General features: G+C 39.2%; 39 protein-coding genes and 2 tRNA genes. 27 read left to right on the top strand and 14 right to left on the bottom strand.

The genetic code is table 11. From position 1 onward, the window contains the following. Positions 1-211: 211 nt before the first annotated feature. The gene (gene moeA / locus I6F10_RS15060; RefSeq protein ID WP_165743816.1) at positions 212-1429 is read right to left on the bottom strand and encodes a molybdopterin molybdotransferase MoeA; all 1218 of its coding nucleotides are present in this window, start codon (positions 1427-1429) and stop codon (positions 212-214) included. 96 nt (positions 1430-1525) lie between these two features. Here moeA and modA point away from each other — a divergent pair, with 96 nt between their 5' ends. From modA to I6F10_RS15045, 3 genes are read left to right on the top strand one after another with little or no spacing between them, the layout of a single operon-like run. Beyond that, positions 1526-2227, top strand: a complete 702-nt coding sequence (gene modA / locus I6F10_RS15055; RefSeq protein ID WP_165743815.1) for a molybdate ABC transporter substrate-binding protein — start codon at positions 1526-1528, stop codon at positions 2225-2227. Then, the gene (modB, locus tag I6F10_RS15050; protein ID WP_002959821.1) at positions 2214-2891 is read left to right on the top strand and encodes a molybdate ABC transporter permease subunit; all 678 of its coding nucleotides are present in this window, start codon (positions 2214-2216) and stop codon (positions 2889-2891) included. Before modA ends, modB begins: the two co-directional genes overlap by 14 nt. Position 2892: 1 nt before the next feature. After that, positions 2893-3921, top strand: a complete 1029-nt coding sequence (locus I6F10_RS15045; protein ID WP_165743814.1) for an ATP-binding cassette domain-containing protein — start codon at positions 2893-2895, stop codon at positions 3919-3921. On the opposite strand, the gene I6F10_RS15040 is transcribed toward I6F10_RS15045, so the two are convergent. Beyond that, positions 3922-4680 (bottom strand): HesA/MoeB/ThiF family protein, encoded by a 759-nt coding sequence (locus I6F10_RS15040; RefSeq protein WP_165743813.1) that lies wholly within the window; start codon positions 4678-4680, stop codon positions 3922-3924. 288 nt (positions 4681-4968) lie between these two features. Between I6F10_RS15040 and I6F10_RS15035 the strand changes: the two genes are divergently transcribed. The 13 genes from I6F10_RS15035 to I6F10_RS14975 all read left to right on the top strand — a co-directional run bounded on the left by I6F10_RS15035 (position 4969) and on the right by I6F10_RS14975 (position 19165). Continuing rightward, positions 4969-6438 (top strand): NarK family nitrate/nitrite MFS transporter, encoded by a 1470-nt coding sequence (locus I6F10_RS15035; protein WP_165743812.1) that lies wholly within the window; start codon positions 4969-4971, stop codon positions 6436-6438. A gap of 13 nt (positions 6439-6451) precedes the next feature. Then, a complete protein-coding gene (locus tag I6F10_RS15030; RefSeq protein ID WP_197099078.1) occupies positions 6452-8209 on the top strand; it encodes a bifunctional protein-serine/threonine kinase/phosphatase in 1758 nt (585 codons plus the stop codon). Positions 8210-8218: 9 nt separating this feature from the next. Next, positions 8219-9412, top strand: coding sequence for an alginate export family protein (locus I6F10_RS15025; protein WP_007375242.1), 1194 nt, complete (start codon positions 8219-8221; stop codon positions 9410-9412). A 227-nt stretch (positions 9413-9639) separates the two neighbouring features. After that, the gene (locus tag I6F10_RS15020) at positions 9640-11163 is read left to right on the top strand and encodes an FAD-dependent oxidoreductase (protein ID WP_165743810.1); all 1524 of its coding nucleotides are present in this window, start codon (positions 9640-9642) and stop codon (positions 11161-11163) included. A 29-nt stretch (positions 11164-11192) separates the two neighbouring features. Then, positions 11193-13889: a nitrate reductase gene (locus I6F10_RS15015; RefSeq protein ID WP_165743809.1), complete on the top strand. Its 2697-nt coding sequence runs from the start codon at positions 11193-11195 to the stop codon at positions 13887-13889. 16 nt (positions 13890-13905) lie between these two features. After that, on the top strand, positions 13906-14877 hold the full coding sequence (gene moaA / locus I6F10_RS15010; protein ID WP_165743808.1) for a GTP 3',8-cyclase MoaA: 972 nt from the start codon (positions 13906-13908) through the stop codon (positions 14875-14877). A 25-nt stretch (positions 14878-14902) separates the two neighbouring features. After that, positions 14903-15577, top strand: coding sequence for a molybdenum cofactor guanylyltransferase (locus tag I6F10_RS15005; RefSeq protein ID WP_165743822.1), 675 nt, complete (start codon positions 14903-14905; stop codon positions 15575-15577). Next, positions 15574-16113 carry a molybdenum cofactor biosynthesis protein B gene (gene moaB / locus I6F10_RS15000; RefSeq protein ID WP_165743807.1) on the top strand — a complete coding sequence of 180 codons (540 nt, stop codon included), beginning with the start codon at positions 15574-15576 and terminating at the stop codon, positions 16111-16113. The genes I6F10_RS15005 and moaB overlap by 4 nt, the downstream gene beginning before the upstream one ends. Position 16114: 1 nt before the next feature. Next, complete coding sequence (gene moaC, locus I6F10_RS14995) at positions 16115-16585, top strand: cyclic pyranopterin monophosphate synthase MoaC (protein ID WP_165743821.1); 471 nt, start codon at positions 16115-16117, stop codon at positions 16583-16585. Next, positions 16563-16862: a MoaD/ThiS family protein gene (locus I6F10_RS14990; RefSeq protein ID WP_039488090.1), complete on the top strand. Its 300-nt coding sequence runs from the start codon at positions 16563-16565 to the stop codon at positions 16860-16862. Before moaC ends, I6F10_RS14990 begins: the two co-directional genes overlap by 23 nt. After that, positions 16862-17326, top strand: coding sequence for a molybdopterin synthase catalytic subunit MoaE (gene moaE / locus I6F10_RS14985; RefSeq protein ID WP_165743806.1), 465 nt, complete (start codon positions 16862-16864; stop codon positions 17324-17326). Before I6F10_RS14990 ends, moaE begins: the two co-directional genes overlap by 1 nt. Positions 17327-18093: 767 nt before the next feature. Then, complete coding sequence (locus tag I6F10_RS14980; RefSeq protein ID WP_165743805.1) at positions 18094-18429, top strand: hypothetical protein; 336 nt, start codon at positions 18094-18096, stop codon at positions 18427-18429. A gap of 76 nt (positions 18430-18505) precedes the next feature. Further along, the gene (locus tag I6F10_RS14975; RefSeq protein WP_165743804.1) at positions 18506-19165 is read left to right on the top strand and encodes an MOSC domain-containing protein; all 660 of its coding nucleotides are present in this window, start codon (positions 18506-18508) and stop codon (positions 19163-19165) included. A 391-nt stretch (positions 19166-19556) separates the two neighbouring features. Here I6F10_RS14975 and I6F10_RS14970 read toward each other — a convergent pair whose 3' ends face one another. From I6F10_RS14970 to nirB, 5 genes are all read right to left on the bottom strand, one after another. Continuing rightward, positions 19557-20051 (bottom strand): hypothetical protein, encoded by a 495-nt coding sequence (locus tag I6F10_RS14970; RefSeq protein ID WP_231619977.1) that lies wholly within the window; start codon positions 20049-20051, stop codon positions 19557-19559. 275 nt (positions 20052-20326) lie between these two features. Continuing rightward, positions 20327-21589, bottom strand: coding sequence for a nitrate- and nitrite sensing domain-containing protein (locus I6F10_RS14965; protein ID WP_165743803.1), 1263 nt, complete (start codon positions 21587-21589; stop codon positions 20327-20329). A 274-nt stretch (positions 21590-21863) separates the two neighbouring features. Next, the gene (gene cobA, locus I6F10_RS14960; RefSeq protein ID WP_165743802.1) at positions 21864-22727 is read right to left on the bottom strand and encodes a uroporphyrinogen-III C-methyltransferase; all 864 of its coding nucleotides are present in this window, start codon (positions 22725-22727) and stop codon (positions 21864-21866) included. Positions 22728-22736: 9 nt separating this feature from the next. Next, a complete protein-coding gene (nirD, locus tag I6F10_RS14955; RefSeq protein ID WP_165743801.1) occupies positions 22737-23090 on the bottom strand; it encodes a nitrite reductase small subunit NirD in 354 nt (117 codons plus the stop codon). Further along, a complete protein-coding gene (nirB, locus tag I6F10_RS14950) occupies positions 23077-25650 on the bottom strand; it encodes a nitrite reductase large subunit NirB (protein WP_165743800.1) in 2574 nt (857 codons plus the stop codon). Before nirB ends, nirD begins: the two co-directional genes overlap by 14 nt. 398 nt (positions 25651-26048) lie before the next feature. Here nirB and I6F10_RS20295 point away from each other — a divergent pair, with 398 nt between their 5' ends. Next, entirely contained in the window at positions 26049-26198 is a 150-nt protein-coding gene (locus tag I6F10_RS20295) for a hypothetical protein (protein ID WP_231619976.1), read from the top strand. A 13-nt stretch (positions 26199-26211) separates the two neighbouring features. Beyond that, positions 26212-28206 carry an FAD-binding oxidoreductase gene (locus I6F10_RS14945; protein ID WP_331461832.1) on the top strand — a complete coding sequence of 665 codons (1995 nt, stop codon included), beginning with the start codon at positions 26212-26214 and terminating at the stop codon, positions 28204-28206. Positions 28207-28308: 102 nt separating this feature from the next. Here I6F10_RS14945 and I6F10_RS14940 read toward each other — a convergent pair whose 3' ends face one another. Continuing rightward, entirely contained in the window at positions 28309-30381 is a 2073-nt protein-coding gene (locus tag I6F10_RS14940) for a TonB-dependent receptor domain-containing protein (RefSeq protein WP_231619975.1), read from the bottom strand. A 134-nt stretch (positions 30382-30515) separates the two neighbouring features. Between I6F10_RS14940 and I6F10_RS14935 the strand changes: the two genes are divergently transcribed. From I6F10_RS14935 to I6F10_RS14920, 4 genes are all read left to right on the top strand, one after another. Next, positions 30516-31499 (top strand): LysR family transcriptional regulator, encoded by a 984-nt coding sequence (locus I6F10_RS14935; protein ID WP_165743799.1) that lies wholly within the window; start codon positions 30516-30518, stop codon positions 31497-31499. Between the two features lie 162 nt (positions 31500-31661). Next, entirely contained in the window at positions 31662-32606 is a 945-nt protein-coding gene (locus I6F10_RS14930; RefSeq protein WP_165743798.1) for a siderophore ABC transporter substrate-binding protein, read from the top strand. A 222-nt stretch (positions 32607-32828) separates the two neighbouring features. Beyond that, positions 32829-33041: a 2Fe-2S iron-sulfur cluster-binding protein gene (locus I6F10_RS14925; protein ID WP_165743819.1), complete on the top strand. Its 213-nt coding sequence runs from the start codon at positions 32829-32831 to the stop codon at positions 33039-33041. A gap of 566 nt (positions 33042-33607) precedes the next feature. Beyond that, positions 33608-35422, top strand: a complete 1815-nt coding sequence (locus tag I6F10_RS14920; RefSeq protein WP_331461831.1) for a glycoside hydrolase family 9 protein — start codon at positions 33608-33610, stop codon at positions 35420-35422. A 313-nt stretch (positions 35423-35735) separates the two neighbouring features. Here I6F10_RS14920 and I6F10_RS14915 read toward each other — a convergent pair. The 4 genes from I6F10_RS14915 to I6F10_RS14900 all read right to left on the bottom strand — a co-directional run bounded on the left by I6F10_RS14915 (position 35736) and on the right by I6F10_RS14900 (position 38426). Further along, positions 35736-35812, bottom strand: a tRNA-Val gene (locus tag I6F10_RS14915). A 26-nt stretch (positions 35813-35838) separates the two neighbouring features. Continuing rightward, positions 35839-35915: transfer RNA gene (locus tag I6F10_RS14910), tRNA-Val, on the bottom strand. 113 nt (positions 35916-36028) lie between these two features. After that, positions 36029-37093 (bottom strand): DUF3080 family protein, encoded by a 1065-nt coding sequence (locus I6F10_RS14905; RefSeq protein WP_165743797.1) that lies wholly within the window; start codon positions 37091-37093, stop codon positions 36029-36031. Beyond that, positions 37056-38426: an MATE family efflux transporter gene (locus tag I6F10_RS14900; protein WP_165743796.1), complete on the bottom strand. Its 1371-nt coding sequence runs from the start codon at positions 38424-38426 to the stop codon at positions 37056-37058. The genes I6F10_RS14905 and I6F10_RS14900 overlap by 38 nt, the downstream gene beginning before the upstream one ends. A gap of 128 nt (positions 38427-38554) precedes the next feature. Between I6F10_RS14900 and I6F10_RS14895 the strand changes: the two genes are divergently transcribed. Further along, positions 38555-39181 carry a riboflavin synthase subunit alpha gene (locus tag I6F10_RS14895; RefSeq protein WP_165743795.1) on the top strand — a complete coding sequence of 209 codons (627 nt, stop codon included), beginning with the start codon at positions 38555-38557 and terminating at the stop codon, positions 39179-39181. A gap of 1 nt (position 39182) precedes the next feature. On the opposite strand, the gene I6F10_RS14890 is transcribed toward I6F10_RS14895, so the two are convergent. Then, positions 39183-39386: a CPXCG motif-containing cysteine-rich protein gene (locus tag I6F10_RS14890; protein WP_002962509.1), complete on the bottom strand. Its 204-nt coding sequence runs from the start codon at positions 39384-39386 to the stop codon at positions 39183-39185. Between the two features lie 103 nt (positions 39387-39489). Continuing rightward, the gene (locus I6F10_RS14885) at positions 39490-40362 is read right to left on the bottom strand and encodes a fructosamine kinase family protein (RefSeq protein WP_165743794.1); all 873 of its coding nucleotides are present in this window, start codon (positions 40360-40362) and stop codon (positions 39490-39492) included. 124 nt (positions 40363-40486) lie between these two features. Here I6F10_RS14885 and I6F10_RS14880 point away from each other — a divergent pair, with 124 nt between their 5' ends. The 4 genes from I6F10_RS14880 to I6F10_RS14865 all read left to right on the top strand — a co-directional run bounded on the left by I6F10_RS14880 (position 40487) and on the right by I6F10_RS14865 (position 44928). Further along, positions 40487-41179, top strand: a complete 693-nt coding sequence (locus I6F10_RS14880) for a hypothetical protein (protein ID WP_024603971.1) — start codon at positions 40487-40489, stop codon at positions 41177-41179. Between the two features lie 226 nt (positions 41180-41405). After that, positions 41406-42191: a hypothetical protein gene (locus tag I6F10_RS14875; RefSeq protein ID WP_002962505.1), complete on the top strand. Its 786-nt coding sequence runs from the start codon at positions 41406-41408 to the stop codon at positions 42189-42191. Between the two features lie 100 nt (positions 42192-42291). Beyond that, positions 42292-43674, top strand: a complete 1383-nt coding sequence (locus tag I6F10_RS14870; protein ID WP_165743793.1) for an amidohydrolase — start codon at positions 42292-42294, stop codon at positions 43672-43674. Positions 43675-43686: 12 nt separating this feature from the next. Beyond that, positions 43687-44928: an amidohydrolase family protein gene (locus I6F10_RS14865; protein ID WP_165743792.1), complete on the top strand. Its 1242-nt coding sequence runs from the start codon at positions 43687-43689 to the stop codon at positions 44926-44928. Positions 44929-45187 lie beyond the last annotated feature (259 nt).

The raw sequence follows: 45187 nt of genomic DNA, 5'->3' as shown, positions 1-45187 counted from the left end.
TGAGCAACTTAATAATCGTCCGAGGAAGACACTTGGATTTGAAACGCCTGCAAAATTGATGCAGGATCACTTGGCGGCTAAAGCCGCCTAAACGTTATGCACTTCAGGTTTGAATCCGCGTTGTTTAATTCAAACATTAAATATAAAAATATTTTAAGGTTTGCAGCAGCGCTACAGCTAAATTGTACAGTTAGCTGTAGCATTTTAGGCTTTATAGCAACTCAATACTTACTGTTGCGCCTTTTTCGATATTGCCGCTTTGCGCCGGCACTACAATTAAACAGTTAGCTTTACTAAGCGACGAAAGTACACCCGAGCCCTGTTTATTAAACGGGGCAACCACTAAGTCACCTTGCTCGTTAATTGTTGCTGTACCGCGCTGAAAGTCGGCTCTTCCTGGGCGCTTTTTAATAACGGATGTAGTAACCGCGTTAAAGCGCATTTTAGGATTTACTTCACCAAGCCCCGACAGCTTTTGCAGTGCAGGCTCTACTAACTGATTAAACGTAACAGCAGCCGACACAGGGTTACCTGGCAAGCCAAAAAAGTAACTGTTACTTAATTTACCAAAGGCAAAAGGTTTGCCTGGTTTCATGGCTATTTTCCAAAAGTGGATATTGCCAATTTCGTTGAGCACTTCTTTAGTAAAGTCGGCTTCACCAACCGATACACCGCCTGAGCTTATTACGGCATCGGCAAGTTCGTTCGCTTTTAAAAATGCATTAGTGATGAGTTCTTTGTCATCAGGGATAATTCCTAAATCAAGCACGTCTATATTTTTTTGTTGCAGCGCACTAATAATAACAGCGCGGTTACTTTCAAAAATAGCGCCTTGCTTAAGCGGCTGACCAGGTTCAATTAGCTCATCGCCTGTAGAAAGCACGGCTATTTTTAGGGTTCTTACCACATCTATATTGGCAATTCCTAAAGATGCCAGTAATCCCACATCAACAGCTTTTAATTTATCGCCTGCTTTTAAAATAACGTCGCCTATAGCAATATCCTCGCCAGCAAAACGCACGTTTTCATTTAACTCTGGTTGCGCGGTAAACGTAATTTTATCGCCATCAACCGAGGCGTTTTCTTGCATTACTACGCCGTTAGCGCCAGGTGCAATGGCGGCGCCGGTCATTATTCTTACGCATTGCCCTGGGGTAAGTGTTCCTTCAAAAATTTGACCTGCAAACACACTACCTACTTGTGTGTAGGTTAAGCTTTTATCTGAAATACACAGCGCATAGCCATCCATTGCAGAGTTGTTATGCGCTGGTACGTTTATAGTTGACTTAACATCGCTTGCTAAAACGCGATCAACACTTTGCATTATAGAAATGGTTTCAACGTCTTTAACAGGCGTTATTGTGCCAAGTATATTTTGTATTGCAGTTTCAATTGGCAATAAACCGGGTGCATTGCAAACATCGTTCATATATATTGCTTACTTAAATCATTTTATTTTGAAACAATACTTATAATGTCAAAGCTTTACAATACATGGTTGGGTTATTTTTTGTGTGTGATATGCATGCTTTCGTGCGGCGTAAACGCAAAAGAAACGCTGCAAGTAGCCGTAGCGAGTAATTTTAAAACTGTATTGGAAACCCTACTAAAAAAATCCCCATTACCTAATGTTGACGTGAAAATATCAGCCGCTTCTAGCGGTGTTTTATATTCGCAAATAGTGCATGGCGCGCCATTTGATGTGTTTTTATCGGCTGACGATTTTCGCCCGCAATCGCTTATTAAAGAAGGCTATGCCGAGCAAAGCAGCTTAATCACTTACGCGTTAGGCGAACTTGCTTTGTGGCAACCCAAAGCTGAAAAAGTAAATGATAAAGTAGCCATTGCTAATCCGCGTTTTTCACCATACGGGCGTGCCTCAGAGTATTACGCGAATAACCATTTTAAAAAACCAATAAATTATGTGTACGGGAATAACATTACACATGCGTTTCAGTTTGTGCAAAGTGGTAATGTAGGAGTAGGGCTGGTGGCTGTTTCATCCCTAAAGGCGGCTTACAGTAACACGCAAGATCAAAAATATTTAGATTATACCGTGCTGCCTACCAATCAATATCCCGATATAATTCAACAAGGCGTTATTATTAGCTCGACTAAAAAGCATGCTAGCGCTAAGCAACTTATGCAATTTTTAATGATGGACGCTACGCAGCAGCAGTTAATTGAATTAGGTTACAGAATAAAGGACAACAATGCTTCAAAGTGATTTAACCGCGCTGTGGTTAACTATAAAACTTGCCTTTATAACCGCAGTGCTCCTTCTTGTTTTTTGTATTCCACTGGCATACAAGCTCGCTGGCTATAACGGTAAATTTAAACCATTTTTAGAGGCATTAATTGCAATGCCTTTAGTGCTACCGCCTACGTTATTAGGGTTTTACTTACTTGTTTTATTTTCGCCTGATCACGCTTTTGGGCAGTTTTGGTTTTGGCTAACGGGTACGCAGCTTGCGTTTAGTTTTCAGGGCGTGGTTATCGGCTCGCTTTTTTATTCACTGCCTTTTGTAATGCAGCCGCTTGTGGCTGGGTTTAAACATATTAATCAAACCTATAACGAAGCTGCCATTGCGCTTGGGTTGAGCCCGTTTAAACGCTTTGTGCATTTAATTATCCCGCTTTTAAAACCCAGTATTGGTAGCGCGTTTGCTTTAGGTTTTGCGCATACATTGGGTGAATTTGGTTTGGTACTAATGATTGGCGGTAATATTCAGGGGCAAACACAGGTGGTGTCTATTGCGCTTTATGACCATGTTGAATCGTTAAATTATACGGCGGCGCATCAACTTTCACTTATTTTACTGGCTATTTCGTTTGCCTGTTTAGTGCTGTTATTTAAGTTTAATAAAAGCATTGTAGGGGTTAAGCAATAAAATGATTAAGTTAAGCCTTTTTAAAGCACTCAATAATTTTGATTTAGATATAAACCTTGAGCTTGAGTCGTTTAATGTACTCGGTGTTTACGGGCCTTCAGGCTCGGGTAAGTCAACATTACTGCGTTGTATTAGTGGTTTAGATCCTGCAAAAAGTGTTTATGTAAACAATCAGCCAGTGCATGAGTTGCCAAGCGATAAACGCGGTATTACGCTTCAGTTGCAATCGTGCCCGTTGTTTCCTCATTTAGATGTGGCAGGTAATTTAGCGTTTACACAAAAACACTGCGGGAATAAACAAACCAGCTTAACGCTAGAATACGTTGTTAAAACACTTGAATTACAAGACTTACTAAACCGTGATGTACAAAGCTTATCGGGTGGCGAACGCCAACGTGTAGTATTTGCGCGTACGCTGTTAGCTGGTCAAAAATTTATAATGCTTGATGAGCCTTTTAGTGCGCTTGATTGGTCATTGCGTTTTAAAACGCTCACTAAACTTAGCGAGTTTGCAGTTAAGTTTAATATTAAATTTATAATAGTAAGTCACTCATTAAAAGAGCTGCTATTTTGCTGCGATACCCTTATTCAGCTTGATAAAGGTAAGGTGATAAACCAAGGTGCAAGTGCGCACGTTGCAAAAGCTATTTATGCAAACGATAGACAAACACCGCTGAGCTTAATTAATTACGATGTGGTTAAATTTGATGAAGACTACGGGCTATATCAACTGCAATTACAGCAAAGTGAGCAACCGCTTTTTGTGCTTCCTGCACTTGTCGATAGCAGTAATAAGCTAATTATAGAAAGTGAGCAAATGTCGCTTAGTGCGTTAAAGCCTGAGCAAACAACGCACAGTAATGTTTTAGAGTCGGTATTAACTCAGGCTGAGCTTATTAATAATAAGTGGCAGTTAACGCTCAATGTAGATGGGCAGACTTTGTATTGCTTGGCTTCAAGACGAGTGTGGGACAAAAACGACTTTAAAGTGGGCGATGTGCTTTATACAACAATCAGTGATCTAGAATAACTAAATGCTGCACACCGCACATTGACTGTTTTTAGCTATTTTAAAACGATTAAACTCCATGCTTAAACCATCCACCAGCAATAAGTGCTCGCTTAAGCCACTTGGCAAACCAGCAAGTATTTTTAGCGCTTCAGTTGCCTGAATACTGCCTATTAGCCCCACAATTGGGGAAAGCACGCCGGATTCAGAGCAGCTTTGTGTTTGTTCACTAAAAAATTGCGATAAACAACCATAACAGTGGCTGTTTTCATCCATAGTAAAACACGCGACTTGTCCTTCCATACGTATTGCAGAGCCTGACACTAGCGGAACTTTAGCTTTAAAACAGGCGCTATTAAGTGCATTACGCGTTGCGAGGTTATCTGAGCAATCAATTACTATATCAATGTTATTAAATAGCTGTTCTGTAGAGGTACTTGTATCAAAAAATTCCTCAATGGTGTTTATGTCTATTTCACTATTAAGCGCGTTAAGCTGTTTTTTAGCAGCACTGCATTTTGGGCTACCAATATCACTTTCTTTATACAGTATTTGCCTTTGCAGGTTGGTCACGTCTATTTCATCGTTATCAACTAAGGTAAGCGTGCCAACGCCAGATGCCGCTAAGTATTGACCTACCGCACACCCAAGCCCACCCACACCAATAATTAAAGCATGCGATTGCCATAGCTGCTCTTGCCCGTCTATATCGAGCTGCGGCAGCATAATGTGCCGAGAATAGCGCAGTTGCTGCTGGTAAGTTAGCGGTGTTTTTTGCATTTTCAAACTTCTCATACTTTTTTTGAACAATACCAAGTTGTTAAATCCAAGAGCAAGTAGTAACGCTTTTTATTTGCACTCTAACAACCCAGAGCCCTTCACTCATATAGTGCAACTATAACGTATAAAAACAACTGTTGCATGTAACCATATGAAATTTATGGTTTTTAATTAGTGGCTCAGTAATTGCTATATCGGGTTAACTTAAATTTAACAAACATTGGCTGCTACTCATATAAAAGGGTGGGGCATTAATAAAACAATAATACGTTTACGAGGAAAATAAACATGCAACCGAGTTCTGGGTTTAACTTAATATCGTTTAGCGGAAAAATGAAAGTATTGCATCTAAGTTGGATGGTCTTTTTTGTGTCATTTTTTGTATGGTTTAACCATGCTCCTTTATTAGGTGCAATTGCGGGTTCACTTGGGATCACCATGGCACAAGTTAAAACATTACTAATTTTAAATGTAGCGTTAACTATTCCAGCGCGTGTTGTGGTGGGTATGCTAACCGATAAATTTGGTCCCCGTATTGTTTATGCGGCACTCCTTATTAGCTGTAGTATTCCATGTTTTATGTTTGCTATGGCAACCACATTTGAGCAAGCCGCAATAGCGCGTTTTGCTTTAGGCTTTATTGGTGCTGGCTTTGTTGTGGGCATTCGTATGGTGAGTGAATGGTTTCCTGCTAACGAGCTGGGCATAGCAGAAGGTATTTATGGCGGCTGGGGTAACTTTGGTTCAGCAGCAGCGGCTATGTTATTGCCAATTATTGCACTTATGTTTGGTGGCGAAGATGGTTGGCGTTACGCAGTAGGTTTAACCGGTGTATTAAGCGTTATATTTGGTGTTATTTGGTATTTAAATGTAACCGATACGCCAAAAGGCGGTACATACTTTAAGCCTAAAAAAGTAGGCGCAATGGAAGTAACCAGTAAAGGCGACTTTGTATTACTTCTTATTATGAAAATCCCTATGTATGGTGCACTAGCATTACTTACTTGGAAGCTTTCACCAACCGGTGCTAACCTAATTTCGGCTAACTTTGTACTTGCCGTGTATGCTTTTTTAGTTCTGCTTTATATTTACGAAGTGTATAAAACCTTTGACGTAAATGGTCATATTTTTAAAGAGCCTGTACCCGAGTCGCATCGTTATGAATTTAAGCAAGTGGCTGTTTTAAATATTTTATATTTTACAACCTTTGGTTCTGAACTTGCGGTTGTATCTATGTTACCGCTATTTTTTATGGATGTATTTGCGCTTGATATGGTGTACGCGGGTATTTTAGCCTCAGCTTATGCATTTATGAATTTAGCATCTCGCCCAGGTGGCGGTTGGATTTCAGATAAATTAGGTCGTCGTATTACCCTTATTGTACTTACAACGGGTCTTGCTGTTGGTTATTTTGTAATGGGCTTGGTTGATGCATCTTGGTCTTTATGGCTTGCTGTAGTAGCTGCTATGGCATGTTCGTTCTTTGTGCAAGCTGGTGAGGGCGCTGTATTTGCCGCAGTACCACTAATTAAGCGTCGTTTAACAGGGCAAATTGCAGGTATGACAGGCGCATACGGTAATGTTGGTGCAGTAGTTTACTTAACGGCATTATCACTTGTTGATTATCAAACCTTCTTTTTCATTATTGCGGGTAGTGCATTACTTGGCTTAGGCGCACTGTTTTTTATGAAAGAACCAGACGGACACATTACCGAAGTAAATGAAGACGGCACCGTTGAACTTATTTCAGTGACTTAAGGCATTATTGACTATGTTTGATGAAACACACCACGCTAAAGCGCTTGAAAATGAACTCAATGTTTCATTTGGCGGCCACAGCGCTAAAGGGTTAAAAGCAGAAAACCAAGATGCGTTTGCTGCTCTTAATACCAAAGCGCAAGAAAAAGAGTCTAAAGGCGTTATTGCCTGCTTAGCCGATGGGTGTTCATCAGCAAAAAATGCGAAACAAGCGTCTCAACTTTCGGTTACTCATTTTATAAATGAGTATTTAAATACCCCCGAAAGTTGGGCGGTTAAAAAGTCAGTGTCGAAGGTGTTAGCGAGTTTAAATCAGTGGCTGTATTCGCAATCAGTTAATTACAATCACTTAGGTCAGCGCCAAGCCGATTGGATGACGACTTTTACAGCACTTATTTTAAAGTCGGCAACGGGTTATATATTTCACTTAGGTGATACGCGTATTACTCGCTTGCGAGGAAATAAAATAGAGGCAATAACACGGGATCACAAAGTAAACGATACCCTAACGCGTGCACTTGGCGCACAACTTCATCAAGAAATAGATGTATACGAAGTTGACCTAAAAGCAGACGATATTTATATATTAACCTGCGATGGCGTACACGATGTGCTCCCAAACAGCGATATAGCAAAACTAATTAATGAACACGTTAATTTAGATCACACTAATTTAGAAAATGCAGCTAAAGCAATTACCGAACTTGCATTAGCGCGAGGTAGTGACGACAACGTAAGTTGTTTGCTTGTAAAAGTAGAAAATATTGCCGAGCAAAAGTTAGATGAGCTTTATCATTCGCTAACACGACGAAAAATTCCACCTGCGCTTAATGTTGGACAAAAAATTGATGACTACAAGGTTATCCGTAAATTGCATGCCAGTAGTCGCTCGCATATTTATTTAGTGCAACAAGCGCCCGATATACCGCCAGTGGTTTTAAAAGCACCTTCGGTTAATTTTGAAGACGATGTGCACTACCTTCAAGGCTTTATAAGAGAAGGTTGGGTAGGGCAACGCATAAACCATTTAAACGTGATGAAAGTACTAAGTACGCAATCGCAGAGTCGTTTTTTGTATCATATTTGTGAGTACATGGACGGGCAAACACTCAGTGATTGGAAGCACGATGTGCCGCACCCAGAAATAACCCAAGTGCGCAGTATTATTGAACAAATAGTACATGCACTAAGGGCGTTTCAACGACTCGATATGGTACATCGCGATTTAAAACTCGATAACGTAATGATAGATGCGCACGGAAAAGTAACGCTAATAGATTACGGCACAGTAAGTGTTGCGGCTATGGACGAATCGGTTAAACAAATTGCGGATGATTGCCCACAAGGTACTGCCGACTACACCGCACCCGAAACACTGATTACTATGCACGCCGATTTTAAAAGTGATTTGTTTTCACTTGGCGTTATTGCATATGAGTTATTGTGCTCAAAACTGCCTTACAAACCACTGCCACTTAACCACGTAGCGCCAAAAGATTACAGCCATTGGCATTACACAAGTATTCGTAAATACAGAGCCGATATTCCGTTTTGGTTAGATCAAGCCCTTATGAAGGCGCTTGCCCCTAAACCTGAGCTCAGATACCAAGCTTTTTCTGAGTTTATAAACGATATCAACAAACCTAATCCTTATTTAGAAAGTACCGCTAATAAAAGTTCAATAATGAAACGCGATCCAGTTATGGTGTGGAAATGTATTTCGCTGTGTTTATTTATTGCTTTGGTATGTGTATTAATAATTAAAACTTAGAGAACTAAAATGCTTAACTATAAGAACAACTTACCTATTATTTTTATACTGGGTTGCTTCACTGCGCCTTCAATAAGCCAAGCTTCGCAAACTGATCTTGATTTTAGACTGCGTTTTGAAAGCGTTGATCAAGAAAATGCTCTAAAAGATGCAAGCGGCTTAACACTTAGAACCCGCTTAACGCATCAAACAGATGAGGTGAATGGTTTTTCAGCCCTTATTGAAGTAGAAGACACCCGCAGCCTATTGGGCGTAGATGATTACAACAATACGGTGGGGAAAAATACTAATTACTCTGTTATTGCCGACCCAGAAAACACCGAGATAGACCAAGGTTTTGTTAAATATGCCCGCGATGGTCTATCGCTAAAAGTAGGACGCCAAGTAATAGCCCTTGATGGGCAGCGTTTTGTTGGGCACGTAGGTTGGCGCCAAGACAGACAAACCTTTGATGCAGCAACCATTAATTACGCATTTAACAACATAGATTTACAGTACAGTTATTTAAATAAGCGTAACCGCATATTTGCTGACGATAAAGACATTAAATCGTCCGATCATCTAATTAATGCAAGCTTTAAAACAGACTACGGTAAAGTGGTTTTATACAGTTACTTATTAAGTGACGATGCACTACAAGACGACAGTTTAGACACTTATGGCGTTTCTTTTAACGGTAATAAAACCCTAAACGACATAAAATTTTATTACAAAGCGGAGTATGCAACGCAGTCTGCGTCAACAAGCGTGAGTGATTTTGATGCCGATTACTATGCACTTGAAGGCGCTGTTGATTTAAATGGTTTGGGTATAAAAACAGTAACATTAAAAGTTGGCATAGAGTCACTTGGCTCTGATAATGGCGATTACGGGTTTGCAACACCGCTTGCCACGTTACATAAATTTAATGGTTGGGCAGATACATTTTTAAATACACCCGCACAAGGCTTGGACGACACTTACATAAGCTTAAACGGTAAAGCGTTTGACGGAAAATGGCTGGTGGCTTATCACAGTTTTGATGCTAATGAGCAATCAAATGGGGTTGACGATTTGGGTACTGAACTAAACGTACAATACGTTAAACCTATTAATAAACAATATGCAGTAGGTGTTAAATACGCTGATTACTCAGCGGGCGATACTGCTGCTAATAAAGTCGATACTCAAAAATTGTGGGTATGGATGAGCGCTAAATTTTAACCCTCACTATCTTCTAAAATCCTCTTGTAATTTATAGCGACACAAGATGGTGCAGTTGCACCATCTTGTGGGGCTTTATGCTTTTCACCTCTGCACCAATGTAGGCAAATTACTGATTTTAAATGCTTATATATTTGGCTTACATATTGCTATAACAATCCTATAACAAATTATTCGATGTTAGCTTTAGTCAATCACTAAAGTAGATATCATTTTAAGGTGAGTAAATGCTAAGCAAGCAGCGTGTTGTAGTGGTAGGAAACGGAATGGTCGGGCACCATTTTGTGCAGCAGCTAGTTTCTCAAAATCAAGCTGATGAGCAATTTGAAATTACGGTACTTAGCGGTGAAGACCGTTTAGCGTATGATCGCGTGCAGCTATCGTCTTTTTTTAAAGGCAAAACCGCAGACGACCTCGCACTTACATGCAATAAAACCTATGACGATTGGCAAGTACGCTTTCATACTCATTCTAAAGTGGTTGATATAAATCGTGATACGCAAACTGTAACGACCGCTAAAGGGGAGTTGTTTGAATACGACAAGCTTGTGCTTGCTACAGGTTCATTCCCATTTGTACCGCCTATACCGGGTAAAGATCGCGAGCATTGCCTTGTTTATCGCACCATTAACGATTTACACGCAATAAAAAACTCAGCCCACGGCAGTAAAGTAGGCGTGGTAATTGGTGGCGGTTTACTGGGGCTTGAAGCTGCAAACGCATTAAAGCAACTGGGTCTGCATACTCACGTAATAGAATTTGCACCGCAACTTATGGGCGTACAAGTTGATGCGGGGGGCGGTCGGTTACTAAAAAACAAAATTACAGACTTGGGCGTTACTGTGCATACATCGGTAGCAACAGAGGAAATAGTAGAAGGTGAAAGTTGTCGTTACAAAATGTGTTTTAAAGGCGGTAAAACCCTTGAAACTGACATGATTGTATTTTCGGCAGGTATTCGCCCTTATGATAATTTGGCACGCGAGTTTAATTTAGAGTTAGGCGAGCGCGGCGGTATTGTAATTAATAACCACTGCCAAACGAGCGATAAAAACATATACGCGATTGGCGAATGTGCACTATGGAATAACTTTATTTTTGGCTTAGTAGCACCCGGTTACGCCATGGCTAAAATAGCAGTTGGGCATATTTTACAACAGACGCAGCAAGGTACTTTGCAAAGTACTGGCTTAGACAATAAAGCCGATGAATTTAGTGGTGCCGATATGAGCACCAAGCTTAAATTAATGGGTGTTGAAGTGGGTTCTATTGGCGATGCACATGCACGCAGCGAAGGCGCAATAAGCTATTATTTTGAAGATCAACCCAATGGTATTTATAAAAAAATAGTTACCAATTCACAAAGTAATAAGCTGATTGGCGCGGTACTTGTTGGCGATACCAGCGATTACGACAATTTGCTGCAATATCATTTAAACGACATTGAACTTACCACCGATCCCGAAGCGCTCATTATGCCCCTTGCCGGCGACATAGCAGAGCTAAGCGCCGATGACTTGCCTGATGACGCCATTATTTGCGCGTGTCATAAAGTAACCAAACACACCATTGAACAATCAGTTTCTAACGGCTGCATAGATTTGGCAAGTGTGCAGCAAAGCACCAAAGCCAGTACAGGTTGTGGAGGGTGTGAAAAGCTCGTTCAAAATGTAATAAACAGCGCGCTCGCTAAAGCAAGTAACACTATTAACGTAGTTACCCTTAATGAGCCTGTAAAACAGCCTGCATAAATTAAAGCACACTAAAAGAGAGCAGTAGTATGACAACCGCAAACACGTCACCAACTATAAATAAAACCAGTTTAAAACAAACAACATGTGCTTACTGTGGTGTAGGGTGCGGTGTTGATATTTCACTTTTGAATAATGTGCCAACCAAGCTTGAAGGCATGCGAGAACACCCCGCAAACTTTGGTCGTTTATGTGTAAAAGGCACCCATTTGCTCGACACCACAGGCAGTGATAATCGCTTAACGTCGCCCCTTATTAATAACCATGCCGTTACGTGGGATGAAGCAACCGACCATGTTGCCAATAAATTTAACGACGTAATACAAAAACACGGACCCGATGCGGTGGCATTTTATGTATCGGGGCAGTTACTTACTGAAGATTACTACATTGCAAATAAATTAATGAAAGGCTATATAGGCTCAGGCAATATTGATACAAATTCGCGCCTGTGTATGTCATCTGCTGTGGCAGGTTATAAACGCGCTTTTGGTGAAGACGTAGTGCCGTGTACCTACGAGGATTTAGAGCAAACTGAGCTGCTTATTTTAATTGGCTCTAATGCCGCATGGACTCATCCGGTTTTGTATCAGCGAATGGAGCGTGCAAAGCAGCTTAACTCAAATATGAAAGTGGTGGTTATTGATCCGCGTAAAACTGACACCGCTGAGCTTGCCGACACATTTTTAAATATAAAACCAGGCAGTGACGCTGCGCTTTATAACGGTTTGCTTAATTATTTAAATGAGCATAACCACCTCGATACGCAATTTACTGCTCAGCACACAAACGGTTTTGAAAGCGCACTGCAAGAGGCACAAAAGTGGAGCTGTGAGGCAGTTAGCGACTTTTGCGATATAGCAATTGAGCAAGTTACTGAGTTTTATGCGCTATTTGCTAAAAGCCCAAGTGCGATTAGCTTTTATTCAATGGGTATAAATCAATCAAGCTCGGGTGTAGATAAATGTAACGCCATTATTAATGCTCATTTAGCCTCAGGTAAATTACTTAAGCCAGGCAGTGGTCCGTTTTCGATTACTGGGCAACCTAATGCGATGGGCGGGCGCGAAGTAGGTGGTTTGGCTAATCAGTTAGCGGCGCATTTAGATATTGAAAACGAAGCGCATCAATCACTTGTACAACGTTTTTGGCTCTCGCCAACTATCGCTAAAAAAGCAGGTAGCAATGCCATCGATATGTTTGATGACATAGCCGCGGGCAAAATAAAAGCAGTGTGGATAATGGCAACAAACCCAATGGTGAGTTTGCCCAATAACGCCGCTATAAAAAAAGCATTAGAGACCTGCGAGCTGGTGGTTGTATCTGACTGTATTGCAAAAAGTGATACGTTAAAATTTGCCGATGTTGCTTTTCCATCAACCGGATGGGGCGAAAAAAACGGCACAGTAACTAACTCAGAGCGAAGAATATCAAGGCAACGCCCGTTAGTAGCGCCTTATTCAGGAGCTAAAAACGATTGGCAAATTATGTGTGAAGTCGCTAAAAAAATGGGCTTTGAGGGGTTTGACTTTACAGATCCAAGTGGCATTTTTGAAGAATGGGCACAATTAACCGACTTTGAAAATAACGGCAGCCGATTATTAAACCTCTCTGGTTTAGTTGGGCTCACAAAAAGCCAGTACGATAACTTAAAACCCATTATGTGGCCTGTTATTAAAAATCAGCCTTATAAAAACGGTCAGGTTTTTACAAATAACCAATTTAGCACCGCTGATAAAAAGGCGCGTTTTATACCTATAACGCCGCAATTACCTGTGCAACAAACATCAAGTGATTATCCGTTTGTAATGAACTCAGGGCGTATACGCGACCAATGGCATACCATGAGCCGCACGGGTAAAAGCACTGCGCTTTCATCGCATATTACACGGCCGTACATTGAAATTAATCCGCTTGATGCCAGTAAATTAGCAATTAAACAAAACGATTTAATAAGTGCGATTGCCCAAACAGGGCAGGTTACCGCGCATGCAAAAGTGACCGATGCCATGCGAAAAGGTGAATGCTTTATGCCTATTCATTGGAATAAGCAATTTGCGTCATCCGCTACAGTAAGTGGGTTGTATCAATCGGTAGTTGATCCGATATCTGGTCAGGCTGAGTGTAAACATGGCGCCGTAAATATAGTTAAAGCACCGTTTGAGCAATATATGCAGCTGTTTACTAAAAACGAACTTGTTATAAACAGTGATTTTTGGCTCAAAGTTAATGCAAGTAATTGCTTTAATTACCAATTGGCGCTTAATGAGGCACAAAGTGATTTACTGTATTTCTGCCAAACCTTAACTGGTTTACAAGGGCAGTGGTCGGCTATGAATACGGCAAAAGCCATGCATGTGCAGTGTATTCAAAACGATCAATTAGCGTTTGTTGGTGTTATTTCTAATGAGCAAAAAGAAATATCACTTGAGTGGATAAACCATTTATTTGCAGAGCCATTACTGACTTTTACCCAATTACAGTCTTTGCTTTATGCAACCCCCGATGAAGAATTTACTCAAGGCGTGCAAGTGTGTAGCTGCTTTAAAGTAAGAGAGCAGCCGATTATAAACGCCATTAAAAACGGTGCAAACACAGTCGAGCAATTGGGGGCTGAACTAAAATGCGGCACGAACTGCGGTTCGTGTAAAACGCAATTAAGCCAATTAATAAAACAACATTACAAAGCAGGTTCTAGCAGCATTGATGTTGCGGTTGTAATGTAAACAAACAAGGAAGCATATGCTTAATGATCAATTTGGTCGGCAGTTTAACTATTTGCGCCTCTCAATAACCGATGTATGTAATTTTAGTTGTAGTTATTGTTTACCAAACGGGTATCAGTGCGATACACCGCGTAATTTTTTAAATAAAAACGAAATTAGCATGCTTGTAAATGCGTTTGCAGAGCTAGGTACTAAAAAAGTGCGCATTACAGGTGGCGAACCGTGCTTACGAAACGACGTCACCGATATTATAAAACTCTGTAAAAATACGCCTGGCATAGAAAAAGTAGCCATTACTACCAACGGGTTTAATTTATTAAATAAAATTGATGAATTTGCCGATGCAGGGCTTGATGCGCTTAATGTCAGTATTGATAGTTTAAATCCGAGTATGTTTAAACTCATAACAGGGCACGACAAACTTAACCTTATTTTAAAAGGGATTGAGCGCGCGGTAGATCTGGGCATAAAAGATATAAAAATAAATGCAGTGCTTGCCAAGCAGTTTAATAAAAACCAATTAAAGGATTTTTTAGCGTGGGTAAAACACCACAAAGTTACAGTGCGCTTTATAGAATTAATGGAAACAGGTGACGGCGCAACATTTTTTGAAGAAAACCACTTAAGTGGGCAAACGGTTAAGGCCCAATTACTCGACCAAGGTTGGTTACAAGTCGTTAGGGGGAAATTAAATGGACCCGCTGAGGAGTTTTGTCATCCTGATTACGATGGTCGTATTGGTTTAATAATGCCGTACAGTAAAGACTTTTGTAAAAGTTGTAATCGCTTAAGGGTGTCGGCGCTGGGTAAATTACACTTATGTTTATTTGCAGAGCAAGGTATAGATTTGTGCGAACTACTCAACGAGGACGATACTGCAGCGACCGTAAAGGCAATTCGAGCCGCTATGGGCAATAAAGAAATAAGTCATGAGCTGGATAAACGCTTAACAGGTGCGACAACTCACTTAGCCATGTTAGGCGGCTAATATGGAAGCTAATATAAAATCTAATATGAAAGTTAAGCGAGATTTTACAGGCGTTGTGCTTGCTGGTGGTAAGTCATCAAGAATGGGCACAGACAAAGCCGATTTAGTTTTAAAAAATAAAACGCTATTGCACAATGCGTGTGATTTATTAAAAGACGTAGGCGCTAAAAACATACTTATAAGTCGCAACGTTACAAATCCAGTCAAGTCATTGAACCATTATTCACCGAGCGATTATCCTTCAGAAAAGTACGTTAAAGATATATACCCAAATAGTGGACCCCTGGGCGGTATTTACTCAACATTAATAGCCACCGAGCACGACTTACTTATTACTGCGGTAGATATGCCTCTACTTACGAGTAGTTTGTTAAGCACAATTGTGCTGGCTTCTCAGTCAAATAACGTACAAAGTGTGAGCAATCAATTAAATCAGTCACAAATACATGCTTGGCACTTTGAAAATGAACCATTACCGCTGTATATTCGTAATACAAGCAGTGTAAAAAATCATTTAAAACACATACTCACAAACGCAAACAGTCATAAATCAATAAAACAGTTTACCCAAAGTATTGGTGTGCAAACGCTTTTATGTAATAAAACGCATGCATTAATAAACACCAATACGCCGGCGCAATTTAAAGCTGTAAATGAGCATTTTGACCAAAGCATTAATCACTTAAGAAGAACATTATGAGCCACACAAGCGATACACAAATACCTTTAAACATTGCCGTACTTACAGTAAGCGACACGCGCGATGCGATTACTGATACCTCAGGTCATTACTTAATTAAAGCGCTAACTGAGGCGGGTCATCACTTAGCGGATAAAGACATAGTTAAAGACGACGTTTACCAAATGCGTGCAGTGGCATCGCAGTGGATAGCCGATGACACCATTCATGCTATTTTAGTGACTGGCGGTACAGGCTTTACTGAGCGCGATTCAACACCAGAGGCATTTGCGCCGCTGTTTGATAAAAGCGTAGACGGTTTTGGTGAGCTATTTAGGCACATATCGTACGGCGAAATTGGTAACTCTACTATTCAATCTCGTGCATTGGCAGGACTTGCTAACAACACCGTTATTTTTTGTATGCCAGGCTCTACAGGCGCATGTAAAACAGCGTGGACAGGCATAATAAAAGATCAACTTAACTCAATGCATAAACCGTGTAACTTTGTACCGCACATTACCATTGGTAAAAAGTGTGAATCGCGTGAGCAATAGTATGTTAAGCCACGTTGACGAAAACGGCCAAGCTAATATGGTTGATGTATCGCTCAAAGAAGTAACCCTGCGCGATGCCTCAGCTGAAGCCTTTATTAGCATGAGCAAGCTTGCCTTTGAGCAAGTAATGCTTAATCAAAACACAAAGGGAGATGTGCTAGGCGTGGCACGCATTGCAGGTATTCAAGGCGCTAAAAAATGCGCTGATTTAATCCCGCTTTGTCATCCGCTTGCACTTAGTAAAGTCGCTGTTGATTTTGAACTTGATGAAGCAAACAGCCAAATTAAAATAACCAGCTACTGCAAACTTGCAGGTAAAACGGGGGTTGAAATGGAAGCGTTAACAGCGGTATCTGTGGCTAGCCTTACTTTGTTTGATATGTGTAAAGCAGCCGACCCTCTAATGGAAATTAGCGGCATGCGCGTTACTCAAAAAGCAGGGGGCAAAAATGGTAGTTGGCAACGCGATTAATCCAAACGATGCAATATCTAGCGCCGGGAAAGTAGAGTTATTGTTTTTTGGGCAACTAAAAGAGCGGTTAAAGTGCAGTAAATTAAGTCTTGAGATTACGCAGCCGCTTACTATTTCAGAGCTTAAATTAAGATTAGTGAGTCAATACCCGCACTGGCAACCGTGGCTGGAAGAGCGTGAGTTACTTGCAGCGCTTAACCAAACTATGTCATCAAGCGACGAAATAGTGAAAGCAGGGGATGAGCTTGCCTTTTTCCCGCCGGTTACAGGTGGCTAATGAGCATACATATTCAAGTACAAACTGATGATTTTAATGTAGGTGACGAGCACAATACGCTTTGTAGTAATAATAAAAGCGATGGCGCTGTTGTTACCTTCACAGGTTTGGTAAGAGAGTTCAGCAGTGGCGATAACGTTATTGCACTTGAACTTGAACACTACCCTGGTATGACCGAGCAACTGCTTCAATCTATTGCAGAGCAAGCACAAACTCGCTGGCAACTGGCGCGAATATGTATTATTCACCGCGTTGGTTACATAGCACTTGGCGAGCAAATTGTATTTGTAGGCGTAACGTCCCGCCATCGCCAAGCCGCGTTCGAAGGCGCACAATTTATAATGGATTATTTAAAAAACCACGCCACGTTTTGGAAAAAAGAGCACTTTAAAGACTCATCAAACTGGGTTGAGTTTAAACAAAGTGACAAACAAGCGATGGGTAGGTGGCAAAAGAAGCCATAAATGTAATGTGTGGATAAAGATGCGTTTAAAATTTATCTCAAAAAGAGAATCAATAGAGTCTGCTGCTCTTTGGGTCGCGGCTCTATTAATTTTAGTAATCATGTTAGAGCTTATAACAGGCTGGTCGATAGGTGGAAAGAGCTCGCCGAGTAAATCTAAAAATATTAACCCTGAACAGTTTTGGTTTGAAATAAAATTGCACTGCAGCTTAGTCTTATGGTTGATTTTTAGATCATTTTTTACATTCCCATTTTTTAGAGCTATGTACAATAGCTTGCTTCATTTTAGGGAAAAACACAAAATTATATCAAATATCTTTTTTTATATACTGACCCCCATATTTGTTGTGTTTCTAATTTTAACTTTATTATATATTAACGACTTATAATATTACTTTGTTGATCATCAAGAATGAATGATGAAAATCTATACTCTCTTATTATTGGCTATTTTTATACAACCGTTCTGTATTTACTTTGCTTTATATGCAAAAGCAAAATATTCATCAGAAAATAAGCCAATTAATCAGCTCGCATTAGGTGTTACGCCAATTCTTGCATATCTATCTGCAGAAGATTTCTGGGGGGCATTTGTATTAATGTTTATGGTTACAGCAGTGTCACTTGTTTTATCGTTATTGCTAAACTTTAGATATGTGATGACAAGAAAAATAAATACGAGTGTAATCCTAACTTCAATCGTTTCATTCCTCTTAGTAGCAGGTTTCTTCTATTGGTTAGTTGGCCACTTTATAGTTGAAAACTGGTATGAAACATTCTGGCCTTCGCTTTATTTTTTTTTGGCTACTTTTTAGTGTTTTTGTTATAAAAATTATTGAAAAAAAGCGAAAAACTAAAGATGGACTGAGCAATATGCTGGTACTGGCTTTATGTGTTGCTGCGTCAGTTGTTTCTGCATTTGGGGATGCATTTATTTTATGCACACTTATTAATATATTTTTACTTATCCCAATAGGCGGCGCTATTGTGAGCAGTGGTGTTGACAAAACTTCTGCTGGTGGCATCGCCTTTTTTTATGGTTACGTATTTATTATGAGTTTGCCTATTTCTGGCCTGCTTTATTTAGCGCTTAGCTCTATTTAATACCTATCAAAAAATAGACTTAGATATTATTATAATTTAGCTCTGGGCTATTTAAAGTATTAATCAAAGGTTTTATATGAAAATAATCTCTACTAATATCTCTAAAATAAAAACGGTAGTGTATAACGGAAAAGAGGTTAAAACCGGTATTGTTAAAACCCCAACTAACGAACCTGTTGTTATTGAAAAGCTAAATATTATAGGTGACGAGCAAGCTGATTTAGTTAATCACGGCGGGGTAGATAAAGCGGTTTACGCGTTTTCGCACAATCATTATGATTATTGGAAACAAACCCTCGAGAATGATGATTTGGCAGTAGGTGCCTTTGGCGAAAACTTCACGATTTCTGACCTTGATGAAGCGAATATACACATAGGTGACCATATTCGAATTGGTACTGCATTACTTGAAGTAAGCCAACCTCGTGTGCCTTGTTTTAAATTAGCTATCGCCCTTAATAATAAAAACAGCCTTAAACTGTTTACGCAGCATTACTGCACTGGCGTGTATTTTAGGGTACTAGAGCAAGGCGTTGCAAAAACGGGTGATAGTGTTGTTATCGAGAAGAAAGCTTCGCACGACATATCAGTTAAAAAACTGTTCCAGGCATTTTTTGATAAAAAATATCCAGATTATGAAAGTGTATTATTAGCAGCACTCGAATTGCCCGAGCTTGCTCTTGAGTGGCACACTAAAATTAAAAAGAAGCTTTTTATTAAAAGCGAACAAAGTTAAGCATAAATTATTATTTATAGAGGACCTAGTAAAAAAGATAAAACCTGCTATACCTAATGTTATAAATACTATAATTATTATAGTGTTATTAAAAAACTGTTGGGTTAGTAGCTAAAATAGGTATCGTATATGAATATCTCTAGAAAACTGATGCTTATTGTGATTTTAACAGCTGCAGAGGTAAGTATTACTGTTTACTCAGCTTTTGAAATAGCTAAAGGGGCTTAGTTTCACCAGCTTAATTTTCTTCACTTAAAATATACTCATCAACTTACCAAGTCAGTTAAAAAATAGAAAATGATCTCCCCATAGATATAAATACCATTGAGTCAGATATATTGTTAATTAGGCAGCAACCAATTGAGTGTATTGAAGAAATAAATCCATTAAATTATGCTGTTATGAAATTTATTAACACAGAGCAAACTTTAACAATTTGTGAAAAAGACATAGAAAATGAATTTTTACGTTGGACTAACTGATTTACAAAGTTTTTTTGTAAACTATTTAAAATTGATTTTTCTTTTTCTGTAAGTTGTGAATCACTTGCTCGCTCGAATATCAACCATCCAAACTTAAGACCTGAGGGCAAAATAATAGGCGATATAACTCTAAATATTTTAAGGTCATGCTCAATAATCGATTCATTAAAAATATCATCAGATAGTTGCTCTTTAGCTACTGCTATTTCTGAACCTGATTTATATAGCTCAACGACACCTGCAGGCAGATTAGCAACAATAGAAAATGAGCTCGCATCAAAAATGTTTAAAATTAGCTCAGCAATGTTTTCTATGTTCGTTTGAATGTCATTATCAAGAGAAGCTGTTAACTGCTGCTCATCTATTAATAATACACCTTCTATATAACTCTCTACATTGGGCATTCAAACTCCTACAACAGTATTAAATATGCCTCATTAAAATGAGATGCAACAAATGATTAACTTATTGTAGTTGATTATTTTGAATACGTTGAATAATTTGCATTATAAATAGACGTCAAATTAGAGTTTTACCTTATTGTAGTCAGCAGGTTATGAATCAATTTTAAAATAAGGCAAAACTCAATCTGGGTGTGAAATTTGTAACTTAATAAATAACTATTATTTAGGGTAGTGTTCTTACTAAAGAGCAACATGCCCAAGTTAAAACAGCATATTTAATCGCTCAGTTGTACAATTTTTTGCGCTACGCTAAATAAGGTTTTATGCGTATCCATTGCTTGTTTTTGTAGCTGTTTATGGGCTTGCTCTTCGGTGAGCTTTAACTGCTCAATAAGTATGTACTTGGCTTGGTGAATTACCTTTTGCTCACTAATAACTTTTTTAGCGTCAAGTAACGCTTGGTTTATTTGTTTAATATGCTGGCTTTGCTCGATAATTAAATCGTACATACTTTTATTACTATTGAGCTTATCGGCCGCTATATTTTGGCTTACTTCTGGCTCTGGTTGCTTAATGGCTAATTGCCCAAAAGTCGGGGCTATGTGCTGCTCTGCCATATTGTTAAGTACTTGCTTATTTGTATTTAAACTACGTTGAGCACAGGCTATTTGCATTGCTGCGGTATCAATTAATTGATCTGCTATGTTTTGTTCAATTTTGTGCATTATATCTATGCGCGTAGTGGTTACTTCATACCATACTTCGCTTAGTTGCGAGAGCGGTTGAGCGTTTTCGTCATCGAGTTTTTGCAGTAAACTTCTAAGTTGATCTACCTGATTATTAACCTGATGTGTTGTTAACGTGGCAAAGCATTTTAAAAGGTGCGCATCGGCGTACTCATTAAAAAAGTCAAAGCTGTGGTTTTGCTCTTGTACGAAATGCGCGAGTTGTTGTTTTTGCTCAGTGGTAAATTTACTCGCCGCAAATGCTTGTGCACCACAGGCGCGCTCTTGTCCTGCATACTCTTTACCTTGCATAAAGTTAAAAAAGGCAACTAATAAACGCGTTATATTAGGATCGCTTGCGCCATCTGCTGCCTCTAAAATAATATTGAGTAAACTAGCAATTAACTGCGTGAACGACTGCGTAGCATGCACTGCACTAATGTTTTGTTGTGCTATTTGATTGCGTAGTTCGGGCAATGCGTCAAGTGTTTGCAGACTATAGGTAATTAAATTAAATAACCGAGTATGACCAGTATCGGCGTTGTCGTTTATAAATGTTTGTTTAAGAGAATTATAAAATGCAGTTTGTGCGCTGCTGCTTAAAGGGATTTGTTCTTGTAATTGGGTTTTAAATCGCTCTCGATTTGAGGCCAAAAATATATTACTCATTGCGCGTTCTTTTTGTAACTGATGTACAAAATCGCCTAATTTAGTAAGCGAGGCACAACTGTTTTGTAATTGCTTTAGCGCGTGTATTTCTTGATACTTAGCCGCTAATAAAAACTGTTTTGTGAGAGGATTGCTTGTCGCCATTGGTATTATTCCACACTTTTTTGTTTTTAAAGTGCAACCACTGTTCCAATCATTAATAAATTTCATCATTGAATTTAAAATCAAGCTAATACAATTGCTTAAAGTATTATTTTTATTTGTCACTGTGTTTCTATAATTTAACTTACCATTACTTTTAACTTATTTGGTGCATTTAAGCATGTTATTGCACACAACTTGAACCTAAATTAAAAACAAAAAAAGCGCCTACTCCTGGGGAGGTAGTAAGCGCGAAAAGTGCATTATTCATTTTGCATCATGCGTTAATATTTACACTATTTAGTAATTCAGGACTAATTGCCATTTTATGATTTATTACTTCACCAATCATAATTAGGGTAGGGCCTTGAAGGTCGTGTTTAGCATGCTCATTTACTACTAGTTCAAGCGTACTGGTAATTACCTTTTGCTTAGCGGTAGTAGCGTTCTCTATCAGTGCAATGGGCGTTTCACTTGGCCAACCCACTGATTGTAAACCGTTGCTTAGTGCTTGTAGGCGCGAAAGTCCCATATAAACCACTAAAGTAGGGTTGTTATTGCCTTGCTCAAATGCGTAATTTTTCCAATGAGGTTGCTTGTTAGGAGCGGCAAATTGCGCCGTTAAAAACGTAACACTACGCGCTACGTCTCTTGCTGTAAGCGGAATACCTGTATAAGCAGAAGTAGCGCAAGCCGTTGTTACACCCGGAACAATAGCAAAATTAATATTATGCTTTGTAAGCGCATCGGCTTCTTCGTTAATGCGTGCAAATATACTCGGATCACCTCCTTTTAAACGCACTACGTTTAAGCCTTGTTGCGCGTATTTAACCAGTAGTTCGCAAATGTTAGCTTGGGTCATCGAGTGCTTACCAGCACGTTTACCTACAAATACACGCTGCGCTTTTTTAGGCAGTGTTTTTAGTAAATCATCGCTTACTAACCAATCGTATAAAACAACATCGGCGGTATTAATTAAGCGCTGCGCTTTTACCGTAATTAGCTCTGCGTCTCCTGGGCCCGCACCAATTATATAAACGTTGCCGCTTTTGGCGCTGCGACTATTTGTGCTTGTTAGCTTAGTAACAAGCTTATTTAACCACACGTTTTCAATACCCGAAAAATAAGACAGTACACTCATATTATTCCCCTAAGCCACAGCTGTTGTAACTTTGGGTTCAGAGCTTATAAATACACTGCCGTCTTCAATTTTTGCACTAAAAACCGGTAAGTGTATTGCTTCTGCTTCTAAACATTCACCTGTTTCTAGGCAAAAGTGTTGCTTATATAAAGGCGATGCAACAACTAATTTAGTGTCGATAGAGCCAATAATGCCACGCGATAATACATTGGCTTTGCCAATAGGGTCGAAGTTGCTAATGGCAAACACAGCCGTTGGGTTTTGTGGAATATAAAAAATAGCCACTTGCTGATTATTAACTAATGCGCATACGCCGCTATTAGCCACTAGGTTGTCGATTGTTCCAATATTATGCCAAGACATCAGCTTGCTCCTCTTCAACTTCCATTACTGGAATACGGTTTTGTGTATTACGTTGCTCACGCTTTTCGGCTTCTGTAGCAGGGCGAATTTGGTTACGCTCTTGCACAAATAAAATATTGTCGTCGGTTTCGGGGCTATTAACAAACTGGCGGAATCGTTTGGCTGCATCAGGGCTTTCAATCGCTTTTTTCCACTCACACGCATAGGTTTGTGTAATTAATTCCATTTGCGCTTCTAGCTCGTCGCAAATGCCTAAGCTGTCGTCAATTGCTACGCTTTTAAGGTAGTCTAAACCGCCTTCAAGGTTTTCCATCCATACCGACGTACGCTGTAATTTGTCAGCCGTTTTAATGTAAAACATAATTACGCGGTCAATGTATTTAATCAGTGTTGGCGTGTCTAAATCGGTCGCAAATAAATCAGCATGGCGAGGGCGCATACCGCCATTACCACACACGTATAAGTTCCAGCCGTTTTCGGTGGCTATAATGCCAATATCTTTACTTTGTGCTTCGGCGCATTCGCGGGTACAACCCGATACCGCCATTTTAAATTTATGCGGTGCGCGTAACCCTTTGTAGCGGTTTTCTATTTCTATTGCGTGTCCAACGCTGTCTTGCACACCATAACGACACCACGTACTACCCACACACGACTTAACAGTTCTAAGAGACTTACCATAGGCATGACCTGTCTCAAATCCGGCTTCTATAAGTCGCTCCCAAATAACAGGAAGCTCTTCTAAGCGCGCACCAAATAAATCAATACGCTGACCACCAGTGACTTTGCAGTACAGGTTAAAGTCTTTTGCTACTTGTCCAATTACAATGAGTTTGTCGGGCGTTATTTCGCCACCAGCAATACGCGGTACCACAGAGTACGAACCATCTTTTTGCATATTTGCTAGGTATGTATCGTTAGTGTCTTGCAAGCCAACATGAGCGGGTTCTAAAATAAAGTCGTTCCATGTTGAAGCTAAAATAGAGCCAATGGCAGGTTTACATATTTCACAGCCATGACCGCTGCCGTGTTTAGTTAGTAAGTCATCAAAGCTTTTAATGCTTTCTACTTTTACCATGTGTAGTAGTTCTTGGCGTGAATACGCAAAGTGCTCACATACATGGTTGTTAACTTCAACACCGCGGCTTGCTAATTCGTTATCAACAACTGATTTTAATAACGCGGCACAACCACCACAGCCGCTTGCTGCTTTAGTGCATGATTTTACCGAGGCTAAATCGCATGAGCCGCCATCAATTGCACCTACAATGTCGCCTTTACTCACATTGTGACATGAACAAATAGTGGCGGTGTCGGGTAGGGCACTGCCCGATAACGACGGCGCGCCGCCGCTGTCTGGTAAAATTAAACACTCAGGGTTTTCTGGTAAGTCCATGTCGTTAAGCATGTACTGCAATAAAGTATCGTAGTCGCTGGTATCGCCAACTAGTACAGCGCCCAGTAATTTATTGCCTTTCTCACTTAGTATGATTTTTTTATAACAGCCGCGAATAGCATCTTGATATATAAGTTCTTTACAGTCTGGCGTTTTTGCGTGAGCGTCGCCAATTGAGCCTACTTCTACACCTAATAACTTAAGTTTAGTGCTCATATCGGCACCTAAAAACTCAAGCTTGCCACCACTTAATTGACTCGCTGCAACGCGTGCCATGTTGTAACCCGGTGCTACTAAGCCAAATAGTTTTTTGTCCCACATGGCACATTCACCAATGGCTAAAATATCAGGATCTGACGTTTGGCATTGGTTATTAATAATAATACCGCCGCGCTCACCGAGTTCTAAATCAGCAATTTTACCAAGTTGATCGTACGGGCGAATACCGGCAGAGAACAAAATTAGGTCTGTTTCTAAAAATGACTCATCCGAAAAGTTCAATCTAAAGCGACTCGTTTCGCCTTTTACTATTTCACTGGTTGCCTTTGATGTGTGTACCGTTACGCCAAGTTCTTCTATTTTATTTTTTAGAAGCGTACCGCCTTGCCCATCAAGTTGAACAGCCATAAGTTGTGGCGCAAATTCAACTACGTGGGTATCAAGCCCTAGTTGCTTAATCGCATTTGCGGCTTCAAGCCCTAACAAACCACCGCCAATAACTACACCACTTTTACTTACAGCGGCACTGGCTTTTATTTGTTCTAAATCTTCTAATGTGCGGTACACCAAACAATGGGGTTGGTCGTTACCTTTTATAGGCGGCACAAATGGGAACGAACCTGTAGCGAGTACAAGTTTGTCGTACGGGTATTGCTCACCCGTTAATGTGGTCACTATTTTTGCTGTTCTATCAATGTCTTCAACCCACTGGCTGGTATGCACATTAATATTAAGTTGTTTATAGTTGTCGTGAGTGGTGAGTGCTAAATCGGCGGCTGTTTTGCCATCAAATACACTTGATAAATACACGCGATCGTATGCAAGATTTGCTTCTCCGCAAAGTACAGTAATGTCTGCGTTGGCATCGCTTTGGCGCATTTGCTCAACAAAGTGGTGTCCGACCATACCATTACCAATAATGAGTATTTTTTGCGAGGTTTGCATAGGGCATTCCTTAAAGTGACGGTTTAAATACAAATAACAAAAAAGCCCGCCACAAATACGCATTATGCATAATTGTGTGCGGGCTTCTTTGCCGATGGTTGCTAATAGCTATAGTGCCAACAACCTAAATTTGTTGCCGTAAGTAAAACGGGCTTGTTAATAGAGTGTTTGCAAAAACATAGCCAGTTTTTTAAGTTATTGTTTAAATACTATTTAATATGTTTTTAGAGTGAATGAAAAACTCGTTTTGACATATGTTGGTGCGCGCCTGGCACTAAGAGGGTGCAAGTATTGTCATTGTTTTGTGCATTATCAGTCAATAAAACACCCATTATCATTGATTGTATATTGAGTTAAATTTAGCCCATAAAATACGTACACGTACTCTCACGGGCAAAATGATAAACACAAACTCAATAGATGCTTCACCTTTTCACGAAGGCGAGCTGGCAATACAAGACAAGCTCGGTAAACGAGAAATAATGGCAACATTTGGCAAACGTGCCGTGCGCTCATTTATGCCAGAGCAGCATCAGGCCTTTTTTTGAGCAGTTACCATTTGTGGTTGCAGGCAGTGTTGATGAAAATGCCGATGTGTGGGTATCTATTGTTTCATGGCAGTCAGGCTTTTTAAGCGCCCCCACACCTAGGTCGTTATTAATGACGCACGCGGTTGATAAAAACGACCCCTTACATGGCACGTTAAATATTGCCGGCTCGCCAATTGGTTTATTAGGCATTGAGCTAAGCACGCGTAGGCGTAACCGTTTAAATGTGCGCGTAGGTGAGGCAATTAGTGATAATCAGGTGAGTTTTAATGTTGATCAATCTTTTGGAAATTGCCCGCAATATATTCAAACGCGCGACTTAACGTTTAATAGAGATCCTTTAGTTAAAAGTAGTGCAGTACAAAAAGTTGAATTTAATACAATTGATAACGCAGCCAGTGCGTTAATTGACACCACCGATACATTTTTTGTATCGAGTTTTATAACCGCAAAAAACAATCCAAAAATTGAAGGGGTTGATGTTTCTCACCGTGGTGGGTTGCCGGGTTTTGTAAAGCGCGAAGGCAACACATTAACGATTCCTGATTACGCAGGTAACAATTTTTTTAATACCTTGGGTAACTTTTTATTAAACCCAAAAGCAGGTTTGTTATTTCCTGATTTTGACACGGGTAATGTATTAATGCTTACTGGCAGCGTTGAAATTTTATGGGACGGGCATCCAGAGTTAGAGGGCTTTATTGGCGCAGACCGAGGCTGGAAATTTACCCTCACTAAAGGAATGTGGCTTAAAAACTTACTCCCGTTTAGTGCTAAATTTGATGCTTATTCCCCTAACACTAAAATGACGGGCACGTGGCTTGAGGCTGATAAAAACAAACAAGCCGAAAAACTAAAACATACTTGGCAGCCTTTTAAAGTAACTAAAATAATAAAAGAAAGTAATGTAATTACCTCCTTTTATTTAGAAGGGCATAACAATACAACCTTGTTACCGTTTAAAGCTGGGCAGCATTTAACTGTACAATTACCAAGTAAAAATAGTCGCAATAGCAAAAACAGTAATAGCAAACCTGTTATTAGAACCTACACCGAGTCATCGAGCCCGCATGAACTATTTTATCGGTTATCGATTAAAAAAGAGCTTAATGGCGAGGTGTCTAACTACTTTCATAATAACGTAAAAGTAGGTGACGTTATTTTAGCTAAATACCCACAAGGGCAATTTTTTATTGACTCAATCAATACTAAACCAGCGGTACTCATTGGTGGCGGAATAGGCATTACACCCATGGTTTCAATGGCTAAACACATTGCCAATGAAGGGTTGAGAACCCGCTATACACGCCCTTTGCATATTTTTCACAGTGCTAAAAATAAACAGCAGCGTGCGTTTTATAACGAGCTAAAAACGCTTGCTGATACGAGTGGCGGCGCAATTGATTACTACTCACTTTTATCTCAGCCTGAGCTTGATGAAAAACAAGGCAATGGCTTTAACGTAAAAGATGAGGGCCTTAATTTAAAAGACGAAAGCTTTGATTTAAAAGGGCGAATAAATGCGGATGTGTTTAGATACTATTTACCACTTGATGATTACGAGTTCTTTTTATGCGGACCAAAAGCGTTTATGCAGCACGTCTATAACGAGCTGTTATTGCTCGGTGTGCAGGATAAAAACATATTTGCTGAAGCATTCGGGCCCTCCATTATTAAGCGAAAAGTGCTTAACACAAACGAAACGCCTAATAAAAGCAAAGAGATTAGCGTAGAAGAAGCAGACAACACTGTAATTAAATTCAGTAAATCGGGTTTTGAGCAGCGGTGGAACAAAGGTGACAATACATTACTAAATGTAGCCGAATCCCATGGTTTAGAACCTGAGTTTGGCTGTCGCAACGGCAGCTGCGGTAGTTGCGCTGTAAAAATAAACGCAGGCGCTGTGGTTTATCGCAATAACGTAAGTTACCCAGTAGAAACAGGGCAGGCGCTAATTTGCTGCGCCATACCTGCTAAAGGCGTTGAGATGCTTGATTTAGAGCTGTAGTATTTTGAAATATAGCGCTTTTAAATACAAAATTATGCGCTAAAACAACTGTTTTTGTTAAACAACGGAGCGTTTTAAAAACGCTCCGTTGAATTACTTTTATTAAAACTCAAAATTAAAACTGACCGTAAGCCTTCTTCCGTCTAGCACAACGCCGTAGGTTTCATTGGTCACTACACGGTCTGTAACATTGTATAAACCGGCCATTACTTTCAGCTCATCAGTCATCCAATATTGTGCGCCTATGTCCATCATGGTGTAGCCGGGTGTACCATCACTTAAGCTTGTACGGCTTAAATAGTCAGTGGTTTCACCACGGTAATTTACACGACTCCATAAATTTATTGTGTCACTCGCATCCCAGTTTAAGGTTGCATTAGCCATACTCTTGGGTATTTTATTTAAAGGCTCACCCGCAAAGTCTCCTGATTTTTGCTCAGAGTCAGTAAAAGAGTAGTCAGCTTTAAAGCGAAGGTTGTCGGCAATACGGTAGTTTACAGTCGCTTCTACCCCTTGCATTTCGGCCTCTGAAATATTTTTTTGCGTACTCAAAAATTGATAAGTGTTCCCACTGAATTCACATTGATAGTTTTCAAAATCATTTCTATCAATATTTTCACTAATACAGTAGCGATCTTCTGCTATTTTATCATCAAAATCAGTATGATAAAACGTTAAGCTGGTCGATAGTCCAATTTTAGGATCGTTATAAATAAAACTAACTTCGTAGTTAACGCTAGTTTCTGGATCTAAGTCAGGGTTACCTATTATCAGGGCACGTGAAATGGATGTTCCAGTAGGAGATAGGTTAGGAGATCCGCCCCCACCTGTGCCTCGACCAAAGCCAGCGGTAGCTTGAGATAATGAAGGCTGAGTATACCCTGTAGAAATCCCTCCTTTAACAGTAAAGCGGTTATTTGCATGCCAGTTAGCATAAATCCTAGGTGACCAATGAGAACCAAATTGTTCATCGTTATCGTATCTTAAACCGGTAGTTATGGATAAGTCTTTTATAAAGTTCCATTCAACCTCAGTAAATAAAGCCCCAATCCATCGGTCAACTGTATCACTGGCAATAGCCACGTTAGCATCTAGCAAACCATTCGTTTCGTCAACAAGTTCTTCGGTTTTATATCGTGCGCCCACAGTATAAATATGTTGCTCTGCTGCATAAGTTGCAGATGTATTAAACGTAATTATTTCTTCTTTTTTATCTTCATCTTGCACGCGTTCAGATAAATCTTGCTGAAGATAAGTGTTTGTTGTTAATTTTCCGTAATTTCCCATATGGGTGAGGGAGTACATTTGTTTTTCAAATTCGTACTGTGAGCCTTCTGCATCAATAGCTATTGAGTTACCTGGTGTATGCTCAAAATCAATATTTGATGTATCGTAGGCTAGGCTCATCTTATTTTTATCATCAACGGCCCAGTTAAATTTAACCCCAAATTGGGTTGTATCTGAGTCTGGACGGCTAGCAGTAGCGTCGCCACCGCCAGAGTAATCACTTTCATCTGTATGTTGTATTGAGCCTGTAAGCTCTATGCCTAATACATCTTTAATCAGCGCACCGCCAGCGTAAAAGTCGGTATTGTATTGATCATTACTTACATCATTCATAGATGAAGTATAGCTTGCGGCTAAGCTTGCGGCCCATTGCTGTGGAGCCGTACGAGTAATAATGTTAATCACTCCGCCCATTGCTTCAGAGCCGTAAAGTGATGACATAGGACCACGAATAACTTCCACACGTTCAATCATTGCAAGTGGTGGAATACCTATTTGTTTACCCCCATCTGAGCCATTAGTATTTACTGAACGACCTGCCGAAAGAGGGCGACCATCGACAAGGTATAATGTGTATTGATCATCCATACCACGGATACTAATATCTTGCATATTACCGCCACCAGTTACATATACGCCTGGTATATCGCGAACAGCATCAACAACTGTGGTATAAGATTGTTTACGTAGCTCTTCTTGTAATATGACCGAAATAGATGCAGGAGCATCTATAATTTTCTGCTGATAACCGGTTGCTGTTACAACCATTGTTTCCATTTCATTTGTTTTTTCTGCCGCTGAAGCGCCCATGGCTATAGGGATCAAAATAGTGAGAGGTAACTTTTTACAGGTCAATGGTACTAACTTCGACATTGATCGTTTGGACATTAAAATGTTCTCCTTTACATGTAGGCCTAAATTCAAGAGTGCAAATGATAATACTTATTGTTATCATGTAAAGGAAATTAAATGGAACAATGTGTTGCCAAAGTTGCAACACATGTTGATCGTTAGCTCGTGTAATGGCTAATTTATTAGCATGTAAATTAGCCGTCACTGAGCGTATTAAACGCAGTAGGGATGTTGCAATGCCTCAATTTAAAGAATTACGTAGTTTTGTCTCTGTGGTTAGTTCAGGAAGCTTATCAAATTCGGCAAAAACACTGCAGTTGTCTAAATCAACTATTAGCCGACATCTTAAAAACTTAGAACAAGATGTGGGGAGTATTTTACTTAAAAGAATGTCTAACAGCTTGGTGCCTACAGAGGCGGGGCTGTGTTTTTACGATTATTGTGAGCAAATACTAGGTATAGCGAAAGAAGCTAAACAAGAATTAGATACCTTAGATGAAAAAATACAGGGTGAAGTCGTTATCTATGTTGATACTGGCTTATTAAGAGGATGGCTAGGTGATGTTGTTACTCAGTTTTTAACGCGCTTTCCAGATGTTAGCGTGACTCTTAAAACAGATATAAAAGCTGACTCAAACCAATGGCAAGACAATATTTTGCTTTGTATGGGGCAGTTACCTGAATCCAGCCAACGCCAAGAAAAACTCTGTATTCTTTGGCAGGGGGTATTTGGTAGTAAAGATTACTTTAAGTGTAATGGCTATCCTAACTCACCGGAAGATTTAATAAATACTCACTGGTTACAATTAATTGGCAATAAAAATGAGCAGTTCGTTATGACAAACCAAGGAGGAGAAACATTAAGTGTACGAGTTCCTTCGTCACGAATTCAGTCAGATCAATTGGTGTTACAAGGAGATGCAATAAGCCAAGGACATGGGCTTGGTTTATTACCTCTATGGCAAGCAAACATGCGTCTTAATGCCCACCCCGAATGCTTTGAGCGTTGTTTAAAAGACTGGGTAGGTCATCCTGTTCCTATTTGGTTATGTTATCCTTTTGGCAAATTAGCCAAAAAGCAGCGTGCTTTTATAGAGCATATAAAAAGCAATTTACCGCAGGAATGGGATAATGAGCTTTGCCAAGAAATGTAAATTTTATTTAGTATTACTTAGGCAATTTATTTTAAGTGTTTTAGAAACTGCAACGTAAAAAACCGCTTTTTAATCAATAAAAGTAAATGCTACTCATTATCATTTGATGTGTGACATGCTAGCATATCCTTAATATGTTCATAAATTAAAAAGGAAATATAAATGTACGGCATACTAATAAAAATGTTTTTTATAGCTGGTTGTAGTTTTTTCTCAGTAGCTAGCTTTGCTAATTACCCAATAACAATTAACCAAGGGAATACCCAAGTTGTTATAAAACAAAAGCCTATAAAAGTTGTTGTATACGATTTAGGAGTACTTGATACATTAACAGCACTTGATGTTGATGTCACAGCGGTTGCTAAGGGGGTGTTTCCTGAATATTTAGCTCATTATAACTCCCCAAACAAAGCAGCAGCGGGTAGCTTATTTAAGCCAGACTTTGAGGCACTTCATAAAATTAAACCTGATTTAATTATAGTCGGACCACGCAGCCGTAGAGCATTAGATAAATTAACTGCAATTGCACCTACCATCGATTTAACATTAAGTTCCGATGATTTTGTCTCTAATATTAAAAGAAATATTATATTACTGGGTGATGTTTTTGAAAAACAACAGCAAGCAAAGTTATTGTGGAACAATCTAAATAATAAAATTAATGCTTTACAGGCTAAAGCAATGGGTAAAGGGCCAGGGCTTGTTTTATTTACTGTAAAAGATATGTTTATTGCGCACTTACCTGGAGACAGATTTGGTATGGTGTATGAACTACTTGGTATAAAAAGCCCAAATAAAATTAATAAACCGCAGCTAAAAGATAACGATAAAAGCCAAACTAAAGTGCAAAAAGCCAAACAAGCTGCAGTATTAACAAAGGATTATATGGCAACAAAACCAAATTGGCTGTTTATACTCGACAGAGGTTTAGCAACTGGTGGGCAAAGCAATATTGAGCAAGCTTTAGCAAAAGCACCGTTTATAGAAAACTCTCAAGCGTGGCAACAAAAACATGTTTACTACTTAAACCCAACGCAATGGTATGTAATAACAGGCGGCTATGCGAGTGTTCTTAATACCGTTAACGAGTTAAATACTATTTGGTAAACATTTTTATTAAAGGTGAGCTGATTATGAATATTTGCTCACCAATTCACTTTAGTTAGATACAAAACTGATAGCGAAAAATTGAAATGAGCGGCATATCTGGTGCTCATAAATAGAATTTAGCTCAGAACTTTTAAAATCTGCAATACATAGCTAACTCCACTTGTACTGGTCAACCCACACTAAACATTTAGAGCTGAGAATTTTTAAACTCCACAGGTAATAATTAATTATTTACTTAATGTAGCCCAATCCCATGGTTTAGAACCTGAATTTGGCTGTCGAAACGGTAGCTGCGGCAGTTGCGCCGTAAGAATAAATGCAGGCGCTGTGGTTTATCGCAATAACGTAAGTTACCCAGCAGAAACAGGCCAGGCGCTTATTTGCTGCGCCGTACCTGCTAAAGGCATTGAGGAGCTTGATTTAGAGCTGTAGTTTTTTTCAAAATATAAATCTTCAGCTTTTATCATTGTAGGGCAATAAAGGCTCACTATTGATACAAAATAAACGTGTGATTGCAGTACATTCTTGCCTCTAACGAATACTATAACTTCTTAACTTTTTCGGGGTATCAACAATGATTACACCATGTAGTCTATGGTTTTTCTGTTTGTGTGTAATGTATGCATTACCAGTGTATTTAGCTTCTAATTTCGGATTTTCTAGCAAGGTTTGCACGTATTCATCTAGGCTCCTTATTTGCCTGTCTGCAGAGTTTTTAGCAGTAAAATAGTTCGATAGTTTAGTTGTCTACTCTTTATGTATTTCGTAAAGATTTTCATTCCGCGCTAGAACAAGATATGTTCTTAGTTTAGATGACACATCATTAAACACTGATTCTGAAACAGGTAAAGTAATTGCTTGATTTAGTTTGGTATCAAGTTTAAATTCATTTTTATCGCAGTTCACAACTAACTGATTAAATGTATAAGAAATAATTTTGAGGAAGTCACTATCAGATATACCTGAAAAATGTTGTTTTAAAATTAACGTTAATCGCTGTGCTTTTCTTGAGTGCATGCACGGCGGTAGTACAAGATGATTTTAGTAAACTGAGCACAGAGTCATCTAATCAAAAAATAGCAGTTAATCAGCTTGGTTATTTAGTTAATAGCGAAAAAATAGCAATAGTGCCAAATGTAACCGCGACTACTTATGATTTAGTGGATGTAAATACTAATAAAATAATACGTAGCGGCCAGTTATCACACGCTAAAATGTGGGACAACTCAGGAAATGACACCTTTAAACGCGCTGAATTTACAGATATTGTAACACCAGGAGATTACCTTTTACGTGTAAAAGGAGTGAGAGATTCTGCCGTATTCTCAATTAATAATCATGTATATGACTCGATTCATACAGCGGCGTTAAAATACTATTACTTAAATCGTTCAAGTATTGTAATAGAGAAAAAGTATGCAGGTATTTATGCGCGGCCTTTAGGGCATAAAGACGACGACGTGCTTTATCACTCATCAGCAGAGCAAGGCGATGACTTTAAAGCGAAAGAGGTGCAATCTCAAAAAGGCTGGTACGATGCGGGCGATTATGGTAAGTATGTTGTTAATTCTGGTATTACCACGTACACATTACTTGCGGCGTTTGAGCACTACCCTGAAGTGTATCAAAAGCAAATATTAAACATCCCTGAATCGTCAGATGACGTCCCCGATATTATAAACGAAGCACTATGGAACCTTGAATGGCTGATCACTATGCAAAGCGATGATGGGGGTGTTTATCATAAACTCACAACGCGTGAATGGCCAGGCTATGAAATGCCGCATGAAGATAAAAGAGCGCGCTACATGATAGGAAAAAGCACAGCGGCTAGCCTTGATTTTGCCGCGACGTTATCGGTGGCCAGTAGAGTACTTGCTCCCTATTATCCCAATAAAAGTAAGCAATATTTAGCGGCTGCAATTAACGCATGGAAGTACTCGCTTGAAAATCAAACCCAATATTATGAGCAACCTGATGATATTAAAAGTGGAGAGTATGGTGATAATCAGCTAAAAGATGAGTTTGCTTGGGCCGCTGCAGAGTTATTTATAACAACTAGAGATAAAGGTTTTTATAATACTTACAAAGAGATAAATATTCATTATTCAGCTCCTTCATGGAGAAATGTATCGTATCTTTCTTTAAGCAGTTTACTGTTTAAGGCAAAAGATTTATTGAGTGAACAAGAATACGAAGATCTTAAAATAAAGCAAAAACACTTAGCTGATGTGTATTTAAAACAACATAAAAATAGCCCATATATTGTTGCGATGGAAAAGTCTGACTTTGTGTGGGGAAGTAATTCAGCAGCGTTAAATAAAGCAATAGTTTTGCTACAAGCCGCTGAGTTAAATAATAATTCGCAGTACTTAAAGGCTGCGCAAGGGCTTGTTGATTACATTTTAGGACGCAACCCAACAGGGTATTCGTTTGTTACTGGTTTTGGTGATAAAACACCACAACACCCGCATCATCGAATTTCACAAAGTGATGGCATTACAGCTCCAGTACCAGGTATGTTAGTTGGCGGTCCCCAAGCTGGGCAGCAGGATGAGTGTAACTATGATTCCAACGAACCTGCAAAATCATACAGCGATAGCTGGTGTAGTTACTCAACGAACGAAGTGGCAATTAATTGGAATGCGCCTCTTGTATATGTGCTAGGAGCGTTTGTTAGCCGGGATACTTACTTGAATCTTTTTATTATAGTTATAAATCACTGGTATAAAGCTTTAGCTTACCAGTTGTGTTCAATAGTATGCGGTGTGTTTCCTTACTTTACGCTAGTAGAAGTAGAGCAGATAGCCTAGAGCTGTCATTCCCTGTTGTGCTGTATTTATACATTGCCATTCAATCTTATAATTTGACTTGTAATTATCAGGGGTAGGGGTCTAATTTTGAGGTGGATTAAAGAGCTAAAAATGTGCTTTGGGCGCTTGGGCACAAGTTTGGGCACAAATCGATAAAAACTGGAATTTTTAAGATGATCTTTTGAGGCTTGGCTCTCATTATTTTAAAACTTTGAATACAAAATAATAAAAAACTAAGAATTTAATTTTCAACAAAAAATCAAACGAGTAGATTGAATAGGGTTTTTTAACTGTTTGAAATATAGAGTTTAATTGGTACGACCGAGTGGATTCGAACCACCGACCTCTACCATGTCAAGGTAGCGCTCTAACCAGCTGAGCTACGGTCGTACAATTTTTTTAGGGTTCTTAAATTTTGGTACGACTGAGTGGATTCGAACCACCGACCCCTACCATGTCAAGGTAGTGCTCTAACCAGCTGAGCTACAGTCGTATTACTTTATTTAAGTAAGTGTTAATTGCTTAACAACGGCGGCTAATATATAGCGTGGCGGTTGGTGAATCAAGCAAGTTTGTTGTTTTTGAGTTTATTTGCCGTTTTTTTATTCATATTGGGCTTATTTCACACGTTTTATAAAAACCTTGCCACCAAACCACATGTTTTTTAGCTGAGCTTTTAAGTAAGTTCAGTAAGTTACTTGTCGAGCCCGTTTTTACTAAGTTATTAATTTGAGGGCTTGAGATACTTTCGTTAAACCAAAGCTCGTTATAAAGTGGTTGCAGTACCTCTAGATAACCAGTTAATTGCGCTTGATAGGGCTGAATTTCTTTTAGGTAAAACTTTTGAAATACGTTGCTTATGATTTTTGCGTTTTTATTATTTTTATCCTCTGGGCACAGCGTATTAAAGTTTAGTGTTTGTACAAACTGTGTGGCGTTGTTATTTAACACGACCTGCATACGGACTGATTGAATGAGTGCTTGGTTAAATTGAAATTTATTAAGCTGCTCGAGTGCGCTAAAAATAGAATCGCTATTAATTGTACTAAACTCTTTAGCTTTAATTTGCTGCTTAATGAGTACAAGTTGCTTTAGCGCAAATACGGTATCGCTAAAACCAGCGGGTTCAGTAGTGAGCTCGTTTGAGGTGAGTTGCCAGGTACGATTTAACTCAGGTTCTCTAAATAACATGGTATTAAAAAAGTACATTAGGTGTGTTTCTTTATAGTTTTTGGCTGCGAGTATTTTTGTGTAACTAGGGCTATTTTTATCAAGCGTATTTAAGCAAACCTGCGTACTTTTAATAAAGTTTATTTGATACTTTAATTGCCCAGCAGCGCTGGCTGTTTTTCCTAATTGGTTATTGTGCTCACTTATAAGCACGTTAAGCTTACATTGGCTAATGCCTGCAAGCTCCACAATACTCAGTGTTAAGTCACTTTGTGCTATTGGGGGAGGCTGCAGTAAAGGGAGTTGCTTGAGCGGCTTAGGCTGTGTTGGGCTTGCATTAACTGTGCTACTTAAGCGTTCAATATAAGTAGCGTTTACAGTACTTTGTGGTTTGTTGCAGCCTGTAAGCATTAAAAAACACATTACCAACAAAGCAGCTGGTAATGATTTAAGGCTGATCTTATTAGTTTTGATTGAGTGAATCACTGTTAGCAAATTCATATTTTAGACGCTTTCTTACTGTTAGCATTAATAAAATAGCAGCGACACTAAGGCCTACTATTATTCCAACCCAAAAGCCATGCGGCCCCATAGCTGGCACAATTATGTCTGTTCTTGCTAATACGTAACCTAAACAAAAACCGATTAACCAATACGATATAAACGTAATATACGATATAGGCGTGGTGTATTTTAACCCACGAAGCATGCCATTTGCAGCAACCTGTAATGCATCGGGTAACTGGTAGACACACGCTAGTATCATAATTGATGAAGCCAGAGCCATTACAGCGGGGCTGTCGGTATAAAGTTGGCTAATTAAATCACGACCTGTAAAAGTCATAAGTGCCAAAAATAGTGCAATTACAATAGCTAATATGTAACTAGTCGATACGGCAACTTTTAACTGCTGTAAATTATTTTGACCATATAGATTACCAATACGAATACTTATAGCGATAGAGAGGCTCAGCGGCATCATAAAAAGCAATGTAGTTACACTCGCTGCTATTTGATGCCCCGACACAGCCACTGCACCTAAATGCGCAATAAATAGCGGTATACACGCAAATAAAGTGACTTCAAAAAAGGTGGCTAGTGAAATTGGTATACCTAGCTTAGTAATAATACCAATGGTAGTGAAATTAGGTTTTCCGAATGATGAAAGCAGGCCTTTAGCATCTACCTTTTTACTCATTTGGCAGTAAGTAACTTGTGCTATTGCCATAACAGTTAAAACAATTGCTGTGGCAATGCCACAGCCTGCGCCGCCATAAGCGGGAAAACCAAATAAGCCATTTATGAAAATATAATTTACTGGAATATTAACGGCTAAACCTAATAGGCTTATGTAAAAGGCGGGTTTGGTCATCCCCATGCCTTCGGTAACGTTTCTGTATACTGTAAAAATTAAAAACCCAAACACACCCCATTTCACAAAATGGATGTAGTCAATGGCAAGGTTTGCAATAGCAGGCGTTGTATCGAGCTTTAAAATAATGGCATCTGCTAAATGGGCAATACCAAAACCTGTAAAGCTTAAAATAGCGGTTAAATAAAGTGATTGTTGAAAATAGTGACTAATGCCTTTGCGGTCATCGCTGCCCGAAAACTGCGCAATAATACCAGTGAGCGCTAATAAAATACCTTGCAGAGCCAGTAATAATGGGTTCCATATCCCTGTTGCAATAGAAAGTGCAGCTAAGTCAGTAGGGCTAACTTGGCCAGCCATAATTGTGTCGACTACCGACATTAAAATAAGTGTAACTTGTGCTAAAAAAACAGGTAAGGCTAGGGAAAGTAAACGCTTGGCTTCCCAATTGCAAAAGGTCATAAAAAAAGCTACTAAATAAAACAGGCGACAATTGTAATCCATTGCGTTTCAAATAAAAATCATAGTAGTGAATGATTTTATGAGTTGATACGTTAAACTAGCACTTTGTAATAATTTTAAGTGATTTTATGTTTACAGGAATAGTGCAAACACAAGCAACAGTGGTCTCTAAAACTCAAACTGATGGTGTGTTACGCTTAGTTGTATCGGTGGGCGATGAGTACGTTAAGCATTTAGATTTAGGCGCAAGCATTGCTATTAATGGCTGTTGTTTAACTGTTGTGCAAGTTGAGCTAAGTAATCATGATGTGGTGGCGCAAGTGCATTTTGATGTGATTGATGAAACGCTAAAGTTAACCAATTTAGGCCTGCTTGAGCTAGGTAGTTTAGTAAATTACGAACGCTCTGTTACGTTTGGTACTGAGCTTGGTGGGCATATAGTGTCTGGGCATATTCATTGTACGTCACAAATCTCTCAAATAGTGAAGCTTGAGAATAACTGCAAAATACAATTAAGCTTGCCAAAAGAGTGGCAAAAGTACGTGTTATATAAAGGCTTTGTTGCTATAAATGGCGCAAGCTTAACCGTAGGCGAAGTTGATGAACAAGGTTTTTGGATACACCTAATTCCGGAAACGCTCGCCATTACAAACATTGGTGCAGCGCAAGTGGGTGACAAGTTTAATATTGAAGTTGATCAGCAAACTTACACTATTGTAAATACGGTAGAGAACTACTTACGCCATCAGGCTTAAGTTAAAATATTTGTTCGTCGTCACTGTCTACGTGTAGCTCCAATTTATTGTTAGCATGGTCTATATGCATATTTAAATGAATTGGGTTACAGCAGGCAGTGCAATCTTCTATATAGTCTTGATCGCCGCTGCTTGCGTCTAGGTCTAGATGTATGTGGTGACCGCAGTGTGGGCACGTTATTCGTTGTGATAAAAAATCTTTCATAATCACTCCAGTTATAAATAATTAAGTTAGGTTCAACTTAATCGCTTACAGATGAACCCCTACTTACTCATTAAATATAGTGTTGAAATGCAGCTTATGACACTTATTTTATACCTTCAAATACCAGCTTTTCTATATGTTGTTTAGCTTCAGTAAGATAGTGACCTGCAAAGATATTGGCGTGATTTAAAATGGGGTATAGCTGATATATTAACTTACGTTTTTCGTAATTTTGAGAAAGCGGGTAGTGCGCGTTATAGGCGCTATAAAAGTCTTTAGGCAGGGGGGCAAATAGTTCGCTCATTGCAATATCTACTTCCCGATCACCATAATAACAAGCCGGGTTAAATATTGTTGGTTCTGCTTTTAAAAAGCCCATATTTCCACGCCAAAAATCGCCATGCAGTAATGAAGGTTGTACTTGATGGCTATGTAGTTGCTCTTTTACGGTATTAATTAAGCGTTCGGACTCAATAAAGTTAATGCCTTTTTCAGCGAGTAGCTGTAATTGCCACCCTATACGTTCTTCGGCGTAAAATACATCCCACTTTTTGTGCCAGCGGTTTGGCTGTGTGGTTGTGGCTAGGTAATTGTCAACATCAAAACCAAACATAGCTTGGTCATGTTTTTGATGCATTTTAGCGAGGTTGCGTCCCATATTGGTCCACGTGTCGTGGGGTTGTTTATCTAAAACAAGCCATTGTAAAACAATAAACGAAAACTCTATATTTGCACCAGTTGTAATACATTCAGGTACTTTAAAGTTACTATTTTGCGTCAAAAGCTTTAAGCCAATAAATTCACTTTCTAAACGCTCGAGCTCACTTTTTAGTGCTATTTTAACGAAGTAGTTATGCGTACCATTGGTAATATGAAATAGTTTGTCGGTGTTTGTACTTTGTAATTGGCGTTTGTAGGTGTGCTTAAAGTCAAAATTAATGGCTTGGCTGATGTGCTCATTTACTGTTTTCCACATAACAATTGCTCGCCTTTTAAACAGATACTTAAACTATGGCAAAAAGGTATTAATTTAACAATCTAAACGTTGTAAAATTAACGGCTATATTGAATAAAATTACACTTACTGTAGTGGAGTTAAAATGAACAAAAGTTTAATAACCAATTTGCTAGCGGGTTTATGTGTTGTTGTAGGTTTTATGTTTAACCAAGCAATTGTGTTGTCTGTTGGTTTATTTGCACTTTCTGGCGCGGTAACTAATTTATTAGCTATTCATATGTTATTCGAAAAAGTCCCGTTTTTATATGGTTCAGGTGTTATAGCGCTTAAGTTTGAAAGCTTTAAAGTCGCTATACGAAACTTAATATTAACGGAGTTTTTTTCAGAGCAAAAAATTAATAATTTACTCAATAAAGCACAGCCCAATATCGACTTTGAGCCAATAATTAGCAATGTTGATTTAAACCCTGCATTCGACAATTTGTTAGAGGTAATAGAGCAGTCTCAGTTTGGTAGTATGCTAGGAATGTTTGGCGGTACAGCGGCAATAGAGCCGATGCGTGAAAAGTTTATTGAAAAAATGCAGTTGTCGCTTAGTGAGATTTCTCAAACTGACGACTTTAAAGCATTAGTAAGCCAAACACTTTCACAAGGTAATAGCGCAGAAAGCCTACATAAAACGGTGCTTAAACTAGTTGATGAGCGCTTAGATGAGCTTACTCCTAAAATGGTTAAAGAGATTATTCAGACCATGATCCGCGAGCACCTAGGTTGGCTTGTAGTATGGGGCGGTGTGTTTGGTGGTTTATTTGGTTTAATAGCGGCCGTTATTTAAATCTAGCGACTAATAAAAAACATAATCATTCTATTGCATTAAATAGTGTACTTACTGCGTTAAAAATTATTTGTATAGAATAACTACACGTTGTTATTTGTGCCTGTTATTGCACTATTTTCTTAGCAAAATAATAGAGCACTAATTTAATGCAATTGGTATAACTTATTTTTTCAGGCTGTTATTATCGCCCCCATAATTTAGTCGTGTTTTTTTAGGAGCAACGGTGAGCAAAACGTTAGCCAGTTATTATCAGCAAGCATACGCGTGCGATCAGCAGCATTTTAATCAGTGTTTTTATTGTGGCTGTGAAGCGACAGAGCGCGATCATTGTCCGCCACTGCATATGCTACAAAGTATTGTTGATTTAGGTGAAGAGGCTGACTTTATCTCTATCCCTGCGTGTTATGAGTGCCATGCACTTTTACATAACGAAAGACTGATGACGATTGATGAGCGCTTTACCAAGCTTAAAAAAAAGCTCTCAAATAAATATGCTAAACCATTGCGCGTTTATAACATGTGGGAAGAAAGCGAACTTGGCGACATGAGCGACGAGTTTGCCCATAGTATTCAAGCGGGTATGAAATTAGGCAAAGAAGCCGCTGAGCGTTTAGCCTTTACGGGTTTTAGCTATGCCACAGAAGATGCCAAAGTAGCCGTGCGCGAAAAAACAAAAGAGTTTGATGTAGAAGGCATGATATTTACCGACTTTAAAGAGGCGCTTAATTACTGCATTAACGATTTAAATGTTCAAAAAAGCGACTTTTATAAAATTTTGGTTGAAGACTATCAAGGCGATTTTAATAAAGCATTGAGCCAGTATCGTCATCGTCATGACAAAGTTACTGCGGCTAAAGATGGTAATACACTTATTAAAGATTTTTCAAAGCTACATAAGCAAAACTCTGATTTTGTAACGCGTACGGTTAAGCACTTTATTAGTAAAGATCCCTCGCTTACCACCGAAGGTGCGCTTGAAAAGCTGTATAACAATTATATAAAGAAATAATTACAGAAATTCATCTTAATTAACTGCGTTTTCACCTGTTTTTTTGGCTTTATCCTTTAGGTTTCGCTAAAGTAGCAAAAAAACAGGAGATCCAAACAACATGCAAAAATTTGCACCTTCTTTATTAGCGGTTGGCTTAGCTGCTGCACTTGTAGGCTGCCAAGAAAACGGCCCACAAGACGATAAAATAACAATTAACAAAAATCCTTACCCAAGTACTTATCAGCCAATTTCTACATCAAGCACTCTTATTACAAATGCAACAGTACTTACAGGTACTGGTGAGCGTTTAGATGAGGCTGATGTATTACTTGTTGATGGTAAAGTACAACAAGTCGGTAAAGACTTAACAGCCACTGCTGATATTACAATTGATGCACAAGGGAAATGGGTAACACCGGGTATTATTGACGTACATTCACATTTAGGCGCATACCCAAGTCCGTCGGTCGAGTCGCATCAAGATGGTAACGAAATGACCAGCCCTAACACTGCAGAAGTGTGGGTTGAGCATTCTGTTTGGCCACAAGACCCAGGCTTTAATCGTGCACGCGAAGGCGGCATTACTTCTCTACAAATTTTACCAGGCTCAGCTAACTTATTTGGTGGACGCGGCGTTACGCTTAAAAACGTACCAGCACACACTATGCAAGGGATGAAATTTCCAGAGGCGCCGTATGGTTTAAAAATGGCGTGTGGTGAAAACCCTAAACGTGTTTATGGTCGTCAAGGTGTATTGCCTTCAACCCGTATGGGTAATATGGCTGGTTACCGTATGGCGTGGGCTGAAGCCGCTGAGTACAAACGTGCATGGGATAAGTACGATGCTGATTACGCGGCAGGTTTAAACCCAGAAGCACCAGTACGTGATATTAAACACGATACGCTTCGCGGTGTGCTTGAAGGCGAAGTACGTATTCATAATCATTGTTATAAAGCTGAAGAAATGGCAATGATGATTGACCTGTCAAAAGAATTTGGTTACCACGCGGGTACTTTTCACCACGGTGTAGAAGCATATAAAATTGCTGACTTACTTGCGCAAAATGGTTCGTGTGCTGCACTTTGGCCAGACTGGTGGGGCTTTAAAATGGAAGCCTACGACATGGTTCAAGAAAATGTGGCTATTGTTGATGCGGTTAAAAACTCGTGTGCAGTTGTTCACTCAGATTCAGATACTACTATTCAGCGTTTAAACCAAGAAGCGGGCAAGGTTATGTACCGAGCTAACGAAAATGGTTTTGATATTTCTGAGCAACACGCTATTAAATGGATCACGTCTAACGCTGCTAAATCGTTAGGTATTGATGACAAAACAGGTTCACTAGAAGCGGGTAAGCAGGGCGATGTTGTTATTTGGAATCAAAGCCCATTTAGTGTCTATGCTAAAGCTGAACAAGTGTTTGTTGATGGTGCAAAGGTTTACGATAGAAACGACAGCGCGTACCAAGCAACAAGTGATTTTATGTTAGGTCAACAATAAGGAGCACCCAGAATGAAAAATTTATCACGTTCGTTTTCGCTTTCTCTGGTTGCTGCAGGATTATTAGCATCTGGTGCTGTAAGCGCACAATCGCTAGCAATTATTAATGCAACATTGCATACGTCTTCTGATCAAGGTGTATTAGAAGCGGCAAGCATTGTAATGACAGATGGTAAAATCACAGCGATTAACCCAGCTGAAATTAAAGTAGATCAAATTATTGATGCAAAGGGGCAAATTGTAACCCCTGGCTTTATAGCAAGTATTAATCAACTTGGTTTGGTTGAAGTAAGTGCAGTTGCAGGCTCTCGCGATGCAGGTGAAGAAAAAGCTGGTATTGATTTTGATGTAAGCCTTGCTTACAACGCACATTCAAGCTTAATTCCTTACGCTCGTAAAGGCGGCGTAACACGCGATGTAATTACTCCTCATGGCGGCGATAGCATTTTTTCAGGCCTTGCGAGTGTTGTTGATTTAAGTGGTAGTTTTGACAGCGACATGCAAAAACAAGCGGCTTTAATTGTTTACTTAGGTGAGCGTAGTAAAGGCTCACGTGCTTTTACTTTGCAAACACTGATTAATAAGCTTGATGAGCACAAAACTAAAGCCGGTAAAAAAGCGAAAAAAGATGACGACAAGCCAAGTACTGAAGATAAAGTAATGGCTAAAGTACTCAGTGGTGAAATGCCATTAGTGGTTGGCGTTTCGCGTGCGGCTGATATTATTGAGCTAATTAAAGTAAAAGAGCAATTTGGCATTAATTTAGTACTTAACGGCGCACAAGACGCTGTTGTAGTAAAAGAGCGCGTTGCTAAAGCAAATATTCCAGTGATTATTAGTGCAATGGATAGCTTACCAGGAAGCTTTGATTCGCTTCATGCAAGTTTAGATAATGCAAGTGTGCTTGAAAAAGCAGGCGTTAAAGTATTATTAACGGTAGGTGGTGATGCAAGTCACAATATTTATCAGCTGCGTTTTGATGCTGGTAATGCTGTGTCGTACGGTATGAGCCAAGAAGGTGCGTTAAAAGCGGTTACATCAAACGTTGCTGATGTATTTGGCATTAATGCAGGTAGCCTTGAAGTTGGCAAAGCTGCTGATGTAGTAATATGGAGTAATGACCCGTTTGAGCTAAGCAGCCATGTGAGCAAAATGTTTATTAATGGCGTTGAGGTTTCTACACAATCTCGTCAAGATAAACTGCGTGACCGTTATACAACAGATTCAAAAATGCCACGGGCTTATACTAAGTAATCAGAGTTTAAATAACTTAAATAGTTTTGGTTAATCAAAAAGGTCGCTATCTAATGATAGCGGCCTTTTTTTGTAAAGTTTAGACATAAAAAAGCCGCTTACTTTTACAAGTAAGCGGCTTTTAAATTTAAACTAATATTGTAACTATTCACCAAGACAAATTATTTTCTAAGGATCTTTTTTAGCTATTGACTGATCCTGCCAGTATGCCAAGCTAGAGCTATTACCCTATCGCTCTAGCTTTAATGAATTTAAACAG

This window comes from Pseudoalteromonas sp. SWYJZ98, from assembly GCF_015864495.1.
Classification (GTDB): domain Bacteria; phylum Pseudomonadota; class Gammaproteobacteria; order Enterobacterales; family Alteromonadaceae; genus Pseudoalteromonas; species Pseudoalteromonas distincta.
Note: the sequence above shows the minus strand (reverse complement) of the source record. Positions and strands in the feature narration are given on the sequence as shown.

Coding starts and splice junctions, on each gene's coding strand:
- moeA (WP_165743816.1), bottom strand. CDS start 1,429: ATGAACGATGTTTGCAATGCACCCGGTTTATTGCCAATTGAAACTGCA.
- modA (WP_165743815.1), top strand. CDS start 1,526: ATGCTTTCGTGCGGCGTAAACGCAAAAGAAACGCTGCAAGTAGCCGTA.
- modB (WP_002959821.1), top strand. CDS start 2,214: ATGCTTCAAAGTGATTTAACCGCGCTGTGGTTAACTATAAAACTTGCC.
- I6F10_RS15045 (WP_165743814.1), top strand. CDS start 2,893: ATGATTAAGTTAAGCCTTTTTAAAGCACTCAATAATTTTGATTTAGAT.
- I6F10_RS15040 (WP_165743813.1), bottom strand. CDS start 4,680: ATGCAAAAAACACCGCTAACTTACCAGCAGCAACTGCGCTATTCTCGG.
- I6F10_RS15035 (WP_165743812.1), top strand. CDS start 4,969: ATGCAACCGAGTTCTGGGTTTAACTTAATATCGTTTAGCGGAAAAATG.
- I6F10_RS15030 (WP_197099078.1), top strand. CDS start 6,452: ATGTTTGATGAAACACACCACGCTAAAGCGCTTGAAAATGAACTCAAT.
- I6F10_RS15025 (WP_007375242.1), top strand. CDS start 8,219: ATGCTTAACTATAAGAACAACTTACCTATTATTTTTATACTGGGTTGC.
- I6F10_RS15020 (WP_165743810.1), top strand. CDS start 9,640: ATGCTAAGCAAGCAGCGTGTTGTAGTGGTAGGAAACGGAATGGTCGGG.
- I6F10_RS15015 (WP_165743809.1), top strand. CDS start 11,193: ATGACAACCGCAAACACGTCACCAACTATAAATAAAACCAGTTTAAAA.
- moaA (WP_165743808.1), top strand. CDS start 13,906: ATGCTTAATGATCAATTTGGTCGGCAGTTTAACTATTTGCGCCTCTCA.
- I6F10_RS15005 (WP_165743822.1), top strand. CDS start 14,903: ATGAAAGTTAAGCGAGATTTTACAGGCGTTGTGCTTGCTGGTGGTAAG.
- moaB (WP_165743807.1), top strand. CDS start 15,574: ATGAGCCACACAAGCGATACACAAATACCTTTAAACATTGCCGTACTT.
- moaC (WP_165743821.1), top strand. CDS start 16,115: ATGTTAAGCCACGTTGACGAAAACGGCCAAGCTAATATGGTTGATGTA.
- I6F10_RS14990 (WP_039488090.1), top strand. CDS start 16,563: ATGGTAGTTGGCAACGCGATTAATCCAAACGATGCAATATCTAGCGCC.
- moaE (WP_165743806.1), top strand. CDS start 16,862: ATGAGCATACATATTCAAGTACAAACTGATGATTTTAATGTAGGTGAC.
- I6F10_RS14980 (WP_165743805.1), top strand. CDS start 18,094: ATGAAACATTCTGGCCTTCGCTTTATTTTTTTTTGGCTACTTTTTAGT.
- I6F10_RS14975 (WP_165743804.1), top strand. CDS start 18,506: ATGAAAATAATCTCTACTAATATCTCTAAAATAAAAACGGTAGTGTAT.
- I6F10_RS14970 (WP_231619977.1), bottom strand. CDS start 20,051: ATGCCCAATGTAGAGAGTTATATAGAAGGTGTATTATTAATAGATGAG.
- I6F10_RS14965 (WP_165743803.1), bottom strand. CDS start 21,589: ATGGCGACAAGCAATCCTCTCACAAAACAGTTTTTATTAGCGGCTAAG.
- cobA (WP_165743802.1), bottom strand. CDS start 22,727: ATGAGTGTACTGTCTTATTTTTCGGGTATTGAAAACGTGTGGTTAAAT.
- nirD (WP_165743801.1), bottom strand. CDS start 23,090: ATGTCTTGGCATAATATTGGAACAATCGACAACCTAGTGGCTAATAGC.
- nirB (WP_165743800.1), bottom strand. CDS start 25,650: ATGCAAACCTCGCAAAAAATACTCATTATTGGTAATGGTATGGTCGGA.
- I6F10_RS20295 (WP_231619976.1), top strand. CDS start 26,049: ATGATAAACACAAACTCAATAGATGCTTCACCTTTTCACGAAGGCGAG.
- I6F10_RS14940 (WP_231619975.1), bottom strand. CDS start 30,381: ATGTCCAAACGATCAATGTCGAAGTTAGTACCATTGACCTGTAAAAAG.
- I6F10_RS14935 (WP_165743799.1), top strand. CDS start 30,516: ATGGCTAATTTATTAGCATGTAAATTAGCCGTCACTGAGCGTATTAAA.
- I6F10_RS14930 (WP_165743798.1), top strand. CDS start 31,662: ATGTACGGCATACTAATAAAAATGTTTTTTATAGCTGGTTGTAGTTTT.
- I6F10_RS14905 (WP_165743797.1), bottom strand. CDS start 37,093: ATGAATTTGCTAACAGTGATTCACTCAATCAAAACTAATAAGATCAGC.
- I6F10_RS14900 (WP_165743796.1), bottom strand. CDS start 38,426: ATGACCTTTTGCAATTGGGAAGCCAAGCGTTTACTTTCCCTAGCCTTA.
- I6F10_RS14895 (WP_165743795.1), top strand. CDS start 38,555: ATGTTTACAGGAATAGTGCAAACACAAGCAACAGTGGTCTCTAAAACT.
- I6F10_RS14890 (WP_002962509.1), bottom strand. CDS start 39,386: ATGAAAGATTTTTTATCACAACGAATAACGTGCCCACACTGCGGTCAC.
- I6F10_RS14885 (WP_165743794.1), bottom strand. CDS start 40,362: ATGTGGAAAACAGTAAATGAGCACATCAGCCAAGCCATTAATTTTGAC.
- I6F10_RS14880 (WP_024603971.1), top strand. CDS start 40,487: ATGAACAAAAGTTTAATAACCAATTTGCTAGCGGGTTTATGTGTTGTT.
- I6F10_RS14870 (WP_165743793.1), top strand. CDS start 42,292: ATGCAAAAATTTGCACCTTCTTTATTAGCGGTTGGCTTAGCTGCTGCA.
- I6F10_RS14865 (WP_165743792.1), top strand. CDS start 43,687: ATGAAAAATTTATCACGTTCGTTTTCGCTTTCTCTGGTTGCTGCAGGA.